The sequence below is a fragment of the Demequina lignilytica genome, from assembly GCF_030418375.1.
GTDB lineage: Bacteria > Actinomycetota > Actinomycetes > Actinomycetales > Demequinaceae > Demequina > Demequina lignilytica.
Genome location: NZ_JAUHPZ010000001.1, coordinates 113390 through 170069 on the forward strand (window position 1 = coordinate 113390; position 56680 = coordinate 170069).

A 56680-nucleotide genomic window follows, 5' to 3' on the forward strand; every position below is an offset into this window, starting at 1 on the left:
AGGTCAACCGCGAGCGCCCGGACCAGTGGGTCGCCGCGCTCGGGGCGCTCACCGGCAACCAGGCGGTGCAGCAGGTCCGTGCAGGCCTCAAGGCGATCTACCTGTCGGGCTGGCAGGTCGCGGCGGACGCCAACCTGTCGGGCCAGACCTATCCCGACCAGAGCCTGTACCCGGCGAACTCGGTGCCGGCCGTCGTCCGCCGCATCAACAACGCCCTGCTCCGCGCCTCCCAGATCGAGCACGCCGAGGGTGGCACGACCCGCGACTGGCTGGCGCCGATCGTCGCGGACGCGGAGGCCGGCTTCGGCGGTCCGCTCAACGCGTACGAGCTGATGCACGGCATGATCGCCGCCGGAGCCGCCGGCGTGCACTGGGAGGACCAGCTCGCCTCGGAGAAGAAGTGCGGGCACATGGGCGGCAAGGTGCTCGTGCCCACCGGGCAGCACGTCCGGACGCTCAACGCCGCGCGCCTCGCCGCGGACGTCGCGGGTGTCCCGTCGGTGGTGATCGCCCGCACCGACGCGCTGGCGGCGACGCTGCTGACCTCGGACGTCGACGAGCGCGACCGCCCCTTCCTCACCGGTGAGCGGACCGCGGAGGGCTTCTACGAGGTGCGGAACGGCATCGAGCCGGTGATCGCCCGCGGCCTCGCCTACGCGCCGTACGCCGACATGATCTGGGTGGAGTCGGCCGCTCCGGACCTGGAGCTCGCCCGGCGGTTCGCAGAGGCGGTGCACGCCGAGCACCCCCACAAGCGTCTCGCCTACAACTGCTCGCCGAGCTTCAACTGGCGGCGCCACCTGGGCGAGGCGGAGATCGCCTCGTTCCAGCGGGAGCTCGCCGCCATGGGCTACGCCTTCCAGTTCATCACCCTCGCCGGCTTCCACTCGCTGAACCACGGCATGTTCGAGCTCGCGCGGGGGTACGCCGAGACCCAGATGAGCGCCTACGTGGAGCTCCAGGAGGCGGAGTTCGCCTCCGAGGCGCACGGCTACACCGCGACGCGTCACCAGGCCGAGGTGGGAACCGGCTACTTCGACCGGGTGGCCACCGCCCTCAACCCGACGGCCTCGACCCTGGCGCTCGCCGGGTCGACCGAGGCCGAGCAGTTCTAGCACCGACATGCATCCCTAGGAGCCATCATGTGCCACACCACGATCACGACGAACGCGCCCATGGGCCCGCGCTACGCGGAGATCCTGAGCCCCGAGGCGCTCGACTTCATCGCCACGCTCCACCGGCAGCTCGCCGGCGAGCGGGCGGACCTCCTGCAGGCCCGTCACGCTCGTCAGGAGGCGATCGCCGCGGGAGCGGACCTGGGCTTCCTCGCGGAGACGGCGGCCGTCCGCGACGACCCGCATTGGCGCGTCGCGGGACCCGGGCCCGGGTTGGAGGACCGCCGCGTCGAGATCACGGGTCCGACGGACCGCAAGATGACCATCAACGCGCTGAACTCGGGCGCGCGGGTGTGGCTCGCGGACCACGAGGACGCGAACACCCCGACGTTCGCGAACATGGTCGAGGGCCAGCTCAACCTCCGCGACGCGATCCGTCGAGAGATCTCCTACACGTCACCCGACGGGAAGGAGTACACCCTGGGCGAGACCACGCCGACGATCGTGTTCCGTCCTCGCGGCTGGCACCTCGCCTCGCGCCACCTCATGCACGTCGACGAGCACGGCAACCGCTTCGCGTGCTCGGCCTCGATGGTCGACGCGGGCCTGTACCTGTTCCACAACGCGAAGGAGCTCATCGCGCGCGGCTCGGGACCGTACCTCTACCTGCCGAAGATCGAGGGGCACCGGGAGGCGCGTCTGTGGGACCACCTGTTCACGCTCGCCGAGCAGGAGCTCGGACTCGAGCACGGCACCATCCGCGCGACGGTGCTCATCGAGACGCTGCCGGCGGCGTTCGAGATGGAGGAGATCCTCTACGAGCTCCGCGATCACTGCGCCGGGCTCAACGCGGGCCGGTGGGACTACATCTTCTCCATCATCAAGACCTACCGCGAGCGGGGCGACGAGCACGTGCTGCCCGACCGGGCGCAGATCACCATGACGGTGCCGTTCATGCGCGCCTACACCGAGCTGCTGGTGTCGACCTGCCACCGGCGCGGCGCCCAGGCGATCGGCGGCATGAGCGCGTTCATCCCCAACCGGCGCGACCCGGAGGCCACCGAGAAGGCGCTCGCCCAGGTCGCCGCGGACAAGCGCCGGGAGGCCAGCGACGGCTTCGACGGCTCCTGGGTCGCCCATCCGGGTCTGGTGGCCGTCGCGCAGGCGGAGTTCGACGCGGTGCTCGGCGACCGCCCGAACCAGCTCGACCGCCAGCGGTCGGAGGTCTCCGTCACGGCCGCGGACCTGCTCGACACCACGGTGCCCGGCGGCCGCATCACCCTCGCGGGCGTGCGGGCCAATGTGTCGGCCGCGCTCAGGTACCTCGAGAGCTGGCTGCGGGGCGTGGGGGCGGCGGGCATCGACAACCTGATGGAGGACGTGGCCACGGCGGAGATCAGCCGGTCCCAGCTGTGGCAGTGGATCCGCACCGGTGCGACGACCTCTGAGGGGATCCCGGTGACGCGGGAGCTGGTCGCGCAGATGCTGGCGGAGACCATGTCGACGGTCGAGCGCCCCGACGGCGAGCTGTTCGACCAGGCGGCGGCGCTGCTCGCGGAGGCCTGCCTCGAGGAGGCGTACCCGTCGTTCGTCACGCTGCCCGGCTGCACCCGCTACCTGACCGACCGCGTGCCGGTCGCCGCCTGAGGGGGGCTGGGGGGCATGGTCGAGGGGTGCGGTCCTGCTGGGGCCGCACCCCTCGACGGCTCCGGTCAGCGGGTGTCGCCGCCGCCGGTGGCCACCGCGGCACGGCCCGCCTCGAGCCGCGCGACGGGGATCCGGAACGGGGAGCACGACACGTAGTCGAGCCCCGCCTCGTGGAAGAAGTGGATCGACTGCGGGTCACCGCCGTGCTCGCCGCAGACGCCGAGGCGCAGGTCCGGCCGGGTGGCGCGACCCTCCTCGGCGGCGATCCGCACCAGCCGGCCGACCCCTTGGCGGTCGAGCGACTCGAATGGCGACACCGAGAACACGCCCTTCTCCGTGTAGTCGTGGAAGAACGCGCCCTCGACGTCGTCGCGGGAGAAGCCCCACGTCGTCTGGGTCAGGTCGTTGGTGCCGAAGGAGAAGAACTCGGCCACGGATGCCATGCGATCGGCGGTGAGCGCGGCGCGTGGCAGCTCGATCATCGCGCCGACCGGGATGTGCAGCTCGACACCGGTCTCGGCTGACACCTCCGCGATGATGCGCTCGGCCTCGTCCCGCACCAGGTGGAGCTCCATGATCGACGCGGCCAGGGGGATCATGATCTCCGCGTGGGGGGTGCCCCCCGCCGTGGTGCGCGCCGCCTGCGCCTCGGCGATCGCGCGGATCTGCAGGGCGAACAGCCCCGGGATGACGATGCCGAGCCGCACGCCGCGAAGGCCGAGCATCGGGTTCGCCTCATGCATCCGGTTCACCGCAGCGAGCAGCACCTGGTCGCGCTCGACCTCGTCGCCCGTCTCCCCGCGCTCCTTGGCGAGGGCGACGCGCACCGCGAGCTCGGTCAGGTCCGGGAGGAACTCGTGCAGGGGAGGGTCGATCAGCCGGATCGTCACCGGCAGCCCGTCCATCACCTCGAGCAGCTCGGTGAAGTCCTGGCGCTGGAGGGGGAGCAGGGCGTCGAGCGCCTCCTGCCGCGCCGCATCGTCCGCCGCGAGGATCAGGTGCTCGATGAGCACGCGCCGCTCGCCGAGGAACTGGTGCTCGGTGCGGCACAGCCCGATGCCCTGCGCGCCCCACATCCGGGCGCGTGCCGCGTCCTCGGCCGTGTCGGCGTTCGCCTGGACCCCCAGGCGCCGAGCGGTGTCGGCGTGCGACAGGATCGCGTCGACCGCGCTCACCAGTTCCCTCGTCTCCTCGTCCTCGGGCGCGAGGTGGGCGAGCGCCGCGTCGAGGCCCTCCTCGAGGTAGCGGACCACCGGCGACGGCACCACCGGCACCTCGCCCAGGAAGATCTCGCCGGTCGACCCGTCGATGGCGATGATGTCGCCCTCGTGCACGACGGTGCCGCCGACGGCGAAGCTGCGCGCCTCGACGTCGACGTCGAGGGCCTCCGCCCCGACCACGCAGGTGGTGCCCATGCCGCGTGCCACGACCGCGGCGTGGGAGGTCTTGCCGCCACGGGAGGTGAGCACGCCGACCGAGGCGATCATCCCGCCCAGGTCGTCGGGGTTCGTCTCCCGTCGGACCAGGATGGGCGTGCCGCCACCGGCCGCCCACTCGATCGCGCGCGCCGAGCTGAACACCGCCGCGCCCACGGCCGCGCCGGGCGACGCCGCCATGCCGGTCGCGAGCAGGTTCCTGGCGGCCTCCATGTCGAACTGCGGGAACATGAGCTTGCTGAGCTGGGCGCCCGTGACCCGCTCGAGCGCCTCGTCCATGGTGATGAGGTGCTCGTCGACCAGCTGCTTGGCGATCCGGAAGGCCGCCGCCGCCGTGCGCTTGCCGACGCGGGTCTGGAGCATCCAGAGCTTGCCTCGCTCGATGGTGAACTCGATGTCGCAGAGGTCGCGGTAGTGGCTCTCGAGCCGCCGCATCACCTGGCGGAGCTCCCGCGACGATGCGGGGTCCAGCCGCTCGAGGTCCGCGAGAGAAAGGGTGTTCCGGATGCCGGCGACGACGTCCTCGCCCTGGGCGTTGGGCAGGTAGTCGCCGTACGAGCCCGTGCGGCCCGTGGCGGGGTCGCGGGTGAAGCACACGCCCGTTCCCGAGTCCTCGCCGAGGTTGCCGAAGACCATGGCGACCACGTTGACCGCGGTGCCCAGGTCGTCGGAGATGCGCTCGCGCCGCCGGTAGAGGCGCGCCCGCTCGGTGTTCCAGGAGCCGAACACCGCCTCGATCGCCATGTCGAGCTGCTCGCGCGGCTCCTGCGGGAACTCGCGGCCCGTGCGATCGAGCACGATCCCCTTGTAGTCCTCCACCAGGTGGCGGAGGTCGTCGGCATCCAGGGCGGTGTCCGCCGCGACGCCGCGGGCCGCCTTGCGCGCGTCGAGCGCGCCGGCGAACAGTTCGCCGTCGATGTCGAGCACCGTCTTGCCGAACATCTGGATGAGCCGGCGGTAGGAGTCCCAGGCGAAGCGCTCGTCGCCGGCGTAGGCGGCGAGGCCGTGGACCGAGCGGTCGTTCAGGCCGACGTTGAGGACCGTCTCCATCATCCCGGGCATCGAGAACTTGGCGCCGGACCGGACGGAGACGAGCAGCGGGTCGTCGGGGTCGCCCAGGTGGCGCCCCATGGCGTCCTCGAGCCGACGGACCGCCATGGTCACCTCGACCCGCAGCTCGGGCGGCGCGGCTCCGTCCGCCATGAAGGCCCGGCAGGCTTCGGTGGTGATGGTGAAGCCGGGCGGCACCGGCAGGCCCAGGCGGGTCATCTCGGCCAGGTTCGCACCCTTGCCGCCGAGCAGATCCTTGAGGTCCCTGTTGCCTTCGCTGAAGTCGAAGACGTACTTCACCATCGCGCACCTCCGCGGACACGTCGGCCCCGTTGCCGACACCACCAGTCTGTCCATCCCACGAGGCACGAGCCAGGACCTATGGCCCGAGGTCCCGGTCGAGGTCCCGGCGCGGGAGGCCGGCGCCCGGCTAGCCTCGGAGCCTGTGACGCCGTTCTACGACCCGCTCCGTTCCTACGAGGACAACTATGCGAACGGACCCTTCGGGGCGTTCGCCGAGCCGGGCGTCGCCGCCGTCGCGCCGCCCGCGGAGCGCTTCCTCGGCCGTCCCGTCCACCGGGCGTTCGGCATCCCCGCCGGCCCCCTGGTGAATGCCGCGTTCTGCGCCGCCGCCTTCCGTCACGGGTACGACGTGAACGTCTACAAGACGGTCCGGACGCGCAGCCACCCGAGCCATCCGTTCCCCAACACCCTCCGGGTGCACGTCGGCGGCGACCTGTCGCTCGAGACGGCACGCGGAGCGATGCTCGCCGACGCGGACTTCCGCGGCACGGCCAGCATCTCGAACTCCTTCGGCGTCCCATCGCGCGACCCCGACGAGTGGCAGCCCGACATGGCGGCCGCGGTCGCGGCGGCAGGCGACGGGCAGCTGCTCGTCGGCTCGTTCCAGGGCACCCACCCGGCACCGGGGGCCGCGGACCGGGTCTCGGCCTACGTCGCGGATCACGTCGCCGCCGCCTCCCTCGTGGTCGAGACCGGTGCGCCGGTCCTCGAGATGAACCTGAGCTGCCCGAACGAGGGCACGGCCGACCTCTTGTGCTTCGACACCGCCGCGGTGGTGCGGATCGCCGGCGCGATCAAGGAGAAGGTGGGTGACGTCCCGCTCCTGCTCAAACTGGCGTACTTCGCGGACGACTCCGCGCTGGCCGCCCTGGTCCACGCCACCGCCGGGATCGTCGACGGGTACGCCGCGATCAACACGATCCCGGCCCGCCTCGTGGACGCCGCCGGGCGACCGGCGCTGCCCGGGCCCGGCCGGGAGGTGGCCGGCGTGTGCGGCGACGCGATCCGCTGGGCGGGCCTGGAGATGGTGCGCCGCCTCGCCAGGCTCAGGGACGATGCGGGCGCGGGCTTCGCGATCGTTGGCGTCGGGGGAGTGATGGAGGCCTCGCACCACCTCGCGATGCGTGCCGCCGGCGCCGACGCCGTGATGAGCGCGACCGGAGCGATGTTCCGTCCCGGGCTGGGCGCGGAGGTGCGGGCCGCGCGCGGCGCCTAGTCGTCGAGCAGGGAGTCGACGGGCTCGAGGAGCTCGAGCGGCTCCACCTCGAGCTGGCCCACGCCGGGAGCGACGAACTCCAGGTGCCAGGCCTCCGGCTTGCTGCCGCCGACACGGGCCCAGGTGGGGTGCACCCAGCCGAAGTCGGCGCCGTTCGCCCGCAGCCATGCCGAGGAGGCGGCGTCCAGGTCGACCGCCATGCCCCAGCCGTGGTTGGACGTCCCGGGCGCGGCGGCGAGCCCGGCCCGCGCCGCGCGGGTGCTCACCTGCGCCGCGTACGACCGGTAAGAGCTCAGGACCACCAGGTGTCCGCCCGTCTCGGCGTGGTAGGCGTCATCCGCCGCGATCAGGGCGGTGGCGGCGTCGCAGCTGAGCTGCGCGCTCGCGGCGAACGGGAGCGGGCAGAGCGCCGCGGCGGGCAGGCGCCCGTTCGCGTAGGACATGCCGGCGGGCTGGCCGGACCAGCCGGCCTGATGCTGAGCGACGGCCGCGAGGTAGCGCGCGGTCCGCTCGTCGACGGCCGCCGCGACCGCGCGCTCATGGGTGTCGCGGCGTGCAGCGTTCTCCTCCGCCCGGCGCGCGTTCTCCGCGCTCACCCAGCCCGCGTGCGAGTCCTCCATCACCGCGTAGGCGTCCTCCAGCGTTCGGGTGGCATCGGAGAGGGTCTCGCGCCCGCGGGCGACGGCATCGGGGTCCTCGACGTCGACCTCCGTAGCCGCGACGCTGCCGAGAGCGGTCGCCGCGTCGAGGACGGCCTCGACCGCCGCGCCGTCGAGGACGCGCTCCGCCACCAGGTTCGCGTCGTCGCTCATGTCGGCGGCGAGGCTCTCCGCGTGGGCCTGCGCCTCCGCGAGCGTCGCGACGTCGCGTTCCAGCGTCGCGCCCGCGGCGGCCTCAGCGAGCCGGTCGGCGGTGTCGTCGATCTCCCGCGCCGCCGACTCGAGGTCCGCGGCCGCGCGCTCGAGCCGCTCGGCGGCCGCGTAGGCCTCGTCCGGTGACGCGATGTCGCCGGAGAGGACCTGGACCACCGCATCGTCGTCGACCACGGGCGCATCGAGGTCGGCCTCATCGTGACCTGCGGCCATGGCCGCCTCCGTCTCGACCGGGGCGTCCGCGGTCTGCTCGTCGGCCGAGGACGAGTCCGAGGACGTGGCGGTGGGCTCGTGGAGCCCGGCCAGCACGGACGCGCCGGTCGCGGAGCCGTCGACGGCGAGCGGCACCGGCAGCTCCAGCGCGAGCGAGGGGGTCTCGACCGCGACCTGGTGTAGCTCCGCGGCGCGCGCGGCCGCGTCGGCGCTGGTGGCGAGGGCGACGCTGGCGTCCACCACCTCGCCCGAGGCCGCCACCGTGGCGGCGTCGGCCGCGACGGCCTCGGCCCGTGCGAGCGACCCCTCGAGCCGCTCTCGGCTGGCTTCGACCTCGTCGGCCATCGCCCTGGCGTGGGCGACGGCGCGTGTGACGCGGTCCTCGTCGTAGACGGCGCCGGCGGTCACGCCTGCCGTGAAGAACACGACGGCAGCCGCCGCGGCTGCCGTGGGTCGGGGCGCGCGGGGGAGGAAGGGCATCAAGCAGCGGTCTCTGATCGGGAACGGGGAGCGGCCGCGCGGCAAGAGGCCTGCGCGGGCGGATCATGACAGTGTAATCGCTTGCATCCGCCGGGGTCCGGGACCTCCGGTCCTCGCTGCCGCGAGCCGACACGCCGGGGATGTCGTGATCCGGATGATCAACGGTCGTGCGTGCACGAGGGTTCCCGCGGCCGCCCGGCCGCGGGCCCGAGCGTCCGCCAGGGACCAAGGACCTAGATGCCTCATGACACGAGATCTAGTGTGTCCGACGGCGGGAAGCACTACATGTAGTGGTTGGTTGCCGCCGAAGCCGAGGTCGAAGGAGCCGGAGGGAGCATCATGAGCATCGTCGAGATGGAGCGCGCGGGGGCTATCCGGGAGGGCGGCACGCGCCACGCGCTCACCGTGGTCAAGCGCGACGGACGGACGCTGCGCTTCGACGACTCGCGGATCGGCGCGGCGGTCGCGAAGGCCTTCGTGTCGGTGCACGGAGAGCTCACCGCCGAGCACGAGCAGACCATCGACGCTCTCGTCGCACGCATCGACGCCGAGCTCGACCGCAGGTTCGTCGACGCGGTCAAGATCTACGAGATCCAGTCCGTGGTCGAGCACGAGCTGCTCGAGGCGGGGGAGTACGAGGTGGCGCGCGCCTACATCGACTACCGCGTCTCGCGCGACATCGCCCGCTCCAAGGCGACCGACCTGAACCACTCGATCCACCGCCTCCTGTCCAAGGACTCCGCGGTGGTCAACGAGAACGCGAACAAGGACGCCGAGGTCTACAACACCCAGCGCGACCTCACCGCCGGCATGGTCGGCAAGGCGATCGGCCTCAAGCTCCTGCCCGCGCACGTCGCGAACGCGCACCAGAAGGGTGACCTGCACTACCACGACCTGGACTACCACCCCTATGCGCCGATGACGAACTGCTGCCTCATCGACTTCCCGAGCATGCTGTCGGCGGGCTTCCGGATCGGCAACGCACAGGTCGAGCCCCCGCGGTCGATCCAGACGGCCACGGCGCAGATCAGCCAGATCATCGCGAACGTCTCGTCCAGCCAGTACGGCGGTTGCACCGTCAACCGCATCGACGAGCTGCTGGCGCCCTACGCCGCGCTCAACCATGCGAAGCACCTCGCCGACGCCGAGCACTGGATCGACGACGAGGAGCGGCGGGAGGAGTTCGCGCGCGACAAGACGCGCAAGGACATCTACGACGCCATGCAGTCGCTCGAGTACGAGATCAACACGCTGTTCACCTCGAACGGCCAGACCCCGTTCACCTCGGTCGGCTTCGGCCTCGGCACCGGGTGGTACGAGCGCGAGATCCAGAAGGCGATCCTGCGGATCCGCATCCGCGGGCTGGGCCGGGAGCAGCGCACCGCGATCTTCCCCAAGCTGCTGTTCACCCTCAAGCGGGGCCTCAACCTCGCGGAGGGCGACCCGAACTACGACATCAAGGAGCTCGCCGTCGAGTGCGCGACCCAGCGCATGTACCCCGACGTGCTCAGCTACGACAAGATCGTGGAGATCACCGGCTCCTTCAAGGCCCCGATGGGCTGCCGGTCCTTCCTCCAGGGGTGGACGGACGAGGACGGCCAGGACGTGGTCGACGGCCGCATGAACCTCGGCGTCGTCACCCTGAACCTGCCGCGCATCGCCCTCGAGTCCGGCGGCGACCTCGACCGCTTCTGGCAGCTCCTGGACGAGCGCCTCGAGACCCTTCACGACGCGCTCGTGTTCCGCATCGAGCGCTGCAAGGAGGCGCGCCCGGGCAACGCGCCGATCCTCTACCAGTACGGCGCCTTCGGTCGCCGCCTGTCCGCGGGCGAGGACGTCGACCAGCTGTTCCGCGACCGCCGCGCGACGGTGTCGATGGGCTACATCGGCCTGTACGAGGTCGCGACGGTCTTCTACGGCAACGCATGGGAGTCCGACCCCGAGGCCAAGGAGCTCACGCTCGAGGTGCTGCGCGCCATGAAGCGCCGCGCGGCCGCGTGGGCCGACGAGACCGGCTACCACTTCTCCGTCTACTCGACCCCGTCGGAGTCGCTCACGGACCGCTTCGCTCGCATGGACAAGGAGCGGTTCGGCGCGGTGCCGGACGTCACGGACAAGGACTACTACACCAACTCGTTCCACTACGACGTCCGCAAGAACCCCACGCCCTTCGAGAAGCTCGACTTCGAGGCCGACTACGCGCCCCTCGCGTCCGGCGGCTTCATCCACTACGTCGAGTACCCCGTGCTGCGTCAGAACCCCAAGGCGCTCGAGGCCGTGTGGGACTACGCGTACGACCGGATCGGCTACCTCGGCACGAACACGCCGATCGACCGGTGCTACGACTGCGGCTACGCGGGCGACTTCGACCCGACCGCCCGCGGCTTCGCGTGCCCGGCGTGCGGCAACGCCAACCCGGGCACGTGCGACGTGGTCAAGCGCACCTGCGGCTACCTGGGCAACCCCCAGCAGCGGCCGATGGTCCACGGCCGCCACCAGGAGATCGCGTCGCGCGTCAAGCACCTGCCCGGCGACGTGCGCGTCGCGCCGGCGCTCGAGGACCGCGAGTCGCGGCCGGAGGGATAGGGACGATGCACCGGTCGCCGACGGAGGACTGGCGGGCGGAGCGCGTCAGCCAGGGCTTCGTCGCGGACTACAAGCCCTTCAGCTTCGTCGACGGCGAGGGGGTGCGCTGCAGCCTCTACGTGAGCGGGTGCCTCTTCGCCTGCGACGGATGCTTCAACAAGGACGCGTGGAGCTTCCGCTGCGGCGAGGAGTACGGCGCGGACCTCGAGGACCGGATCCTCGCAGACCTGGCTCACCCCTCGGTGCAGGGCATCTCGCTCCTCGGCGGCGAGCCGTTCCTCAACACGCAGGTCTGCCTCGCCGTCGTGCGCCGCATGCGTCGCGAGCTGCCGTCCAAGGACGTGTGGTGCTGGTCGGGGTACACCTTCGAGGAGCTCGTGACGGGAACCCAGGACAAGCGCGACCTGCTCGCGCAGGTCGACGTCCTCGTCGACGGGCCGTTCGATCTCGCCCGACGTGACCTCCGACTGGCGTTCCGGGGCTCGACGAACCAGCGGGTGCTCGACGTCCCGCTCTCCCTCGCGCGCGGGGTCCCGGTGGCGTGGGCCGGCCTCAGGGACGGGTGAGCGCGGGCGCCAGCGCCGTGAGGGCGACCTGCGCGCGCAGGGGGTTGCCCGTGGCGTCGAGCGGCGGGCTGAACGCGGCGGCCGAGCCGCGACCGGGTGCCACCATGACCATACCGCCGGCGATCCCGCTCTTCGCGGGAAGGCCCACGGCGCCGCGCCAGGCAGCCGTGCCCTCGTAGAGACCGGCGAGCGCCATCGCCTCCACGGCGACGCGCGCCGCCGCGGGGCTGACGACGCGCACGCCGGTGACGGGATCGACCCCGCCCGCGGCCAGCACCGCTCCCATGCGAGCGAGGTCGGCGACGGTCACGGCGAGGCAGGACTGGAGCGTGTAGAGGTGCAGCGCGTCCTCGACAGCGGTGCCGAGCAGCCGCCGGGCGGCGAGCGCGCCGGCGAGCTCGCGGTTGCGGTGGTTGGTCGCGTGGATCGCCTCGACCATGGCGGCGTCCGCGACCAGGTCGCGACCCGCGAACGCGGAGAGCCCCGCGCGCAGCCTCGCCTCGCCGGCGCCCGCATCGTCCTCTCCGAGGAGCGACGATGCGGTGATCGCGCCGGGGTTCACCATCGGGTTGGTGCGCCCGCCCGGTCCCGCGTGGATCGCGCGCACGTCGTTGAACGGCAGCCCGGTCTCGCGCATCCCGGTGAGGGAGAGCACCCGGTCCTCCCCGTGGAGGTCGACCGCGAGAGCGAGCACGAACGGCTTGGCCGCGCTCATGAGGATGAACGGATGCGCGGCGTCCCCGCCCACGTCCGCCGCCTCGCCGAGGCGATGCAGCGCCGCCGCCAGGAGGTCGGGGTCCGTGGCCGCGAGGCTCGGATAGACGCCGGTGACCGCGCCGCCCGACACCGCGCGTGCCGCGGCGAGGGCCGCCGCGACGGCGTTCACGCCGCGAGCGCCGCGCGGATGTCCGCCTCGAGGGCGGAGGGCTCGGTCGTGGGCGCGTAGCGGCGTATCACGCGACCGTCCCTCCCGACCAGGAACTTGGTGAAGTTCCACTTGATCGCGTCCCCCATGAGCGAGCGGGTGGAGGACTTGAGCCATCCGTACAGCGGGTGCTGGGCGGGCCCGTTGACGTCGATCTTGGCGAACATCGGGAAGGTCACGCCGTAGTTCGCCTGGCAGAACTCGCCGATACCGTCCGCGTCCAGCGGCTCCTGTCCGGCGAACTGGTTGCACGGGAAGCCGAGGATGGCGAGACCGAGCGGTCCGAGCTCGCGATGGAGCGCCTCGAGGCCCTCGAACTGCGGCGTGAGCCCGCAGCGCGACGCGGTGTTGACCACCAGCACCACCTGTCCCTCGTAGGCGGACAGGGGCTGCTCCTCGCCCCTGAGCGTGGCGGCGGAGAAGTCGGCGATGGTGGTCATGTCCACCAGTGTCGCACCTCGCGTGGTGGAGGTCAGGCGGAGCCGCGCTCCGCCTCAATCTCCCGCAGCGCGCGGCGCAGCACCTTGCCGACGTTGGTCTTCGGGAGCTCGTCGATGAACTCGATCTCCTTGGGCCGCTTGTACCCCGTCAGCCGCTCCTTGAGGAAGACGCGCAGCTCCGCCTCGGTGAGCGAGTCGTCGCGCCGCACCACGAAGAGCTTGGGCACCTCGCCGGAGTGCTCGTTGGGGATCGGGATGGCGCCCGCCTCCGCGACCTTCGGGTGCAGCATCGCCGCGTCCTCGATCTCGCCGGGGTACACGTTGAACCCGCCGCAGACGATGATCTCCTTCTTGCGGTCGACGATCCGGAAGAACCCGTCCTCGTCCTCGACGGCGACGTCGCCCGTGAGGAGCCAGCCGTCGTCGGTGATGACGCGGCGCGACTCCTCGGGCTGATTCCAGTAGCCCATCATGACCTGGGGGCCGCGCACGGCGAGCTCGCCGGCGGTGCCCAGGGGCACGGGCGCACCCTCGTCGTCGACGATCCGCACGTCGGTGGACGGCAGCGGCACGCCGATGGTGCCGATCCGCGCGGGGTGGTGCGTCGGGTTGACCGAGACGACGGGGGACGCCTCGGTGAGGCCGTAGCCCTCGATGATGTCGTTGCCCGTGACGTTGCGCCAGCGCTCCGCCACGGACGAGCGCACCGCCATGCCGCCGGCGACGGTGAGCTGGAGCTTGTCGAAGTCGAGCGCGCGGAACGCGCCGTTGTCGAGCAGCGCGCCCGCGAGCGTGCTCACGAGGATCAGCCCGTCCGGCCGGGACGCGTCCAGCTCCTTGACGAAGGCGGGGATGTCGCGCGGGTTGGTGATCAGCACGTTGTGGGCGCCGAAACGGAAGAACCCGAGGCAGTTCACGGTCAGCGAGAACACGTGGTACAGCGGGAGTGCGGCGATGATCACCGACTGGCGCTCCTCGCCGAGCGTGGCCCGGATCTGCCCCATGAACTGCTCCTGGTTGGCCAGGAGGTTGCCGTGGGTGAGCACCGCGGCCTTCGCGCCGCCCGTGGTGCCGCCGGTGTACTGGAGGAAGGCGACGTCGTCGAGGCCGAGCCCCGGGTCGGCCCAGGTGTCCTTCGCACCGCGGGCGAGGGCGTCGCGGAAGGGGATCTCGCGGGGAAGGTGGTACCGCGGCACCATCTTCTTCACCTTGCCGGCGACGAAGTTGACGATCTGCCGCTTGGGTGCGGGCAGCAGGTCGCCGACCTGGGTGACGATCACGTGCTCGATGGTCGTCGCGGGAAGCACCTGCTCGACCTTGTCGGCGAAGTTGGCCAGCACCACGATCGCCTTGGGCGCGGCGTCGCGGAACACCCCCTCCATCTCGCGGACCGTGTAGAGGGGGTTCGCGTTCACGACCACCAGCCCGGCGCGGAGCGCGCCGAAGAGGGCGACCGGGTACTGCAGCAGGTTCGGCATCTGCAGCACGATCCGGTCGCCGCGGGCGAGGCCGAGGTCATGCTGGAGGAAGGCGGCGAAGCGGGTGGCGAGCGCGTCGACCTCGGCGAAGCTGAGCGTGCCGCCCAGGTTGGAGAACGCCGTGCGATCGCCGTACTCGGCGGCCGCGTTGGCGACGAGCTCCGGGAGCGAGCGCGCCGCCGGCGGGGTGATGACACGGCCGACGCCGGGGGAGTAGAAGCGGTACCACGGGCGGTCGTCGCCGCCGACGGGGTCCATGCCGCTCGGGGTGTAGTGCGGGTGCATCTTCACATCCTCGTTGATGGTCGATGGGGGACGGGGGAGGGCGCGCGGCGCCTCGGGGACGAGCCTAGGCCCGGGCGCGCTCCGTGGAGGACACCGACATCAGCAGGTGCGGCTTCGCGCCGTCGCGGGACGTCACCGCGACGCTGTGCACGCCGTCCGCGAGCGCCGCGTGGAACCCGACCGAGCCGGGCAGCAGCACCGGCTTGGTGAAGGCCACGTCGGTGCGGTACGCCTCGGGCAGCCGGCCGTCGAGGGCTGCGAGCGCGCGCGCATGCGTCCACATGCCGTGGATGATCGGACGGGGGAAACCGAAGGCGCGCGCCGCGAGTCGCGACGTGTGGATCGGGTTGGGATCGCCCGAGACGCGTCGGTAGTCCCGTCCGAGGCCGGCGTGCAGGCGCCAACGCGCGTGCGGCACCACAGCCGCGAAGGGCTCGCGCGGGAGCTCGACGGGCTCGCCGGGAACCTCCATGCCGGAGGCCAGGTAGGTGCTGACCCCCTCCCAGACCGTCTCGCCGGCGACGCGGATCTCGCCCACGAGGTCCAGCAGCGCCCCGCGCTGATGCGGTCGCAGGCCGCGCGCGGCCACCTCGATCGCCAGCTCCTCGCGCACCGAGACGGGGCGGTGCAGGGTCATGGAGTTGGACACGTGGACGGCGCCGACGAGCCGCACGGAGGACCGGCGGTCGCCGAGCAGGTGCACGTGGAGCGGGAAGGTGAGCACGTGAAGCCAGGTCGGCGGCACGGTGTCGCGCAACGGGAAGCCGCAGACCCGCGCGTAGTCGGCGAGCCGCGCGGCGTCCTGCCGGTATCCCTCCAGCCGCACCGGATCCTCGGGCAGACGCGCGCCTCGCGCGCGTGCCGGAACCATCGCCCGAGCGAAGGCGGCGCCCATCCCGGGGGCCTCGGACAGCACCGCCACGGCCATCAGGCGCCCACCAGGTTCTGCCCGCAGACGCGGATGACCTGGCCCGTGACGCCCTGGGCGCCGGGGGAGAGCAGGTAGGCGATGGTCTCCGCGACGTCCACGGGCTGGCCGCCCTGGCTCAGGGAGTTGCTGCGCCGGAACACCTCCCGCTGGATGAAGGGGATGCGCGCGGTCATGTCCGTCTCGATGAACCCGGGTGCGACGGCGTTGGCGGTGATGGCCCGCGCCGCGAGATCCGGGGCCATCGCCTCGACGAGGCCCGCGACCCCGGCCTTGGAGGCGGCGTAGTTGGTCTGCCCCTTGTTGCCCGCGAGGCCGGACGTGGACGCGACGCCCACGATGCGCCCGCCGTCGGCGATGCCGCCGGGGGTCGCCGGCTCGAGCAGCACGGCGTTGATGCGCATCTCGGCGGCGAGGTTGACCTCCAGGACGGACCGCCATCGATCGGCGTCGGTGTTGGCGAGCAGCTTGTCCCGCGTGATGCCGGCGTTGTGGACGATCCCGTGGAGCCGCGCCCCGCGCCCGGCGACATGGGCCGCGATCCTGGCGCCCGCATCGTCCGCCGTGATGTCGAGCTGCAGCGCGGTGCCCGCGATCTCGTTCGCCACCTGGGCGAGCGCCTCGCCCGCGGCCGGGATGTCCACGGCCACCACGTCGGCGCCGTCGCGGGCCAGGGTGCGCGCAATCGCGGCGCCGATGCCGCGGGCCGCGCCCGTCACGACCACCGTGCGGCCGTCGAGGGGCCGGTCGGACGGGCGCTCCTCCGCGAGCCCCGCCGCCTGCACCGTCCATGCCTGGCCGTCCACGAAGGCGGACCGCCCCTCGAGGACGAACGCGAGGGTGGTCGCGAGGTCGCCCGGCCCGGCGTCGGCGCCCACGCGGATCATCGTGGCGGTGGCCCCCTTGCGCAGCTCCTTGCCGACCGTGCGGGTGATGCCGTCGAGCGCCCGGGTCACGGCGCGTCGCTCCCAGTCGCCGGTCGCCGGTCGGGCGAGCAGGATCACGCGACCCGACGGCTCGAGCGAGCGCACCGCGGGGCGGAGGATCGCGCGGATGGCCTCGAGCTGATCGACGCGCTCGAGGTCCGTGGCATCGATGACGACGGCGCCGATCGGGGCGCCGTAGCCGGGCGTGGCGGAGCCGTCGTCGGTCACGGGGGCCTCCACCGGGAGGCCCAGGAGACGCAGGGTGCGGGCCCCGAGGGTCGAGTCGCCGAGCGAGGCGTGCACGATCGGTCCCGCGGGGAGCCGGCGGCCGCGGCGCAGGCGCGGCGGCTCGTGGACCCCCGCCTTCCGCGCCACCGCCTTGCCGACCGGGGTGCCGTAGATCCTCTCGAGAGCCGACATCACATGCCCTCCAGGATCGCCACGACGCCCTGCCCGCCGGCGGCGCAGATCGAGATGAGGCCGCGCGAGCCCGGACCGCGCTCGTGGAGCAGCTTCGCGAGGGTCGGGACGATGCGCGCCCCGGTCGCCGCGAACGGGTGACCGGCCGCGAGGGACGAGCCCGTCACGTTGAGACGGTCGTCCGGGATGGAGCCGATCGGCCCGTCGAGGCCGAGCGCCGCGCAGTGCTCTGGGTCGGCCCATGCCTTCCGCGTCGCCGCGACCGTGGAGGCGAAGGCCTCGTGAATCTCGACCAGGTCCATGTCGGCGATGCCGAGGCCCTGCCGCTCGAGCAGCCGGCCCGTCGCCGCGACCGGGCCCAGGAGGAGGTCGTCGCCTCCGGGGTGATCCACCGACGCGACCTCCGCGTCCACCACCTTCGCGAGGATGGGCAGGTGGTGCTCCCGCGCCCAGTCCTCGGAGGCGAGCAGGACCGCGGCGGCGCCGTCGGACAGCGCGGTCGAGTTGCCTGCGGTCATCGACCCCTCGGGCCCGCCGAAGGCGGGGCGCAGGGTCGCGAGCTTCTCGACGGTGGTGTCGGGACGCAGGATCGCGTCCCGCGTCACGCCGAGGTACGGCGTCACCAGGTCGTCGAAGAAGCCTCGGTCCCATGCCGCGGCGAGGCTCCGGTGCGAGTCCGCGGCGATCCGGTCCTGCTCCTCCCGCGTCACGCCCCAGCGCTCGGTGGTGAGGGCCTGGTGCTCGCCCATCGACAGCCCCGTGCGGGGCTCGGCGACCCCGGGGGCGAGGGGGGCGAGGTGGCTCGGGCGGATGCGGGCGAGCACCTTGATGCGCTCCGCGGCGCTCCGGGCGCGGCTCGCCCGGGCGAGGATCCGCCGCAGCGGCTCGCTGACGGTGACGGGGGCGTTCGACGCGGAGTCGACGCCGGCCGCGATGCCCACGTCGATCTGGCCCAGGCGGATCTTGTTGGCGATGTACACGGTCGCCTCGAGGCCCGTGCCGCAGGCCTGCTGGAGGTCGCACGCGGGCGTGTCGGGGGCGAGGGAGGTGCCCAGCACCGCCTCGCGGGTGAGGTTGAAGTCGCGCGGGTGCTTCAGCACCGCGCCTCCCGCCACCTCTCCCATGCGCGCGCCCGCGAGTCCGTGCCGCGCGATCAGCCCGTCGAGCGCGGCGATGAGAAGATCCTGGTTGGAGGCCTCCGCGAGGGGTCCGCCGACCTTGGCGAACGGCGTGCGGTTTCCTCCGACCACCACAGCGGTGTGGTGCATGGTGCCTCCGGGTTCCTGTCGTGGGGGACTATCCGATACGGACAGTAGCAGATACTGCGAGTACTGGGTACTGTGGTGTCATGACCACCGCAGACGGGCGCGACACCCGTTGGGAGCAGCACCGCCAGGACCGACGGCGCGAGCTCGTGTCGCACGCTCTCCGGGCGATCCGCGTGCATGGCGCGCGGGTCGGCATGGATGAGATCGCCGCCCGCGCGGGCACGTCGAAGACGGTGATCTACCGGCACTTCGGCGACCGCGCGGGGCTCTACGACGCCGTCGTCGAGTCGGTCCACGCGTACATCCATGCAGGCCTGACACGCACGCTGCAGGACAGCGCGGACGGCGACCTGGGCCACCTGATCCACGACCTCGCCGACGCGTACCTGGCGCTGGTCGAGCGCGATCCGCAGATCTACCGCTTCGTGCTCGAGCGCCCGGTGGCCACGGCCGACCACCCTGGCGACCCGGCGGGATCCCTGCCGTCGCTCATCGGGGACCACGTCGGCCAGGCCATCGCGGCCCACCTCACCGCGACCGGTCGAGACGCGTCCTGCGCCGGGACCTGGGGCCACGGCATCGTCGGGTTCGTCCGCGCGGCGGCCGACCGCTGGATGGCCGGCGATCCGCGGGCTCCCCGCGGCCAGGTGGTCGCCGAGATCGACGCCCTGCTCGCCGGCGCGCTCGCCGACGCCCGTCCACCCGCCCCGCTCGGGGCCTGATCCCTACCCACCCCGACCACCCCCTACCGAGGAGCAACGATGACGTTGACCCACGAGACCCCGTCGCCCATCGCCGAGGAGCAGCTGACCGTGCTGGGCGCCCGCCTCCGCGCGGCCCTCGACGGGCCCTTCGCCGCCGAGAGGGCGGTGGGCCGTGCGACCTTCCCCGCCGACGGGATGCACCTGGACCCCGCCGCCGGGATGGAGGATGCGCGCGAGTGGACGCTCGCCCGGCTCATCGAGCTCGAACGCCGGGGCTTCGGCCACTCGGGCGTCCCCGACGGTGCGAACGCGGTGTCCGACCCGCTCACCGCGGTCACCACCTTCGAGATGCTCGCGCATGGCGACCTGTCCGTCACCATCAAGTCCGGGGTCCAGTTCGGGCTGTTCGGCGGGGCGGTCACCAACCTCGGGACGGAGTGGCACCACCGGACGTTCCTCCCCGGCATCACCGACCTGACGCTGCTGGGCGCCTTCGCGATGACCGAGCTGGGCCACGGCTCCGACGTCCAGCACCTCGAGACGACGCTCACGTACGTGCGGGAGACGGACGAGATCGAGATCCACTCGCCCACACCGAGCGCGCGCAAGGCGTACCTGGGCAACGCTGCGAGGCACGGCACCATGGCCGCCGTCTTCGGCCAGCTCGTGGTCGACGGCGAGCAGCACGGGATCCACGTGGTGCTGGTCCCGATCAGGGACGACCATGGCGTCGACCTGCCCGGCGTCACCACCGGCGACCACGGGCACAAGGGCGGCCTGCTCGGGGTGGACAACGGCACGCTTCAGTTCGACCGGGTCCGCGTGCCGCGCCGGATGCTGCTCGACCGCTACGGCGGGGTCACCGACGAGGGCGTGTACTCGTCGCCCATCTCCAGCACCAGCAAGCGCTTCTTCACCATGCTGGGGACGCTGGTGCGCGGTCGCGTCTGCATCGGCGGCGGCGCGGGCATCACGGCCCGACGCGCGCTCTCCATCGCGGTGCGGCACGGGCTCCGCCGCCGCCAGTTCCCGGCGGCGGGCCGGCCGGAGGGCGTGCTGCTGCTCGACTACCTGACGCACCAGCGTCGCCTCCTGCCCAGGGTCGCGGAGGCCTATGCGTACGGGTTCGCGCAGAACGAGCTGGTCGAGCTGCTCGTGAAGGTCCAGGGCCCGGCCGACCACACGGAGGCGGACCAGCGGGAGCTCGAGACCCGCGCCGCCGGGCTCAAGGCGCAGACCACCTGGTTCGCGAACGCCACGGTGCAGGAGGCGCGGGAGGCCTGCGGCGGCTTCGGCTACATGAGCGAGAACCGGCTCACCCAGCTCCGCGGCGACGTCGACATCTTCGCGACCTTCGAGGGTGACAACACGGTCCTCATGCAGCTGGTGGCGAAGGCCCTGCTGACCGGGGTCAAGGAGTCGTGGAGCGCGCTCGACCGCTCCGGTGTGGTGCAGGCCACCACCCGCATTTTCGGCGAGGCCATGGTGGAGCGGACCGCGGCGAACGTGATCGTCGAGCGCGTGGCCGACGGGGCGCGCAGGCGTCCCGAGGAGACCACGCTCGTGGACCGTGGCTGGCACGCCCTCATGTTCGAGGAGCGCGCACGGCACTCGCTCGACTCCCTGGCGCGTCGGATGCGCGCGGCCTCGAAGAGCGGCGGCGACCAGTTCGAGGCGTTCAACCGGCTGGGCGGGCACGTGCAGTTCGCCGCGCGGGCGCACGTGCAGCGCCAGGTGCTCGGCGCCTTCATCACCGCCCTCGAGCAGGACCTGGACGCCCAGACGCGCGAGGTGCTGGAGAGGCTCTGCAGCCTCTATGCCCTCGCCTCGATCCACGAGGACCGCGCCTGGTTCGTCGAGCATCACCGCATGTCGCTCGGACGCAGCAAGGCGCTGGGCGATCAGATCGACGCGCTGTGCCGCGAGCTCCGCCCCCACGCGCTGCCGCTCGTCGAGGGCCTGGGCGTCCCCGAGGCGTGGCTGGGGACGGCGTTCCTAGAGGACTGACGCGTGGCCGCGGGCCCGGCCTCCCTGGGTGTGCGAGGCTGGGCCCGTGCCCTTCGACCCCCACGCGCCCCGGGATCCCGGCGACGCCTGGGCCGAGGCGCCGGACGGCACGCGCTACTGGGGCCGCTTCGGAGCCGCAGGGCTGGTCGCCCACGACCCGGACCGCGGCGTCCTCCTGCAGCATCGCGCGCTGTGGAGCCATCACGGGGGCACCTGGGGCATCCCGGGAGGCGCCCGCCACGCGGGCGAGGCTGCGGTGCCGGGGGCCCTCCGCGAGGCGTGGGAGGAGGCCTCGGTACCGCCCGGGTCGCTGCGCGTCGCGGCGACCTCGACCCTCGAGCTGGGCTTCTGGTCGTACACCACCGTGGTCGCGCGCGTGACCACGCCGTTCGAGCCGCACGCCACCGACGACGAGAGCCAGGAGCTCGCCTGGATCCCCGTGGACCAGGTCGCCTCCCTCGAGCTCCATCCCGGCTTCGGCGCCGCATGGCCCCGCCTGCACGGGATGCTCGGGCTCGCGCCGGCCGTGGTGGTCGACGCCGCGAACGTCGTCGGCTCCGTTCCCGACGGATGGTGGCGCGATCGCCGCGGCGCCGCCGAGCGGCTCGCCGGCCGGGTGGCCGAGTGGGCGGCCGCGGGCATCGACGCGGGAGCGCTCGACCTCCCGGAGGGGCGATGGTTCCCTCGCGTCGAGCTCGTCGTCGAGGGCCGGGCGCGGGGCGCGCGAGCGGACGGCGTCGACGTCCATGACGCTCCCGGCGAGGGGGACGATGCGGTGGTCTCGCGGGTGGAGGCACGCCACGCCGCGGGGGAGCGCGTGACGGTGGTCACCTCCGATCGTGGTCTCGCCGCGCGGGTCGGCCCGTTCGCGGACGTCCGCGGAGCGCGGTGGCTGCTCGACCAGCTCCGTCCCGGAGCGGGCGAGGGGCGCGCGCCCGCGGAATAGGATGCGGGCGTCGCGACGTTCCGGTCGCGACAACCGCGAGCTCGACGGGGAGCGCCGCCCGAGAAGAACGGTGCCCCTGTGTCAGACCTCAGCCCCGCGCGCACGCGCCTGGCGCTGCTCGCGCTCGCCCTCGGCGGATTCGCGATCGGTGCGACCGAGTTCGTCGCGATGGGCCTTCTGCCCGAGATCGCGCGCGACCTGCTCCCGGACCTCGCGGGCGAGGACCCCGAGGCGGCGATCGCGCGCGCGGGCCTGCTCATCTCCGCCTACGCGGCGGGGGTCGTGGTGGGCGCGCCGACCATCGCCGCGTTCGCGGCACGCCTGCCCCGCACCCGCCTGCTCATGGCCCTGGCGGCCGCGTTCACCCTCGCGACCCTCGCCTCCGCGGTCGCACCCACGTTCGGCACGGTCGTCGCGGCCCGCTTCGTCGCCGGGCTCCCGCACGGGGCGTACTTCGGCGTCGCCGCCCTGGTGGCCGCGCAGCTGATGGGTCCCGGCAGGCGCGGCCAGGCCGTCGCCTACGTCCTGTCCGGCCTCGCCATCGCGAACGTGGTCGGGGTGCCCCTCATCACGGCGCTCGGCCAGCAAGCCGGATGGCGCATCGCGTACGTGGTGGTGGCCGCGCTCTTCGGGGCCACGCTGCTCGCCATCGCGCTGCTGGTCCCGCGGGTCCCCGGCGACCCGCAGGCGACCGTGCGGAGCGAGCTGCGCGCGTTCCGACGCCCCGCGGTCTGGCTCGCGCTGGGGACGGGCGCGCTCGGCTTCGGCGGGTTCTTCGCCGTGTACTCGTACATCTCCCCGCTGGCCACCGAGGTCACGGGCACGGCCTCGGGGCTCGTGCCGCTCGTCCTCGTCGTGGTCGGCCTGGGCATGACGGCAGGCAACGCCTGGGGCGGGCGGCTCGCGGACGGCGGCGCCGTGCGCGCCATCTTCATCCTGTTCGCCGCCTTCGCGGGATCGCTCGTCCTGCTGGCGCTGACCGCGTCCCATCCGGCGGGTCTCTTCGTCGGCGGGTTCCTGGTCGGGGGATCCGCCGCGGCGCTGTCGCCCGCGATCCAGACCCGCCTCATGGACGTCGCGGGTGACAGCCAGACCATCGCCGCGGCCGTCAACCATTCGTCGCTGAACCTGGGCAACAGCCTGGGTGCCGCGCTCGGCGGAGCCGTCATCGCGGCCGGCTGGGGCTACGTGGCGCCCACCTGGCTCGGACTCGCGCTCTGCGTGCCGGGCGTGCTGCTCGCGTGGGCGGGGGCTGCGCTGACGGCCCGGTCCGCGCGCCGCGAGGCCCTCCCGTCGACGGCGCGCGTGCCCGTCGGCGCGCGCTGACCGCTCGTCCTCGCACCACCGGGCATGATGGCGGGGATGAGGGAGGCCTCGATGGAGCGGACCTGGGTCATGGCGCTGCGGCGTCTGTCGCGCCGGATGTGGGGACGGCTGACGCTGCAGTCGCTCGCCGCGGTCGCCTTCGTGATCGTCGCGGGCGCTGTCGGACAGCGCGCCCCGGAGCTGGCGGGCATCGACCTGGGCCAGGACTCGGTGACCACGATCCTCTCGGTGCTCGCGTCGTCGATGCTCGCCGTGACCACCTTCTCGCTCACCGCGCTGATCTCCGCGTACTCGTCTGCCGCCCGGGCCGCCACTCCGCGCGCGACGCGTCTGCTGATCGAGGACCCGACCTCGCAGAACGCCCTCGCGGGCTTCCTCGGCGCGTTCGTGTTCGCCATCGCCGGGATCGTGGCCCTCGCCAGCGGTTATGTCGCGGAGCGCGGGAAGATGCTGGTCTTCATCGGCTCGCTGCTCGTGATCGCGTGGGTCGTGGTCACGCTCGTGCGATGGATAGAGCACCTCACCAGGTTCGGCCGGATGGCCGACATCCTCGATCGCGTCGAGGATGCCGCGGCGGACACCCTGCGCGCGCATGCCCGCCGCCCTCACCTCGGAGGAGAGCCCCCGAGCGACCCCGCCGGACCCGTGGTGGCCGTGGGCGCCGAGCGCACGGGATTCCTCACGGTGGTCGCGATGGACCGGCTCGCGGCGGCCGCGAAGGAGCACGGGCTGCGCATCCACGCCCGTGTGGTGCCGGGCGACGACGTGCGCCCCGGCGACACCCTCGCGCTCGTCGAGGGTGGCCCGGGCGAGGCCGCACGGACTGCGGTGCGTGACGCCTTCCTCGTCGAACGTCACCGCACCTACGAGCAGGATCCGCGGCTCGGGGTCGTCGCCCTCGCCGAGATCGCGAGCCGCGCGCTGTCGCCGTCGACCAACGACCAGGGAACCGCGATCGAGGTGCTCGGGGCCCTGCAACGGGTCCTCGCCGACGTGCAGGGTGTGCCCGAGGAGCGGGAGGTCTCCCATCCGGGGGTCCACATGGCTCGCGTCGAGCTCAGCGACCTCCTGGTGGACGGATTCCGACCGATCGCGCGGGACGGTGCCGGTGTGGTCGAGGTCGGCGTGCGCCTCCAGCACGCGCTCGCCGGACTCGCGCACGCGGCGCCCGGAGAGAAGGCCGAGCCGATCCGGGCGATGGCGGAGGAGGCGGCCCGCAGGTCGCTGTCCGCGCTCACCGATCCCGTGGACCGGGACGCGATCGCCGAGGCCGCCGCGGCGCTGCTCGGCGGGCCTCCTCAGGCGAGCTGAGCCGCGAGGAACGCGCGCACGTCGCCCATCTCCTCCTCGTGAACGGCGTGCCCGAGGCCCGGATAGACGTGGCGCGTCGCGACGGTGTGCGCGTCGATCCACCGCGCGGTGCGCGCGACGGCCTCCGGCCAGATCACGGGATCCGCGTCCCCGCGCCCCCAGAACACCGCGGGGCGCGTCCCCAGGAGCGCGGCATCGGCGGGCTCCTCGCCCTCGTGGACGAACCCGGCGAGCACCACCGGGGCGACCACGCGCTCCGGGCGGCTCCGCAGCAGCTGGAGCGCCATCAGGCCGCCCTGCGAGAAGCCCATGGGCACCACCTGGGCGTCGTCGGGCAGGGTCGCGTCGACCCACTCCCAGACGGCATCCGCCGCGGCCCGGATCGCGGTGACGTCCATGACCCCGTCGGTGGAGAGCGGGAACCACGCCGCGGCGCCGTAGCCCATCTCGAGCGGCGCCCGCAGCGACGCCCAGGGGAGGCCCCGCGGGAGGAACGCGGCGAGGCCCGGCAGGTCGTGCTCGTGCGAGCCGAAACCGTGCAGGAGGAGCGCGACGCGGTGAGGCGACGCGGCCGGGCCGGGCCAGCCGGGGGAGAGGACGGAATTCAGCAGAGGCATGTGCCCAGTATCGCGGTCGTCGGCCGTCGCCCCGTCCGCGTGGAAGGATGGCGCCACCGACCGTGGAGGGACCCCCATGACCGACACCGACGCCCACGCCGCAGGCCAGCGAGCCGAGCGGGACCGCATCGTCGCCTATCTCGCGTTCCACGAGGCGAGCGCGCGCGCCAAGGCCGACCAGGCCGAGACCGACGAGTCGCGCGTCTACCAGGGCACCATCGCGAACGCGATGAAGGCGATGGGCGAGGCGATCGCCGGCGACTTCCACTGGAAGGCGCCGCTGTAGGGCGTCGGCTCAGGGCACGGTGTGCCCGGCGGCGCGGAACATCTCGTACCACTCGGACCGCGCGAGGTGGACGTCGGCGCCCTGCGCCGCGGCCACGACGCGCGCGGGGGTCGTGGTGCCCAGCACCACCTGCATCTGCGCGGGATGACGGGTGAGCCACGCCACCGCGATCGCCTCGGCCGGCACCTCGTACTTCCAGGCGAGGCGGTCGATCACGGCGTTCAGCTCCGCGTAGTTCGGGTTGCCCAGGAAGGGGCCGTCGAAGAAGCGGGACTGGAAGGGCGACCAGGCCTGCAGGGTGATGTCGTTGAGGCGGCAGTAGTCGACGATCCCGTTGTCCCGGTCGATCGACTGGTCCAGGTCGCCCATGTTCATCGCGATGCCGCTGGCGATCGACGGGGCGTGCGTCACCGAGAGCTGGATCTGGTTGGCGACCAGCGGCTGGCGCACCGAGCGCTTGAGCAGCTCGATCTGGCCCGGGGTGTGGTTCGAGACGCCGAAGTGGAGCACCTTGCCCGCGGCGTGCAGGTGGTCGAAGGCGCGCGCGACCTCGTCGGGCTCGACCAGGGCGTCGGGACGATGCAGCAGCAGGATGTCGATGCGGTCGGTGCCGAGCGCCTCGAGCGAGCCCTCGACGGAGTCGACGATGTGGTCGTAGCTGAAGTCGAAGTACGGCCCGGGCTGGCGGATGCCGCACTTGGTCTGGATGGTGAACGCGTCGCGCTCGGACGGGCTCAGCCGCATCGCCTCCGCGAACCGGCGCTCGCACCCGTGGTACGGCGGACCGTAGAGGTCGGCGTGGTCGATGAAGTCGATGCCGGCATCGCGCGCGGCCGCGACGAGCTCGCGCACCTCGTCGTCGCTCTTCTCGACGATCCGCATGAGCCCGAGCACGACGGCGGGTGCGACGATCTCCGTCCCCGGCATGGCGATGGTCTTCATGGTGGTCCTCCTCGACGTCGGCGTCGGCCCGCGACGGGGCCCTGTCCCCAGGCTAGGCCCGCGCGGCGTAGGCGCGTGACGCCTCGACGAACGCCTCCCACAGGCCGACCTGGCCCGGGTCGTGCTCCGGGTGCCACTGGACGGCGACGCAGAAGGCGAGCGCCGGGTCCTCGATCGCCTCGATCAGCCCGTCCACGCTGCGTGCGGACACCACCAGGCCGCGCCCGAGCCGGTCGATCGCCTGGTGGTGGTAGACGGGCACGGCGCGCATGGCGGGGTGGCACCGCGCGAGAACCGTCCCCGGCTGGAGCGACACCTCGACCGGGCGGAACACCGCGTCGCCCCGCTGGTAGCCCGTGTGGCCGACCACGTCGGGCACGTGCTGATGGAGCGTGCCGCCCCGCGCCACGTTGAGCAGCTGGGCGCCGCGGCACACGCCGAGCACGGGCATGCCGCGCTCCACGGCCGCCGCGAGCAGGGCGAGCTCCCACGCGTCCCGGTCCGCGCGCGGGGCGTCCGTCTCCGGGTGGCGGGCGGCGTCGTACAGGGCCGGATCGACGTCGTAGCCTCCGGTCAGGTAGAGCCCGTCCATGCGGTCGAGCGCCGCGCCGGCCCGGTCCGGCGCGTCGGGCGGGAGGACGGCGGCGGTGCCGCCCGCGCGCCGCAGGGGCGCGAGGTAGGCGTCCGGCAGCCAGACGGCCTCCTGGGTCCAGATGCCGGTCGACGCGACCTCCCTGTACGTGGTGGTCGCGATCATCGGGGGCGTGCTCACGTCGGCAATCTAGCCGGGTCGCGCGGCTAGGCTTGACTGCCGTGACCACCCCCGACTCGTTCCACGTCCCCGACGGCCCTCACGACATCCGGCTGGTGGTGTGCGACATGGACGGCACCCTGCTGGACGCGGCCAAGCGCATCCCCGACGCGCTGTGGCCGCTCGTCGACCACATGCGCGAGCGCGGGATCGTGTTCGCGCCCGCGAGCGGGCGTCAGCACGCCACGCTGGCGCGCCAGTTCGAGCGGCTCGGGGAGGGGCTGGTCGTGATCGCGGAGAACGGGTCGTACGTGGCGCGCGGCGGCGTCGAGATCTCCTCGTCGCCGCTGCCGGATGGCGTGCTCGGCGACATCGTCACCGCTGTGCGGGACCACGCGCGAGCGGGCTTCGACGTGGGAACCGTCGTGTGCGGCAAGCGTTCGGCGTACATCGAGCGCGACGATGCGGCGTTCGTGGAGAAGGCGTCGCCGTACTACGCCGCGCTCGAGATCGTGGACGATCTCGCGGCGGTCGACGACGCCATCCTCAAGGTGGCGGTGTACGACTTCGGCAACGCGGCGCACGACACGGCGCCGGTCCTGGCGCGCTTCCAGGGCGACCTCGCCGTGGTCGTGTCGGACCGGCACTGGATCGACATCATGCGCACCGGCGTGCACAAGGGGGTCGCGGTCGCCCGTCTGCAGGAGGCGCTCGGCGTCACCCCCGAGCAGACGGTCGTGTTCGGCGACTACCTCAACGACCTGGAGATGATGGACCGCGGGCACCTGTCGTTCGCGATGGCGAACGCGCATCCGGACGTCGCGCAGCGGGCGCGGTACCGCGCCCCCTCGAACGTCGACGCGGGCGTGATCACCACGCTGCGCCGTCTGCTCGACCACCCGCTGACGTCGTCCTGATACCCCCTGGGGTATATTCCTCCCATGGACGTCCTCGACGCGCTCCGCGCCTGGCCCGCCCGCCGCTGGATGGTGGCAGCCGCCACCGCCGCCGCCACCTATCTGCTGATCGCCCTCCCGACCGACCTGATCCCCAACCCGGTCTTCGGTAGGGAGATCCCCCCGACCGCGTGGTCGTACTGGGCGCTCGGCCTGTCCGCCGTCCTGTCCGGCCTGGTGACGGCGACCTACGTCGCGACGCCCGAGGAGGCGCAGCGTCCGCGCGAGGGCCGGCTCGGCATGGCGGGTGCGCTCGTCACGTTCTTCGCGGTGGGCTGTCCGGTGTGCAACAAGCTGGTGCTGCTCGCGCTGGGCTACACCGGCGCGATCCAGTTCTTCGAGCCCATCCAGCCGTACCTCGCCGCCGGCGCGATCGTGCTGCTGGCCTGGGCGTTCGTCGCGCGGGTCCGACGCGAGAGCTCCTGCGTGCTCCCTGAGCGGCCGCTCACGCCGGTGAGCTGACCTCCGCGGCGCCGGCACGCACGCCGATGCGGGAATGTTCCGCGCGGCGCTAGCGTGACACCGAGGGCGCGACCGACGCGCCGGCCGCGCGCAGCGGCCCTCACCCGGAGGAGGACTCATGGAGATCGCAAGCAAGGCCGCAGGCGTCTGGAACGGCGGGCTCAGCGACGGAGCCGGCACCGTCGCGCTCGGCTCGGGCAACGGCGAGTTCGCCGTCACCTGGAAGGCGCGGTCCGCGGGGCAGGAGGGCGCGACCACCCCGGAGGAGCTGCTCGCCGCCGCGCACGCGTCCTGCTTCTCGATGGCGCTGTCGCACGCCCTCGAGGGCAACGGCACCCCGCCGGACGCCCTCGAGGTCGGCGCGGAGGTGCGTTTCGAGGCCGGCAAGGGCGTGACGGCGAGCATCCTGACGGTCCGCGGGACCGTGCCGGGCCTCGACCAGGACGCCTTCGCCCGGTTCGCCGACGAGGCGAAGGCCGGATGCCCGGTGTCTCAGGCGCTCGCCGGCGTGCCGATCACTCTGGCGGACGCCACCCTGGTCGGCTGACGAGTCAGCGGGCGTCGTGCACCACGGCGCCCGCGACCGTCGTCAGCGCGACCGGGATCCGCCGCAGCGCGTCGCCGTCGGCCGCCAGCGGGTCCTGGTCGAGCGCGACCAGGTCCGCCGGAGCGCCGGGGGAGAGGTCGTGCCGCGTGGAGGCGGCCAGCGCCTCGACCACCGTGATCGCCTGCTCCGGATGCCAGGGCGCGCGTCCGTCGCGCGTGCGCGCGACCGCCGCGGCGATCGCGATCCACGGGTCCAGCGGCGCGACCGGCGCGTCGGACCCGAGCGCCAGGCGCGCCCCCGCGTCGAGCAGGGAGCGCAGCGCGAACGCGCGGTCGGCCCGATCGCCCCACAACGTGTCGGTCGCGTCGCGGTCGTCGAGCGCGTGCTCCGGCTGCACGCTCGCCACCACGCCGAGCGCGGCGAACCGGGGCAGGTCGTCCTCCGCGAGCAGCTGCGCATGCTCGATGGAGCCGCGCGCACCGGAGGCCGCGAACGCGTCCAGCGCGATCGTGTTCGCCCGATCGCCGATCGCGTGCACCGCCGCGTGGATCCCCCCGGCATGGGCGCGAGACAGCAGCCGCGCCAGCTCCTCGCCGGGGACGTTCTGGATCCCGTGCCCGCCCGCGGGGTAGGGATCACGGCAGTGCGCCGTCAACGTGTTCAGCGAGCCGTCCGTGATGACCTTGAGCGGTCCGTGGACGACCAGCCCCCGGGTGCCGGGCACCCCGAGGCCCGTGGTGGCGCCCTGCGCGATGCGCGAGTCGAGCAGCTCGCGGTAGAAGCCGGCCACGACGCGCAGCGGCGGCGCGCCTGCCTGCACGCGCTCGGTCCAGACCGCGGCGTTGTCCGCCATCTCGAGGTCGACGATGCCGACGAGGCCCCGGGCGTGGGCCGCTGCGATCACCGCCGCGAGCGCCTCCGGCGCGGGCGGGGCCGCGTCGAGCACCCGCTGCGCCGCGAAGGCCTCGTCCTCTCGCAGCACCCCGGCGCGCGGCAGCCCGAGCTCCCGCGCGGCGGCGCTGTTCACCCATGAGGTGTGGAGGTCGCCCGACAGCACCACGGTCGGGGCGGCTCGTGCAGCGTCCAGCCCGTCGAGCGTCGGCGGCTGCTCCCAGGTGGCCCACCGGAAGCCGAAACCGACCAGCAGCCCGTCCGGCGGGGCGAGCGCCACGGACGCGCAGACCTCCTCAGCGGACGACGCGGCGGACACGTCGAGCCGCCCCCAGGTGCGGGCCCACTGGGTGAAGTGCACGTGGCGATCCCACAGTCCCGGCACGACCCACCGGCCCTCGAGGTCCACGACGTGGTCGGCGGGTCGCGCGGGGTCGTCGACCGCGACGATCCGTCCGTCCTCGACGGCGAACGCGACCTCGCCGTCCCTGCCGACCGGACGGGCGCGGGTGAAGGTGATGCGGGCCAAGGGAGCACCTCCGGGACTCACGACGTCACGAAGCGTAGCCCCGCCGGACCCTGTCGCTAGCATCGGCGCATGTCCGCTCCCCGGTCCTCCGCGTGGTGGCGCGAGCCCGTCGAGGGCGTGCGCGCGGCGCTCCGAGGGCTCCGTACGTGGGCGACCGATCCCCGCGCGATGCTGCTCGGCGCCGTGCCGGGGATCGTGTCGCTCGTGGTCCTCGCCTTGGTCGTCGCGGTGGTCGTGTCGCGCGCCGACTGGCTCGGTGACCGGGTGGGCCATGGGATCGGGGGAGACGGCTGGTGGGGCGACCTGCTCGCGATCGCGGCAGCCATCGCGGTGGTGGTCGCGGGCGGGCTGGTCGCGGTGCTCCTGTTCGCGACGCTGACGCTCACGATCGGCCAGCCCTTCTTCGAGGCGATCTCGAGGCGCGTCGACGAGCGGCTCGGAGGGCTGGTCGAGGCGGTCCCCGACGAGCCCTGGACGCGGGTCACGATCCGGGGCGTCGGGGAGGGCCTCATCACGGTGGCCATCTCGATCGCGGTCTCCCTGGCGCTGTTCGCGGTCGGGCTGATCCCGATCGCCGGCTCGGCGACGGCGTTCGCGCTCGGCGCGCTGATCGGCGGGCGCCTGCTCGCCCTCGAGCTCACGTCGTACCCCTTCGCCCGGCGGGGCGTCGTGAGCAGGCGGGAGCGGATCAGCGCGCTGCGCCCGTACCGGGCCCGCACCGTCGCGTTCGGCGCGGCGGTCTTCCTGCTGTTCCTCATCCCCCTGGGCGCGGTGCTCGCGATGCCCGCCGCGATCGCGGGCGCGACCGTCCTCGTGCGTGGCGTGACCCCGGGCCCGTCGCTCGAGCCCGAGCGGCCGGACGCGTAGCTCAGCCCGCGACAGCCTCCTCGAGGGCGCGCCGCACGCGGTCCACCGCCCCGTCGTCCGCGGTGGACTCGCGCATCGCGGTGAAGATGGTGCGCAGAGGGGCGCCCGGCAGGGGGTGGGTGTCCTCGAGCAGTCCCGCATGCTCCGCCATGAGGCCCGGCAGGATCGCGACGGCGAGACCGTCCCGCACCAGCTGCACATGCGCCTGGAGGTCCGGGGTCACGAACCGGATGTCCGGCTCGAACCCGGCGAGACGGCACGTCTGCTCGGCGAAGTGCCGCGTGCCCGTGCCGGCGGGCTCCATCACCCACACCGCGTCGGCCAGCGCCGCGACCGAGGTGGCGGTGACCCACCGGCCCCCGACCGCCAGGCGCAGCTCGTCCCGCGTGAGGTCCCGGCGTACCACGCCCGGGTAGTGCGGGGCGGAGTGGTGCGGGTACTCCTCCGCGACGACCAGGTCGTAGTCCCGCGACCACGTCTCGGCGAGCGCCGCGCCGGGCTCGCTCTCCGTGACCACCGTGCGGATCAGGGGATCGGTCTCGCGCAGCATGGCCACGGCGCGGGGGACGATCGTGAGGGACGCCGACTGGAACGCCGCGACCCGTACCGTGCCGGCGGGCGCGGTCCCCGAGCGCAGCTCCGCCTCGGCGATCTCCATCGTGGCGAGCAGCTCTCCCGCGCGGGAGACGAGGCGCTCGCCGGCCGGCGTGAGCCGGAGCCCGCGACCCGCGCGCCTGGTGAGCGGCACGCCCGCCTGGCGCTCGAGCGCGGCGAGCTGCTGGGAGACCGCCGACGGCGTGTAGCCGAGGGCGTCGGCGGCGGCCGCCACGGTCCCGCGCTGGGCGAGCTCCCGGAGCGTGGCGAGGCGGACCAGATCGAGCATGATGACAGTGAAGCAGAACTTAACGATGTGCGGAACCAATGCGCGCTGGTGGTTCATCCTCAGCTGTCTCACACTGATGCCGGAAGGGAGCGACATGACCATCGACACGCCCGGCATCGCGACGGAGGCCCCGACGGCCGCGGAGGTCGCCGCCCAGGTGCATGACTGGCTCGCGCGGTCGCGCGCGCACCCCGTCGACGGCTCGGCGCGGATGCTCGCGCGGCTCCTGGGCGACCCCGGTGGTCTCCCGTTCCTCACGGCGCTCGTCGACGGCGTGGTCCGGCCCGAGGACCGGCGCGTCGCCGCCGCCTCGCTGCGACGCGTCGTCGGCCGCGACCTGTCCTTTCTTCCCGCGTATCAGCGCGGCCTGCTGGCAGCGGGCTCGGCGGCCTCGCGCGTCGTGCCCGGGATCGTGGTGGGCACGGTGAGGCTCGTGGTACGCCGCATGGTCGGGCACCTGGTGGTCGACGCGACCCCGGCCCGGCTGGGGCGGGCCCTCGCGCGGCTGCGGCGGACGGGAAGCCGGCTCAACCTCAACCTCCTCGGCGAGGCGGTGCTCGGCGCGGGCGAGGCGGATCGCAGGCTCGCGCGCACCCTCGCGCTCATCGAGCGGGACGACGTCGACTACGTCTCCCTCAAGGTGTCCGCCGCCGTCGCGCCCCACAACCCGTGGGCGTTCGACCAGGCGGTGGAGCAGATCTGCGCGCGCCTCGACCCGTTGTACGCCGCGGCCGCCCGCACCGGCACGTTCGTCAACCTCGACATGGAGGAGTACCGGGACCTGGACCTGACCGTGGCGGTGTTCACCCGGCTGCTCGACGTTCCGCGCCACCGTGAGCTGACCGCGGGCATCGTGCTCCAGGCCTACCTCCCGGACTCTCTCGCCGCGCTCGACGGCCTCACGGAGTGGGCGCAGCGGCGCGTGCGTGACGGTGGCGCCCCCATCAAGGTGAGGCTCGTCAAGGGCGCGAACCTGTCGATGGAGCGCGTCGACGCCGAGCTGCACGGCTGGCCGGTGGCCACCTGGGGCTCGAAGCTGGAGTCCGACGCCCACTACAAGCGGCTGCTCGACCGCGCGCTCGTGCGCGAGCGGACCGCCGCGGTGCACGTCGGCGTCGCCGGCCACAATCTGTTCGACGTGGCGTTCGCGCTGCTGCTCGCGCGCGGCCGCGGCGTGGACGATGCGGTCGACTTCGAGATGCTGCTCGGCATGGGCGAGCACGTGGCCGCCACGGTCGCCGAGGACGTCGGCCCGCTCCGGCTCTACACGCCGGTGGTGCATCCCGCCGAGTTCGACGTCGCCCTCGCCTACCTCGTGCGACGGCTGGAGGAGGTGGCGAGCCGGGAGAACTTCATGTCCTCGCTGTACGACCTCGACCGTGACCCGGGCGTGTTCGCCCGCGAGAGGGCGCGCTTCGAGGCGGCGCTCGCGCTGGCGAGCCGGCCCGCGGTGGCCAGCCACCGGCGCCGCGCGGAGGCCGGACCGGCGGGCGGCGCCTTCCGGAACGCCTCCGACACGGACCCGGCCGTGCCCGATGCCCGGAGCTGGGCCGCCGGAGTGCGCCGCCTGGCCGAGGCAGGTGAGCTCGGGCGCGCGACCGTGACGGCCTCACGGGTGGACGATCCGGCCGCGCTCGACGACCGGCTCGCCACCGCATCCGCCGGGGCCGGCGGCTGGCAGGCGCTCGCCCCGGAGCGGCGCGCCGCGATCCTGCGCGCGGCAGCGGACGCGATGGAGCGCCGCCGCGACGCGCTCGTCGCGGTCATGATGAGCGAGGCCGGCAAGACGCTCGACCAGGGCGACCCCGAGGTCTCGGAGGCGATCGACTTCGCGCGCTACTACGCCGACCGGTCCCTCGACCTGGTGGGCCTCGCGGGCGCGACGCCGGTGCCGCGTGCGGTCACCCTGGTCACCCCGCCGTGGAACTTCCCGGTGGCGATCCCCGCGGGAGGCGTGCTCGCCGCGCTCGCCGCGGGCTCCGCGGTGGTCCTCAAGCCGGCGGAGCAGGCACCGCGCTGCGCCGCCGTGGTCGCGGAGGCGCTGTGGGAGGCGGGCGTGCCCCGCGACGCGCTCGTGCTGGTCGACCTCGACCCCGACGCGCTGGGGGAGAGGCTGGTCGGCGACCCGCGGATCGACCAGGTGATCCTCACCGGCGCCTTCGAGACCGCCGAGCTGTTCCACCGCATCCGCCCGGGCCTGCGGCTGCTCGCGGAGACATCGGGCAAGAACGCGATCGTGGTGACGCCGAGCGCCGACCTCGATCTGGCCGCCCGTGACGTGGTCGCGTCGGCGTTCGGGCACGCGGGGCAGAAGTGCTCCGCGGCCTCGCTCGCGATCCTCGTGGGGTCCGTCGCGACCTCGGAGCGGTTCCTCGGCCAGCTGGTCGACGCGACCCGTTCGCTCGAGGTCGGGGAGGCGACGGACGCCTCCGCGCAGGTCGGCCCGCTCATCGGGCCGGCGGAGGGCAAGCTGCTGCGGGCGCTCACCTCCCTCGAGCCGGGGGAGCGGTGGCTGGTCGAACCCCGCCGCCTGGACCCCGCCGGCCGCGTCTGGAGCCCGGGCATCCGCACCGGCGTCCAGCCGGGATCCTGGTTCCACCTCACCGAGTGCTTCGGCCCGGTGCTCGGGCTGATCGCCGCACGGGACCTGGACCACGCCCTCGAGATCCAGAACGCCGTCGACTTCGGGCTGACCGCGGGCCTGCACTCCCTCGACCCCGACGAGATCGCGCGCTGGTCGGCCGCCGTGGAGGCGGGCAACGTCTACGTCGATCGCGGCATCACCGGCGCGATCGTGCAGCGCCAGCCCTTCGGCGGTTGGAAGCGGTCGGTCGTGGGGCCGAGCGCCAAGGCGGGTGGCCCGTCCTACCTGTACGCGCTCACCGGGTGGGAGCGCGTCACCGATCTGGAGCCGGCGCACGTGGACGATGCGCTGCTGGCCGACACGGCCCCCTGGGTCCACGCCGCGGTCGCGGCCGACGCGCCCGTCTGGGCACGCATGGCCGCCCCGGTCGACCGCTCCGGGCTCGCGTGCGAGCGCAACGCGCTGCGGCATCGTCCCGCGCCCGCCGAGATCCGCTGGGACGGCGCCGACGTCGACGCACTGCTCCGGGTGTGCGCCGCCCGGGTCCGCGTGGGCGGGACGGGGGGCGTGTCGACGCAGGAGGAGCCCGATCCCGATCTGCGTGCCCGGCTCGGCGCCGCCGGGCTGGCGGTGGCCGTCGAGGACGAGCCTGCCCTGCTGGCGCGGCTGGCCGAGGTGCCCGGCGCACGCGTGCGGTGCGTGGGCCGCCCTGTCGCGCCGACGGCGTCCGTCGCGGTCTACGACGCGCCCGTCACCGCAGCCCCCGAGCTCGAGCTGCTGCCCTTCGCGCGGGAGCAGGCCGTCTCGGTGACCATGCACCGCTTCGGCACCCCGTGGCCCGCCGGCGAGGCTGCGCTCAGGCCTGTGGACCGGCCAGAAGACGCGCGATCGTGAGCGCCGTGACGCGGGCCGCGCGATTCGAGGAGATGGTGCTGGCCTGAGGGCCGTACCCGGCGAGGAACAGCCCGGGCTCGTCCGGGACCCGCCCGTCCTCGACCACGATCCCGCCCACCTCGTTGACCACGCCGAGCGGCTGGAGGTGGGTCAGGTCGGGGCGGAACCCGGTCGCCCAGATGATCGCGTCCAGCTCGACGTGCTCGCCGTCGGCGGTGACGGCGCCGGTCGCGTCGAGAGAGGCGAACATCGGCTCACGCCGCAGCCGGTCCTTGCCCTCCAGGCGCCGCACCAGGGGCGAGCGGGGCAGCCCCGTCACCGCCACGATCGACGGCAGCGGCCTGCCTGCGCGCGCCGCCTCGTCCTGGATGCCGACCGCGATGCGTCCGCGCTCCGCGGTGAGCTCCTCCTCCTCGTCGTGGAACAGCGGCACCCGCCGCGTGTACCAGTGGAGGTCCTGGGCGACGTCGCCCACCTCGTCGAGGAACGTGAGGGCGGAGGTCCCGCCGCCGACCACGGCGACCCGGAGTCCGACGAAGGGCGCCGGGTCCGTGTAGTCCGCGGTGGTGATCTGGAGGCCCGAGAACTCCTCCCGGCCCTCCACCAGGGGCAGCCGGGGACGGTTCCACGTCCCGGTGGCGGACACCACGACCCGCGCCCGCACGGCGGTGACCGGTGAGCCGGGCGCGCACTCCACGAGGTAGCCGTCCCCGTCGCGACGCACCGCCGTGACGCGGGCGGGCCGGACCACCCGGAGATCGTGATGGTCCTCGTAGGCGCCGTAGTACTCGGCGACGAGCTCCCGCGCTGGCCGGTGCGGATCCGCCTCGGTGAAGGTCAGCCCCGTGTCGGTCATGCCCGGAAGGTCGTGGAGCCGATGCGTGCCCCCCAGCGTGAGCCCGGGCCACCGGTGGCGCCATGCGCCGCCCGCGCCGGGGTTCGCGTCGAGGACGAGCAGGTCGTCGCCGGGGGTCAGCCCCCGACGGCGCAGGTGGTAGGCGACGGCGAGCCCGGCCTGCCCAGCACCGATCACGACCACGGCGGCGGCGGTCGGGAGCTGCTCGGGCATGGGGACAAGCCTAGGCGGGCGACGGGGCCGCTCGGGACGCGCGCGTCACCGGGCGCTGGGCTCGGCGACACCGAGCGACACCGCGAGGCGGTCGATCTCGACGCGGCACGTGCTGAGGGGGTTGCCGTCGAGCACGCGCATCGCGGTGCGCGCCAGCGCGTCCGTCTCGTCGGGCTCGAGGATGTCCGTGAGCGCGGCCCGGACGGCGTCCGCGTGCACGCGCTGAGCGGCGGCCTCCTTGAGCCGGCCCTGCGACCGGATCTCGACCCACGTGCCGCGCAGGTCCTCGTGGCACGTCACGCGGGACACGAGGTCGCGCGCCTCCATGCGGGAGACGTGGTGCGAGGTGCGGGACTTCTCCCAGCCGAGCATCTCGCCGAGCTCGCCGGCGCGCATGCGTCCGTCCTCGGAGCGCGCGAGGGCGGAGAGGATCTCGAAGTCGGGGACCGAGATGCCGACCGAGGCCTGCAGCCGCTGCTCCAGGATGCCCTGCAGGCGGCGACCCATCAGGGTGAGCGCGCGCCAGAGAGCGGTCTCACGCTCGTCGGCGGCAGGGGTGGTCACGCCTTCATCGTACGGGGGCGCGGCGGGCGTGTCACCGCGCCGCGCGCTGTGGTGGCCGTCGCCGCGGCTCCGGCATAGGCTGGAGACGTCCCTCAGGCAGCGATGGAGGTGCACGATGGGCGAGCAGAGCGTGACGGACACGCGGCACTACCGTTTCGAGCAGATCAGGGCGCGGGAGCTCGCGCGCGGGGCGTCCGAGGACGAGGCCGCGAGGATCGCGGCGGAGACCGTGGACAAGGTCGCCGAGGAGGCATCCGACTCCTGAGCACGCTCGTAGACTGTCGCGCGTGAGCGACGAGTCGAGCGTGGAGGACGGTGCCGCGACCCGGGCCGCGGGTGAGCCGCGGGACCAGGTGTGGACCGTGCCGAACCTGATCAGCGCGGTCCGGATCGTGCTGATCGTGGTGTTCGTCGTGCTGCTCGCCGAGCGCCACGACGGCTGGGCGATCGCCGCGCTGATCGGTGCGGGCGTCTCCGACTTCCTCGACGGCTACCTCGCGCGCCGGTGGGATCAGGTGACGCGGCTGGGCCGCATCCTCGATCCCGCTGCCGACCGGCTGCTCACGTTGGCGGTGGTCATCGGCCTCGCCGCGCGCGGCGTGATCCCATGGTGGCTGACGGCCCTGCTGCTGACGCGCGACGCGGTCGTCGGCATCGCGCTGCTGGTGGCGCGTGCGCGGGGCGTGGAGTCCTCGCAGGTCACCCTCGTGGGCAAGGCGGCGACCTTCGGGCTCTACGTGTTCCTGCCCTGGGCGTACATCGCCTTCCTGGCCGAGTGGTCGATCGCCTGGACCGTGTTCTTCGTCGGCACGCTCGCCGCCACGGTGCTGTACTGGGTGGCGGGGATCGGGTACGTGGTCGATCTGGTGAATCGGTCGCGCGCCACCGTTCCTCCGGCGGGGGCGTGAGCCCTAGGATGGGGATCGTCCGATGGCAGGAGGAGGCGTCATGACGTACGACGAGAGCCCCGTCGAGAGGACCATGTCCCTCGACTCGGCCGCCCCGGTCGATGAGGGCGTGCCGCACCGCCTGAGCGCCCAGGACCAGGCCGCGGTCGACGCGCTCGGTCCGGATCACGCGCTGCTGATCGTGCACCACGGCCCGAACATGGGCGCACGGTTCCTGCTCGACGTCGACATCACCACGGCGGGCCGCTCGGTGAAGTCCGACATCTTCCTCGACGACGTCACCGTCAGCCGCGAGCACGCCCAGTTCATCCGCGACGGCGTGGAGTTCTACGTGCGCGATCACGGCTCGCTCAACGGCACCTACGTCAATCGCGAGAGCGTCTCCGAGCGCCGGCTGGCCGCGGGCGACGAGGTCCAGATCGGCAAGTACCGCCTCACCTTCTATCCGGGTGCCCGGGGCTGATCCCCGCATGGCCTCGGCCGCCGGCGACGCCGCCGCATCGTCCCCACGCGCCGCAGCGCCGTCCTCTCCCGAGCCGCTGGTCGGGACCTGGCCGCACGCGCTCTCGCACGAGCCCATGCTCCGCGTCAGCGACGTGCTCGCGCTCGTGCAGCGGAGCTTCCCGACGCTGACCACGTCGAAGCTGCGGTTCCTCGACTCGCACGGACTGGTGTGCCCGCAGCGCACGCCGTCGGGATACCGGCAGTACTCCCCGGCGGACGTCGAGCGCGTGCGATTCGTGCTCCGGCAGCAGCGTGACCACTACCGCCCGCTCACGGTGATCAAGGAGCAGCTCGACGCGCTCGACAGCGGCCGTCTGCACGAGCCGGTCACGCTCCAGGAGATCGGCGAGGCGCCCTCGGACTACCTGAGCGCCGCGGAGGTCGCGGAGCGCGGGGGAGTGTCGGTGGACGTGCTGGGCGAGCTCGAGCGCGCCGGTCTCGTCGCCGCCACCGTGCCCGACGGCTACGAGCCGGCCGTGCTCGACGTGGTCGTCGCCGCCTCCGCGTACCTGGCGGCGGGCGGGGACGTGCGCGCGCTGCGCACGCTGGTGCTCGCCGCGCGGCGCGAGGCTGATCGTGCGGACGATGCGGCGGCCCCGTTGAGGCGCCGGGGTGGGGGAGAGGCGGACGCGCGCGCCGCCGACTTCGGAGAGGCCGCCATCGCCGTGTTCTCCGCGTCCGTGCGGCTTCGCGTGGGAGGATGAGGGAAGCGGCGCGCGACACGGCCCGCGGTCGTTGACCCGGCCTCGGCCGAGCCCTAACGTTGAAGTCAAGGTTGAACCTAGGAGGAGCGATGACCGACGAGTCCGGCCGCGGCGTGACCCGGCTCGACCAGGGCATCCTCTTCGACGACGGCCTCGCGCACCTCGACGAGAACGCGGGCTACCGCGGACCCACCGCATGCAAGGCCGCGGGGATCACCTACCGTCAGCTCGACTACTGGGCGCGCACCGGCCTGGTGGAGCCCAGCGTGCGGTCCGCCACGGGGTCGGGGACCCAGCGCCTGTACGGCTTCCGGGACATCCTCGTCCTGCGCGTGGTGAAGCGCCTGCTCGACTCCGGCGTCTCGCTCCAGCAGATCCGTTCGGCTGTCTCGCACCTGCGCGAGCGCGGGGTCGAGGACCTCTCACGGATCACCTTGATGTCGGACGGCGCGTCCGTGTACGAGTGCACGTCGGACGACGAGGTCATCGACCTGGTGCAGGGCGGCCAGGGCGTCTTCGGCATCGCTCTCGGCAAGGTCTGGCGCGAGCTCGAGGGTTCGCTCCTGGCGCTGCCCGCCGACCGGCCGGAGGACCTCGAGACCGTGGGCGCCGACGACCTGGCGGAGCGTCGCGCCCGTCGTTCCCAGGCCGGCTGACGCCGGCGTCCCCATGCCCGCACCGGGCGGCGCGTCGTCGCGCGCCCCGGCGCCCCCACCCGCACGTCCCGCCATGTGAGACGCCCCGCACCGCGGCTGACTCGGCACCCGAAACCTGGCAGGATGTCCCCAACGTCGAAGGGAAGCAGATGTTCGCCAAAGTCCTCGTGGCAAACCGCGCAGAGATCGCCGTCAGGGCCTTCAGGGCCGCATTCGAGAACGGTGCCCGCACAGTCGCGGTGTTCCCGCACGAGGATCGGATGTCCGAGCACCGCGTCAAGGCCGACGAGGCCTACCAGATCGGCGAGGAGGGACACCCGGTCAAGGCGTACCTCGACATCGAGTCGATCCTCGAGGTCGCCAAGCAGGCCGGCGCCGACGCGATCTACCCGGGCTACGGCTTCCTGTCCGAGAACGTGGACTTCGCGCGCCGCTGCGCCGAGGAGGGCGTGACCTTCATCGGCCCGCCGCCGGAGGTGCTGGCGAAGGCCGGCGACAAGGTCGCCGCGCTCAAGGCGGCCCGCGACGCCGGCGTGCCCGTGCTGGACTCCTCGGAGCCCTCGCGTGACCCCGAGTTCATCATCGCCGAGGCCGACCGCATCGGCTACCCGGTCTTCGTCAAGGCCGTCGCGGGCGGCGGCGGTCGCGGCATGCGTCGCGTCGAGCGCCCCGAGGACCTGCCGGAGCTGCTCGCCTCGGCGATGCGCGAGGCCGAGAACGCGTTCGGCGACCCGACGGTGTTCCTCGAGCAGGCCGTCCTGGGCCCGCGCCACATCGAGGTGCAGATCCTCGCGGACGCCGAGGGCAACGTCATCCACCTCTTCGAGCGCGACTGCTCGGTGCAGCGCCGCCACCAGAAGGTGATCGAGATCGCGCCCGCGCCGGCGCTCGACCCGGCGATCCGCGACGCGCTCTGCGCGGATGCGGTGAAGTTCGCCACCAGCCTCGGCTACGTGAACGCCGGCACCGTCGAGTTCCTGGTCGCCACCGAGGGCGAGCGCGCCGGCCAGCACGTCTTCATCGAGATGAACCCGCGCATCCAGGTCGAGCACACCGTGACCGAGGAGGTCACCGGCGTCGACCTGGTGAGCTCGCAGATGCGGATCGCCTCCGGCGAGACGCTCGAGGACCTCGGCCTGCGCCAGGACAACGTCCGCGTCACGGGCTTCGCGGTGCAGACCCGCGTCACCACCGAGGACCCCGCCAACGGCTTCCTCCCCGACACCGGGCGCATCGTCGCCTACCGCTCGCCCGGCGGCGCAGGCGTCCGCCTCGACGGCGCGACCGGTATGGCCGGCAACACCATCACGGGCCACTTCGACTCGATGCTGGTGAAGCTCACGTGCCGCGGCTACAACTTCGAGACCGCGATCACGCGCGCCGAGCGCGCGCTCGCCGAGTTCCGCATCCGCGGCGTCACCAACAACATCAAGTTCCTCCGCAACGTGCTCTCCTCGGCCGAGTTCCGCGCCGGCGGCGTCACCACCGCGTTCATCGACCAGCACCCCGAGCTGCTCCAGGTGGGGGAGAACCAGGACCGCTCGTCGAAGCTGCTCGCGTTCCTGGGCCACACCACGGTGAACCGGCCCCACGGCGAGCACGCGGAGGCCGTGGTGCGTCCCGGCGACAAGCTGCCCGCGATCGACCTCGAGGCCGAGCCGCCGGCGGGCTCGCGTCAGCGACTGCTCGAGCTGGGGCCGGAGGGCTTCGCCAAGGCGCTGCGCGAGCAGGAGGCGCTCGCCGTCACCGAGACCACCATGCGGGACGCGCACCAGTCGCTGCTCGCGACCCGCGTGCGCACCTACGACCTGCTCGCCGCGGCCGGCCATACGGCCCGCATGACGCCCGAGCTGCTGTCGGTCGAGTGCTGGGGCGGCGCAACCTACGACGTGTCCATGCGCTTCCTGTCCGAGGACCCGTGGATCCGTCTCACGGACCTGCGCGCCAAGATGCCGAACATCGCGCTGCAGATGCTGCTGCGCGGGCGGAACACGGTCGGCTACACGCCCTACCCCGACGAGGTCGCCGTGGCGTTCGTCGAGGAGGCTGCGGCCACCGGCATCGACATCTTCCGCATCTTCGACGCCCTCAACGACGTCGAGCAGATGCGTCCCGCGATCGAGGCCGTCCGGGGCACCGGCACCGCGATCGCCGAGGCGACGCTGTGCTACACGGGCAACATGATCTCGCCCGAGGAGAAGCTGTACACGCTCGACTACTACCTCAACCTCGCCGACTCGCTGGTCGAGGCCGGCGCGCACATGCTGGCGATCAAGGACATGGCGGGCCTGCTGCGCCCGGCGGCCGCGTACGTCCTCGTGAGCGAGCTCCGCAAGCGGTTCGACCTGCCGATCCACCTGCACACGCATGACACGGCCGGTGGCCAGATCGGCACGCTGCTCGCGGCGGCCGAGGCCGGGGTCGACGCGGTCGACGTCGCGAACGCGGCGATGGCCGGCACCACGTCGCAGCCCCCGATGTCGGCGCTCGTCGCCGCCCTGGAGCACACCCAGCGCGACACCGGGATCGCCCTCGCCGCGGCGCAGGACCTGGAGCCGTACTGGGAGTCCGTGCGACGCCTGTACTCGCCGTTCGAGTCCGGACTGCCGGGCCCGACGGGGCGCGTGTACCACCACGAGATCCCGGGCGGCCAGCTCTCCAACCTGCGTCAGCAGGCGATCTCGCTGGGCCTGGCGGACAAGTTCGAGGCGATCGAGGACATGTACGCGGCCGCCAACCGGATCCTCGGCAACCTCGTCAAGGTCACGCCGTCCTCGAAGGTGGTCGGCGACCTCGCCCTGCACCTGGTCGCGAACGATGCGGACCCCGCGGACTTCGAGGAGAACCCGGACAAGTACGACCTGCCCGACTCCGTCATCGGCTTCCTCGCCGGCGAGCTCGGCGACCCGCCGGGCGGCTGGCCCGAGCCGTTCCGCAGCAAGGCCCTGCAGGGCCGCGATGTCACGCGCACGCTGCCCGAGCTCAGCGAGGGCGACCGCGAGGTGCTGGCGGTCGCCGGCCCGGACCGCCGGCGTCGTCTCAACCACCTGCTGTTCCCGGGACCGGCCAAGGAGTTCGACAAGGCGGTGGACACGTACGGCGACATCTCCGTCATCGATACGTTCCACTACCTGTACGGCCTCACGGTCGGCAGCGGCGAGGAGGCCGTGATCGAGCTGCACCGGGGTGTGCGGATCATCGCGACCATCGAGGCCGTCGGCGAGCCCGACGACCACGGCGAGCGCACCGTGATCTTCAACTTCAACGGCCAGATCCGCCCGATCCAGGTGCGCGACCTGTCCGCCAAGATCGAGGTGGTCCAGCGCGAGAAGGCCGATGCCTCCAAGCCCGGGCACATCGCGTCGCCGTTCACCGGGCTGGTGACGCCCCGCGTGTCGGAGGGCGACCAGGTCGAGGCCGGTCAGACGGTCGCCGTGATCGAGGCCATGAAGATGGAGTCCTCGATCACCACGCCCGTGGCCGGCACGGTCGCGCGCGTCGTCATCGACTCGTCGGAGGCGCTCGGCGGCGGCGACCTGGTGCTCGTGGTCGAATAGGCTGGTGCGGGACCATCGTCCCGTCGCCCGTCCGAGGGCTGCCGGGACCATGGACTGGCCCATCCGAGAAGGAGGACATCATGAAGGTGCTCGTCGCTGTCGGCTCGAAGTACGGAGCCACCCGCGAGGTCGCCACCCGCATCGCCGAGGACATCCGTGCCCACGGCTTCGAGGTCGACCTTCTGGATGCCTGCGACGTGCAGGGGATCCAGTACTACGAGGCCGTCATCATCGGCTCGGCGGTGTACGGCGGCCTCTGGCGCCGCGACGCCTCGGCGCTCATCAAGCAGCACCGTGACGAGCTGATCGCGAAGGACGTCTGGCTGTTCTCGGTCGGCATGGAGACCGTCGTGAAGCCCGGGCAGCCGCTCGACGAGTCCGACGGCTTCGCCCGCGAGGTCCAGGCGCACGACCACGCCCGCTTCCCGGGCGCCATCAACTGGGACCGCCTGAACGTGGGGGAGAAGGCCCTGATCAAGGCGCTCAACCCCCCGATGGGCGACTTCCGGGACTTCACCGCGGTCCGCGAGTGGACCGAGCGCGTCGCCGCCAAGCTCGAGGAGCTCGCCGCCGCGTAGCGCGCGCCGCCCCTGCGATGCGAGAGGGCCGCTCCCCGCAGGGGGGAGCGGCCCTCTCGCATGATCACCGGTGTCGGGGGCGGGCGGAGGCGGTCCTGGACCGCCGTGCGGCGGCGCGCACCATGGCGTCGTCGTCCGCCGCGAGCACGGCGAGCCGCTCACCATGCATCCGGGGGCTCCGGGCGGCGGCGAGGCGCACGATCCGGTCGCCATGATCGGACAGCGTCTCGATCGCCTCGGTGGTCGCGGAGGGGTTGCGGGCGAGGGCGGCGCAGACCTCCTGGTCGCCGTACAGCGCGACCTCGCGCATGGTCCGCGACGCCAGACCGGCGTGGGCGGCGGCGGCGGCGCGCACCTCGGGGTCGTCGTCGGCGACGAGCCTCGACAGGATCACCGCGGGGCACTCGGGGTCGAGCGCGGCGGCGAGTCGCGCGTCAGGGGAGGGATCCACCGAGAGCAGCACCAGGTCCGCCAGGCGGTCGGCCCAGACGCGGGTGTCGACGGAGGATCCGGAGCGGTGCACGATGGGGGACATACCGCCAATCTATGACCGTACGGGCGCGCTCGCCAGGGACCAACGAACTAGATATCTGGCGTGACACAAGTATTGTCCTATGCCAACTACGCGCTCCTCGGTCGCGGCGCGTCGTAGCCGTCGACGGGGGTGGGGCACCCGTGCCGCGATATCCTGGAGGTGGTCCCCACACCCGGCGACGAGGCCGGTGAGATCCATCGCGCCTCGCCGCATGACTCGATGGAGCGCACATGTTCATCGTCGCGGCCGCGGGGGCCACCGCCTCCCAGACCCCGCCCGGATTCTTCTTCATGGTCGCGGTGCTCGCCGCAGGCGCGATCGCCTCCGTGGCGGTCGCGTGGAGGAACCATCACCCGCGTCGCTGAGGATCTACGGGGGAGTCACCCGCAGGACTCGTAGGCCGCGCGGGTCACATCCACGTGCAGCTGCGCGTGTCCGGCGTACTCGTGCGCGAGGTCCAGGTCGTCGGCCTCGAGCGTCAGCGTGGCCCAGCCGACGACGCGCTGGGGATGAGACGGCAGCGACGGGAACGTGTTCCCGCCGGGGGCCCACGCGTCGATCGCCTCGAGCATGATGTCCCAGCGCTCCTGCGGGTCCTCCCAGGAGCCGCCGAGCACGTCCGCGTCGACGCAGGCGTTGAGCGCGGGCGGGCCTGCGAGGCCGGGGGAGCCGTCGAGCCCCGGAAGCAGTCCGGTCGCGGGCTCCACCCCGAGCGAGCCGCTGCCGTCGCCATCCCCGTAGAGGGCCCCCGCGGGACCCACGACGAGGTTGCGCGCATCCTCCGCGGCCGCGTGCGCCCCGGCGACGGTAGCGGCCTCACGCCACGAGAAGACCGCTGCGTCGAGCGCGTCGAGCCGTGCGGCGATCGCCGAGGGGATCGCGGTCGAGGGGAGTTCTGCGCCGTCGGGCTCCTCGGCCGAGCACGCCGCCAGCACCGCAGCCGTCGCGAGCGTCAGGAGCAGCCGTCTCATCGCCACACGGTACCGCCGGCGCTCAGGCCGCGGCGCGGAGGCCGGCGTCGACGACGCCGAGCGCCCGGGACAGGGCCGCCGCGCCCGGGGCGGCGTCCGCGTCGCGAGGGCTGCGCCACCGTGCGGCGACCTCGATCTGCAGGCCGGCCAGCCCGAGGTGCCGCTGCGCGAGGTGGGTGACCGTGTAGTGGGGGCGCGCGTCGAACGGCGCGTCGACTGCGACATCGAAGTCCTCGAGCTCGTGGCGCAGCACCTCGACCGCGAGCCGCTCGAGCGGTCCGGGCCGCGGCCCGGTGCCCAGGCAGAAGTCGGGACCGTGGTGATCGCCCATGCCGTGGATGTCCACCACCATGCGGGCGGGCGGCCGGAGCTCCCTGAGATGGCGGGCGAAGGGGTCGTCCCGCTCGTCCCAGGAGTCCCACGGGGCGTGAGCCCGTGCGGACACGACCGCGGAGACGTCGGCGAGCTCCCCGGCCAGCAACGTGAGCGAGCCCGTGTGGAGGTCGGCCTGCTTCATGGCGCCGGCGCGGTAGTGACGCGTGCCGTGCGGGGCGGTGAGCACGAGCGCGCTGTCGCGGTCGACGTGGAGCGCCGCGTCCTCGTCGCCGTCGCGCGCGTCCTCGCGGGCGACCCGGAACCGTGCGTCGATCGCGCGCCACCGCGAGGAGACGTCAGGCTCGCGCGCATGGAGCGCGACGGGATCGAGTTCGTGCGTCGTCACCAGGTCTCCAGCCTTCTCAGGATGGTGCTCAGGGGTTCTGCTGGCGCCAACGTACCGCGATACTGCTTATATGTGTGGGTGCGCCGCGCCCAGTGACGCATGGGCGTCCAACACAGCACTCCTGACGCCCGGGCGGACGCCCCTGAGGGGGAAGGGGCTCACCCGCCCGCCCCGCGTGCGAACTGACATAATGCACATTATCGGCATCGCGCGCTGGGGCGTGACGTCACGCCCCGATATAGCGCGCGAGGTGCTCGCCGGTGAGCGTCGAGCGGTCGGCCACCAGCGCCGACGGCGTGCCCTCGAACACCACCCGGCCGCCGTCGTGACCCGCGCCCGGTCCGAGATCGATGATCCAGTCCGCGTGCGCCATGACCGCCTGATGGTGCTCGATGACGATCACGGTCCGGCCGGCGTCGACGAGCCTGTCCAGCAGCCCGAGCAGATTGTCGACGTCCGCCAGGTGCAGGCCCGTGGTCGGCTCGTCGAGGATGTAGACGTCGCCGCGCTCGGCCATGCGGGCCGCGAGGCGCAGCCGCTGCCGCTCGCCGCCCGACAGCGACGTCAGCTCCTGGCCCAGCTTGACATAACCGAGCCCCACATCCACCAGCCGCGCCGCGATGGCCGCCGCGGCCGGCACCCGCGCATCGTCCTCGAGGAAGAACCGCGCGGCCTCCGCTGCCGGCATCTCCAGGACGTCCACGATCGAGCGGCCACCCAACGTGTGGGCGAGCACCGCGGCCTGGAAGCGCCGCCCCTCGCACACCTCGCACGGCGTCTCCACCGTGTCCATGGGACCCAGGTCGGTGTAGATGACGCCGGCGCCGTTGCACGCCGGGCACGCCCCCTCAGAGTTCGCGCTGAACAGCGCGGGCTTCACGCCGTTGGCCTTGGCGAACGCCTTGCGCACGGGCTCCAGCAGGCCGGTGTAGGTCGCGGGATTCGAGCGCCGGGAGCCCTTGATCGCCGACTGGTCGATCGCCACCACGCCCTCGCGCCCCGCGACCGACCCGTGGATGAGCGAGCTCTTGCCCGAGCCCGCGACGCCCGTCACCACCACGAGCACGCCTGTGGGCACGTCAACGTCGACGTCCCGCAGGTTGTGGGACGAGGCGCCCCGCACCTCGATGGACCCGGTCGGCGTGCGCACCGCGTCCTTGAGCGCCGCGCGGTGGTCGAGGTGACCGCCGGTGAGGGTGCCGGAGGCGCGCAATCCGGAGAGATCTCCCTGGTAGACCACTTCTCCCCCGCTGCCACCCGCGCCCGGGCCCATGTCGACCACATGGTCGGCGATCGCGATGGCCTCCGGCTTGTGCTCGACCACCAGCACCGTGTTGCCCTTGTCGCGCAGCTGCAGGAGCAGGCGGTTCATCGACTCGATGTCGTGCGGATGCAGGCCGATCGTGGGCTCGTCGAACACGTACGTCACGTCGGTGAGCGCCGACCCGAGGTGCCGGATCATCCGCGTGCGCTGCGACTCCCCTCCCGAGAGCGTCCCGGCGGGACGGTCCAGGGACAGGTAGCCGAGCCCGATCTCGACGAACGCGTCCAGCAGCGCGCGCAGGCCCGAGAGCAGCGGCGCGACCTCGGGCGCGTCGATCGTCCCCGCCCAGGCCGCGAGGTCCGTGATCTGCATCGCGCAGGCGTCCGCGATGCTCACGCCGTCGATGCGGGAGCCGCGGGCGCCGTCGTTGAGACGGGTGCCCGCGCAGTCCGGGCACGTCGTGAACGCCACCGCTCGCTCCACGAAGGCCCTGATGTGGGGCTGCATCGCCTCGAGGTCCTTGGAGAGCATGGACTTCTGGATCTTCGGGATCAGGCCCTCGTAGGTCATGTTGATGCCCGCGATCTTGACCTTGGTGGGCGCCTTGTACAGGAGGCTGTCGCGCTCGCGCTCCGAGTAGTCCCGGAGCGGCTTGTCGGGGTCGAGGAAGCCCGACTCGGTGTACATGCGCACCGCCCATCCGTCGGCGGTGTACCCCGGCACGGTGATGGCGCCCTCGGCCAGGGACCGCGAGTCGTCGAGGATCTGCGTCAGGTCGATGTCGTCGACCCGGCCCATGCCCTCGCAGCGGGCGCACATGCCGCCGACCAGGGTGTACTCCCGCTTCTGCGCCTGCGTCGAGGCGCCCTTCGCGACCTTCACGCTGCCGACTCCCGTCGAGGAGGCGACGTTGAAGGAGTATGCCTGCGGCGACGGCAGCCGGGGCTCGGCCAGGCGGCTGAACAGGATCCGGAGCATCGCGTTCGCGTCGGTGGCGGTGCCCACGGTGGACCGCGAGTTGGCCCCCATGCGCTCCTGCGACACGGTGATCGCGGTGGTGAGGCCCTCGAGGAGATCGACGTCGGGGCGCGCCATGGTCGGCATGAAGTTCTGCACGAACGACGAGTACGTCTCGTTGATCATCCGGCGGGACTCGGCCGCGATCGTGTCGAACACCAGCGAGCTCTTGCCGGAGCCCGACACCCCGGTGAACACCGTGAGACGCCGCTTGGGCAGGTCGAGCGAGACGTCCTTGAGGTTGTTCTCGCGCGCTCCCCGCACGCGGATCGCGTCGTGAGCATCCGCCGGATGCGTCGGACCTGCCATGAGCCGCTCCCCTCCCCCGTGCCGTCGGGCACGGCGTCAGTATGGTCCACCGGGCCCGCCTGGCGCGCCAGGAACAACGTCATGCAACCGTACGTTGACCCCTGTGTGCAGGATCTACCTGCGAGAAGGAGGCAGACATGGCTGATCGCGCACTGCGTGGCATGCGGCTGGGCACCCAGAGCATGGAGTCGATCCACCACGCCGAGCTGGCGGAGCGGGTCGAGGTCCACTACGACTGCCCCAACGGGCACGTGGTCTCGATGCCGTTCTCGGTGGAGGCCGACGTCCCCCTGTCGTGGGAGTGCCACTGCGGCGCCCTCGCACTCCTGAGGGACGGCAACCAGCCCGAGGCCAAGGACGTCAAGCCGCAGCGCACCCACTGGGACATGCTGCTCGAGCGGCGCACCATCCCCGAGCTGGAGGAGCTCCTGGAGGAGCGCCTCGAGCTCCTGCGGGCGAGCCGCCGCTAGGCGCCCCGCTCACGAAGGCCCCGCCACGGCGGGGCCTTCTCCATGTCCGGTCAGCGCCGGCGGACGATGCCGGCGACCTGGCCCGCCCGGTGCGCGAGTCCCCACTGGGTCACCTTGACCAGCGCCTCGCGGATGATCGCGTTCGACATCTTCGACGCCCCGAGGTCGCGCTCGACGAAGGTGATCGGGACCTCGACCACGACCCCGCCGGCCCGCAGCACGCGCCACACCATGTCGACCTGGAAGCAGTAGCCCTGGGACTCGACGTCGTCGAGCACGATCCCGCGGAGCGCGTCGGCGCGGTAGACGCGGAAGCCGGCCGTCGCATCGTGCACCCCGATGCCGAGCGCCAGACGGACGTAGAGGTTCGCGCCCGCCGACAGCACGTGCCGGTGGCGCGGCCAGTTCACCACGGACCCGCCGGTCACCCAGCGTGAGCCGATCACCAGCGCGGGGCGATCGTCACCGGCGGCGGCCTCGAGGAGGCGCGGCAGGTCCACCGCCCGGTGGGAGCCGTCGGCGTCCATCTCGCACAGCAGGTCGTAGCCGCGCTCGAGGCCCCACGCGAAGCCGGCGCGGTAGGCGGCCCCGAGACCCTGCTTGGCGTCCCGGCGCAGCACATGGATCCGGGGGTCCTCCTGCTGCTCCGCCCACGCGCCGGTGCCGTCGGGCGAGCCGTCGTCGACCACCAGCAGGTGGACCTCGGGCGCGGCGGCCAGGACCCCCGCGATCTGACGTGGAAGCGACTCCCGCTCGTTGTAGGTCGGGATGATGACGAGGGTGCCGCTCACCAGTCGTACCTGTCGGCGATCCGGCGGCGGACCGCCATCAGCACGATCGCGACGGGCACGATCAGCAGGCCCCAGCCGATGAACCAGCCGAAGCGGACCGCCGGCGTCGTCTCGGTGCGGAGGCCCACGTGGGCGTACATCGAGGCCGCCTCGAACAGCTCGGTGTCCTGCAGCACGCGGCCGCTCGGGTCCACCACGGCGCTGACGCCCACGGTCGAGGCCTGCACGGTCACGCGGCCGGTCTCGATCGCGCGCAGCCGCGTCATCTGCAGCTGCTGCGTGGACTCCGCCGTCCGCCCGAAGGTCGCGTTGTTGGTCTGCACGATCAGCAGTTCGGCGCCGGCGGCGACCGACTCCCGCACGATCGAGTCGTACGCCACCTCGAAGCAGATGACGGTGCCGATGCGGACGGTGCGGTCGAGCGCCGCCAGCGGCACGTCCATGGTCGCGACGGACGTGCCGGGGATCATGTCGACCACCCGGTCCACCCACGGCGAGAAGTTCCGGGCGACGGACCGCAGCGGGATGTACTCGGCGAACGGTGCCGGACGCTGCTTGGAGTAGGAGTCGATGACCGTCCCCGACGTGCTGAGCAGCAGCGAGGTGTTGTACCGCCCGTCGACCGGCGTGTAGTCGACGGTCCCGAGCAGGATCGGCGCGTCGGCGGCCTGGGCCGCCGTGGTCACGGCCTCGAAGGTGGCGTCGTCGACCCGCGGGTCGTAGTCCGCGGCGTTCTCGGGCCACACCACCAGGTCGATCGGCCCGGGTGCGTCCTCGACCATCCGCAGCGTCTCGTCGAGGTGGTTCCGGGTGACCTCGCGCGCGTTGTCGAACGAGTCGAGCCCGCGGTCCGGGGTGTTGCCCTGGACGATCCCGAGCCGGATGGTGCCGTCCTGGGCCTGTGAGTCGAGCGGCACGACGTAGCCGACGCCCAGGAGCCCGATCGCGATCACGGGCGCGAACGCGGCGCCCAGCGCCCGCCGTCGGCGCAGCGACTCGAACGCGAGCCCCAGCAGCGCGCCCGCGAGCACCACCACGAGCGAGACGAGCGGGACGCCGCCCGCCCAGGCCAGGCGCGCCACGGGCGCGTCGACGAACGCGTATCCGATCCGGCCCCACGGGAAGCCTCCGAACGGCACCATCGACCGCAGCTGCTCGGAGGCGACCCAGATCAGCGCGAAGACCGGCGCCGCGGCCCACGCGTGCGCCTCCAGCATGGCCGACCGGCGCACGTGGGCCCAGGCCATGCCGATCAGCCCGAAGAAGAGACCCTCCGCGACGCACAGCGCGACCCAGGGGACGGGGCCGACGGCGAGGTACGCCCACCACAGATGCGGCAGCAGGAACGCGACGCCGAACACCCAGCCGAGCGCCAGCCCCGACCACGCCGACGCGCGCTCGAGCGCCCACCACAGCAGCGCGACGGCGACCAGCCCGAGCGGCCACCAGCCGGTGTCGGGGAACGCCAGGTTGAGGATGGCACCTGCGCCGGCGGCGAGCAGGAGGTTCCTCAGTCGCAGCAGCACGGACCCAGCCTAAGGTCTGCGCGGGCGGTCGCCCGACGGCGCGCTCAGTACGCGACCACTCCCCTGCGGATGGCGCGGATGGCGGACGCCGCGGTGTCCCGCAGCGCGGCCGACGGGGCGACGTCGTGGATCTGGTCGAGCACGTCGATCACCTGCTTGCACCACCGCACCATGTCGCCGGGAGCGATCTCCGTGTCCTGCAGCACCGCGTCGAGGCCCTTGCCCTGCGCCCACCCGTGGACGGGACCGACGAGCCCCCAGTGCGGTGCGGAGAGGCCCGGGAGGTGCCGCTCCTTCTGCATGTCGTCGACGGCCGACCACAGCCGCACCGTCTCCCGCAGCGCGGTGCCGAGCACCCCGTGGGGACCGCCGGGCACGCGGGGCGCGCGCGTCTCGTCCTCGCGTCTGCCCTCGTACAGCACCGCGGAGACGGCGGCGGCGAGCGCGGCCGCGTTGAGGCGGTCCCAGGCCCCGGTGCGGAGCGCCTCGGCGATGACGATGTCGTTCTCGCTGTAGATGCGGCGCATCATCTCGCCCCAGCGGGTGAGGTCCATCGCGTCGCCCGCCGGCTCGACGTAGCCGAGCGCGGTGAGGATCTCGAGGCGCTTGTCGAAGACCTGGGAGATCGACCCGGTCGCCCGCTGGATCTCGCCGACCACCTTGTCCTTGTCGCGCAGCGCGCGGTGGTACCGCTCGGCCCACCGGGCGTGCGCCTCGCGGTCGGGGCACTGGTGGCACGGATGCTCGCGCAGGAGCCGCCTGGTCTCGAGCTCCTGGTCCTGGGAGGCGCGCTCCTCCGCGTCGTCGCCGCGGCGGCGCCGCGCCGCGGCGTACGAGTGGCGGTTGTCGTGGAGCAGCTGCGCGAGCTCGCGCCTGCTGCGGGCGTTGCGCGCGTCGAACCGGCGCGGGATCCTCACGGTGCCCACCTGCTCGAGGCCATGGTGGAGCTCCGAGATGGCGAGCCGGTGCACCCGGCCCTGGTCCGTGACGACCAGCGGGCGGGGCGCGACCGGGTTGTCGTCGGGGTCGACCACGGCGACAAGGCCCGCGCGACGGCCCCCGCCGACCTTGACGACGTCGCCGCGCACCAGGGCGGCCAGCGTCGCGGCACTGGCCTCCTTGCGCGCGCGGCTCGCGACGCGGGAGGCCTGCTTCTGCTGGCGGTTGAGGCGTTCCCGCAGCGCCGCGTACTCCATGAAGTCGCCGCGGTCGCACGCGGCGGCCTCGGCGTAGCCGGCCAGGGTCGACTCGATCTCCTTGACGCGTCGAGCCTTGCCGACCACGGACTGGTCGGCCTGGTACTGGGCGAAGGACATCTCGAGGACCTCGCGCGCATGCGCGACGCCGAGCGTGGCGACCAGATTGATGGCCATGTTGTAGGTGGGCTGGAAGGAGCTGATCAGCGGGTAGGTGCGGCGGGAGGCGAGCCGGCCCAGCTGCGGCGCGTCGAAGCCGGGGTGCTCGACCACGACCGCGTGCCCCTCGACGTCGATGCCGCGCCGGCCCGCGCGTCCGGTCAGCTGCGTGTACTCCCCCGCGGTGAGGTCCTTGTGCCCCTGCCCGTCCCACTTCACGAGCTTCTCGAGCACCACCGAGCGCGCGGGCATGTTGATGCCGAGCGCGAGGGTCTCGGTCGCGTACACCACCTTGATGAGGCCGCCGGCGAAGAGCTCCTCGACCACCTCCTTGAACAGCGGGATCATGCCGGCGTGGTGCGCCGCCACCCCCGCCTCGAGGCTGTCGCGCCACCGCGTGTAGCCGAGCGCGCCCAGGTCCTCGGGCGGCAGGCCGGCGCACCGCTCCTCGACGATCCGCGCGATCTCGTGACGCTCCGCCTCCGTGGTCAGCACCATGCCGGCGTGACGCACCTGCTCGACGGCGTCCTCGCAGGCGGCGCGGGAGAAGATGAACACGATCGCCGGCAGCAGGCCCTGGCGGTCGAGCACGTCGACCACCGCGAACCGCGGAGGCGCGCGGCGTCCCTGAGGCCTGCGCCCGCCGCGGGTGGGGCGCCCTCGCCCGGCCGGGGCCCGCGCGTCCTCGTGGCGCGCCCGCTTGGCCACGGCCTCGAGCTCGGGGTTGAGCCGCGGCGTCGGCCCGGGGTCCTGCGGGTCCACGCCGGGCGCGTAGAGGTCGTAGATGCCCTCCCGCAGGAGCACGTGCGGCCACAGCGGCACGGGACGATGCTCGGAGACGATCACCCGGGTGTCGCCGCGGACCTCGCGCAGCCAGGCGCCGAACTCCTCGGCGTTGGACACGGTCGCGGACAGCGCGATGATCGCCGTCCGCTCGTGGAGGTGGATGATCACCTCCTCCCACACGGAGCCGCGGTAGCGGTCGGCGAGGTAGTGCACCTCGTCGAGCACCACGACGCCGAGCCGGTCGAGCGTGCTCGAGCCCGCGTAGATCATGTTGCGCAGCACCTCGGTGGTCATCACCACGATGTCCGCGTCCGGGTTGATGGACGTGTCACCGGTCAGCAGCCCCACGTTGCCGGGCCCGTAGGCGCGGGACAGGTCATGGAACTTCTGGTTCGACAGCGCCTTGATCGGTGTCGTGTAGAACGACTTCTCACCGCGGCGGTACGCGTGCCGGACCGCGTACTCGCCGACGAGCGTCTTGCCGGCGCCGGTGGGTGCCGCGACCAGCACCGAGTGCCCGTCGGCGACCGCCTCGCATGCCTCCTGCTGGAACGGGTCCAGCGGGAAGGACAGCTCGGCGGTGAACTCGGCGAGGTCGCCGTGGCGCGCGCGACGGCGCGAGGCGGCGAACCGCTCGGCGGGGCTGGTCATGCCGCCAGGCTATCCCGCCCCCCGGCCTGCGGCCGCCCAGCGCGGCCGCCGCATCGTCGCGCGTCAGGCGGGGGCGGCCACCGCGGCGCCGAGCACCGTCAGCGCGTGCGGCACCACCTTCACGCTCACCGGGGTGGCGCCGATCAGCTCGCCGTCGGCGAAGGCCGGCGGCAGCGGCGCGCCCGCCGGGTCGGGCGTGATCTCGACCTGGCGGACGGGGACGATGCGCACGCGCGGGTCGTCGACGTGCGTGCCCTTCTGGAGGCGCATGAAGAGGCGGATGATGTCGGTGCGCGACATCGCCTCCGCCAGCGCCAGCTCGAGGTGCCCGTCCACGATCGACGACCCCGGCGAGATCGGCAGCCCGCCGCCGAAGACCGCGGCGTTCGCGACGGCGACCAGGGTGCAGGTCTGGGTCCACTCGCGGCCGTCGGCCTTGATGCGGACGCCGTAGGGGCGGTACCGCGGGATCTCGTGGAACGTGGCCGCCTGGTACTTGAGCGGGCCGCGCGGGAAGGTGATCTGCCGCGCGTACGAGGCGACCGCCGCGTCGATGCCGGCGGACAGCACCGCGCCGAAGTACCGGGGTCGGGCGGGCTCCTCGACGCCGCGCCCGTCGACCTTGCCGACGTCGACGCGGGTGGTCCGGCCCGCGAGCCCCTCCTCGATGAGCCGCACCGCGGCGGGGATGTCGTGCCGCGGCAGGCCCAGCGAGGCCGCGATGTCGTCGCCCGAGCCGGCGGCGATGATCCCGAGCGGCAGCCGCCGCTCCGCGCAGACCTGGAGCCCGAGATGGGCCATCCCGTCGCCGCCGACCACCACGAGCGCGTCGATGTCGCGCCGCGCCTTGATCGCCGCCTCGTACGAGGCGGCCCAGGAGCCGCGCGACAGGTCGACCAGGCGGTGACCGCCCTTGGCGAGCTCGGCACGCGCCTCGACGCCCCACCGGGCGCCCCGCCCCGACGCCGATGTCGGGTTGGTGATGATGCCGAGCGTGCTCACGCCAGCCTCTCCTCCTCGGGTGTGCGCCGGCGCACCGCCCGCTCGCGGGCCAGGCCCACGCCGACGGCGGCGAAGTACAGGGCGACCATGGGGCCGGCCATGAAGAGCATGGTGACGGCGTCCGGCGTCGGCGTGAGGATCGCCGCGGCCAGGAAGATGAGGAAGACCGCCCACCGCCAGCCCTTGAGCCAGGTGCGCGCCTTGACGACCCCCGCCCAGGTGAGGGCGATCATCACCACCGGGAACACGAACGCGATGCCGAACGCGATCACGAGCCGCATGGCGAACGTCATGAACGTCTGCGCGTCCAGCAGGTTCGCCGCACCCTCCGGCGTGAAGGAGATGAGGATGTCGATCGCGCGCGGGAACACCCACCAGGCGAAGACCACGCCGCTGAAGAACAGCGGGATCGCGGTGGCGAGGAAGCCGACGGTGTAGCGCCGCTCCGTGGTCTTGAGGCCGGGCGCGACGAACGCCCACAGCTGGTACAGCCACCACGGCGCGCTGATCACCACGCCGAGCAGCACGGACACCTTGAGCTGCATGTCGAGAGCGGTGGCGACACCGGAGAAGTTCACCGTCACGAGCGCGTCGTTGCGCTCGGCCACGGCCAGCACGGGCGCCTGCAGGCCCTCGAACACGGGCGTGTACAGGAACCATCCGGCGACCATGCCCAGGGCGATGCCGATCGCCGAGAGGATCAGCCGCTTGCGGAACTCCCGGAGGTGGTCCGCAAGCGACATGCGGGCATCGGGATTGTCCCGCCGACCGCTACTTCTGCTCACGCGGTTCGTCCGAGGACGACGCGGGCTTCTCCTCGGTGGCGGCGTCGCCGGACGACTTGTCGTCGGTCAGCGTCTTGGTCTCCTCCTTGAGGATGCGCATCGACTGGCCGAGCGACCGCGCGAGCTGCGGGAGCTTGGGTGCGCCGAACAGCAGCAGCACGATCACAAGGATGATGATGATCTCGCGAGGGCCCATGGCCGTCCCGTCTCCTTCGCTAGCGGTTCCCGCCAGTGTACCTACGCCCGATGCGCGTCGAGGACCGCCTGGGCCTGACGATGCAGCGCGCCGCGGAGCTGGGC

The 56680-nt window shown here is 73.0% G+C and carries 51 protein-coding genes (2 of these 51 cut by a window edge); 25 read left to right on the forward strand and 26 right to left on the reverse strand.

The features are described 5' to 3' along the window. Nucleotides 1–1115, forward strand: partial view of an isocitrate lyase gene (aceA, locus tag QQX13_RS00525; protein ID WP_301144205.1) — the 3' portion only. The gene continues 193 nt to the left of window position 1, outside the view; 1115 of the gene's 1308 nt are visible here — the last part of the coding sequence; its start codon lies beyond the left edge, outside the window; it ends in the stop codon at nucleotides 1113–1115. A 27-nt stretch (nucleotides 1116–1142) separates the two neighbouring features. Beyond that, complete coding sequence (aceB, locus tag QQX13_RS00530) at nucleotides 1143–2762, forward strand: malate synthase A (RefSeq protein ID WP_301144206.1); 1620 nt, start codon at nucleotides 1143–1145, stop codon at nucleotides 2760–2762. Nucleotides 2763–2827: 65 nt separating this feature from the next. Here the strand turns inward: aceB and ppdK are convergent, their stop codons facing one another. Next, nucleotides 2828–5551 (reverse strand): pyruvate, phosphate dikinase, encoded by a 2724-nt coding sequence (gene ppdK / locus QQX13_RS00535; RefSeq protein ID WP_301152073.1) that lies wholly within the window; start codon nucleotides 5549–5551, stop codon nucleotides 2828–2830. Between the two features lie 142 nt (nucleotides 5552–5693). Here ppdK and QQX13_RS00540 point away from each other — a divergent pair, with 142 nt between their 5' ends. Continuing rightward, complete coding sequence (locus tag QQX13_RS00540; RefSeq protein ID WP_301152074.1) at nucleotides 5694–6767, forward strand: beta/alpha barrel domain-containing protein; 1074 nt, start codon at nucleotides 5694–5696, stop codon at nucleotides 6765–6767. Here QQX13_RS00540 and QQX13_RS00545 read toward each other — a convergent pair. Further along, nucleotides 6764–8278, reverse strand: coding sequence for a M15 family metallopeptidase (locus tag QQX13_RS00545; protein ID WP_301152075.1), 1515 nt, complete (start codon nucleotides 8276–8278; stop codon nucleotides 6764–6766). The genes QQX13_RS00540 and QQX13_RS00545 overlap by 4 nt on opposite strands. 393 nt (nucleotides 8279–8671) lie before the next feature. On the opposite strand from QQX13_RS00545, the gene nrdD reads away from it, so the two are divergent. Further along, complete coding sequence (gene nrdD, locus QQX13_RS00550) at nucleotides 8672–10918, forward strand: anaerobic ribonucleoside-triphosphate reductase (RefSeq protein ID WP_301152076.1); 2247 nt, start codon at nucleotides 8672–8674, stop codon at nucleotides 10916–10918. A 5-nt stretch (nucleotides 10919–10923) separates the two neighbouring features. Beyond that, nucleotides 10924–11484, forward strand: a complete 561-nt coding sequence (gene nrdG / locus QQX13_RS00555; protein ID WP_301152077.1) for an anaerobic ribonucleoside-triphosphate reductase activating protein — start codon at nucleotides 10924–10926, stop codon at nucleotides 11482–11484. Here the strand turns inward: nrdG and QQX13_RS00560 are convergent. The 6 genes from QQX13_RS00560 to QQX13_RS00585 form a co-directional block, all read right to left on the reverse strand. Further along, on the reverse strand, nucleotides 11471–12370 hold the full coding sequence (locus QQX13_RS00560) for a glutaminase (RefSeq protein ID WP_301152078.1): 900 nt from the start codon (nucleotides 12368–12370) through the stop codon (nucleotides 11471–11473). The genes nrdG and QQX13_RS00560 overlap by 14 nt on opposite strands. Next, entirely contained in the window at nucleotides 12367–12849 is a 483-nt protein-coding gene (locus tag QQX13_RS00565) for a glutathione peroxidase (RefSeq protein WP_301152079.1), read from the reverse strand. Before QQX13_RS00565 ends, QQX13_RS00560 begins: the two co-directional genes overlap by 4 nt. A gap of 32 nt (nucleotides 12850–12881) precedes the next feature. After that, nucleotides 12882–14612: an AMP-binding protein gene (locus QQX13_RS00570; protein WP_301152080.1), complete on the reverse strand. Its 1731-nt coding sequence runs from the start codon at nucleotides 14610–14612 to the stop codon at nucleotides 12882–12884. 64 nt (nucleotides 14613–14676) lie between these two features. Beyond that, nucleotides 14677–15540 carry a MaoC family dehydratase gene (locus QQX13_RS00575; protein WP_301152081.1) on the reverse strand — a complete coding sequence of 288 codons (864 nt, stop codon included), beginning with the start codon at nucleotides 15538–15540 and terminating at the stop codon, nucleotides 14677–14679. Next, on the reverse strand, nucleotides 15540–16886 hold the full coding sequence (locus QQX13_RS00580; protein ID WP_301152083.1) for a 3-oxoacyl-ACP reductase: 1347 nt from the start codon (nucleotides 16884–16886) through the stop codon (nucleotides 15540–15542). Before QQX13_RS00580 ends, QQX13_RS00575 begins: the two co-directional genes overlap by 1 nt. Continuing rightward, nucleotides 16886–18154, reverse strand: coding sequence for an acetyl-CoA C-acetyltransferase (locus tag QQX13_RS00585; RefSeq protein ID WP_301152085.1), 1269 nt, complete (start codon nucleotides 18152–18154; stop codon nucleotides 16886–16888). The genes QQX13_RS00580 and QQX13_RS00585 overlap by 1 nt, the downstream gene beginning before the upstream one ends. Before the next feature lie 80 nt (nucleotides 18155–18234). On the opposite strand from QQX13_RS00585, the gene QQX13_RS00590 reads away from it, so the two are divergent. The 5 genes from QQX13_RS00590 to QQX13_RS00610 all read left to right on the forward strand — a co-directional run bounded on the left by QQX13_RS00590 (nucleotide 18235) and on the right by QQX13_RS00610 (nucleotide 24448). Continuing rightward, nucleotides 18235–18876, forward strand: a complete 642-nt coding sequence (locus tag QQX13_RS00590) for a TetR/AcrR family transcriptional regulator (protein WP_301144218.1) — start codon at nucleotides 18235–18237, stop codon at nucleotides 18874–18876. 39 nt (nucleotides 18877–18915) lie between these two features. Beyond that, nucleotides 18916–20865, forward strand: coding sequence for an acyl-CoA dehydrogenase family protein (locus tag QQX13_RS00595; protein ID WP_301152087.1), 1950 nt, complete (start codon nucleotides 18916–18918; stop codon nucleotides 20863–20865). A gap of 46 nt (nucleotides 20866–20911) precedes the next feature. After that, nucleotides 20912–21811 (forward strand): NUDIX domain-containing protein, encoded by a 900-nt coding sequence (locus QQX13_RS00600; RefSeq protein WP_301144220.1) that lies wholly within the window; start codon nucleotides 20912–20914, stop codon nucleotides 21809–21811. 78 nt (nucleotides 21812–21889) lie between these two features. Next, entirely contained in the window at nucleotides 21890–23137 is a 1248-nt protein-coding gene (locus tag QQX13_RS00605) for an MFS transporter (protein ID WP_301152089.1), read from the forward strand. A gap of 51 nt (nucleotides 23138–23188) precedes the next feature. Then, a complete protein-coding gene (locus tag QQX13_RS00610) occupies nucleotides 23189–24448 on the forward strand; it encodes a DUF2254 domain-containing protein (protein ID WP_301152091.1) in 1260 nt (419 codons plus the stop codon). Here QQX13_RS00610 and QQX13_RS00615 read toward each other — a convergent pair. Further along, nucleotides 24436–25065, reverse strand: a complete 630-nt coding sequence (locus tag QQX13_RS00615) for an alpha/beta hydrolase (RefSeq protein WP_301152092.1) — start codon at nucleotides 25063–25065, stop codon at nucleotides 24436–24438. The two genes, QQX13_RS00610 and QQX13_RS00615, sit on opposite strands and share 13 nt — an antisense overlap. A gap of 76 nt (nucleotides 25066–25141) precedes the next feature. On the opposite strand from QQX13_RS00615, the gene QQX13_RS00620 reads away from it, so the two are divergent. Continuing rightward, complete coding sequence (locus QQX13_RS00620) at nucleotides 25142–25351, forward strand: hypothetical protein (protein ID WP_301152093.1); 210 nt, start codon at nucleotides 25142–25144, stop codon at nucleotides 25349–25351. Nucleotides 25352–25360: 9 nt separating this feature from the next. Here QQX13_RS00620 and QQX13_RS00625 read toward each other — a convergent pair whose 3' ends face one another. Then, a complete protein-coding gene (locus tag QQX13_RS00625) occupies nucleotides 25361–26293 on the reverse strand; it encodes an aldo/keto reductase (RefSeq protein WP_301152095.1) in 933 nt (310 codons plus the stop codon). A 52-nt stretch (nucleotides 26294–26345) separates the two neighbouring features. Then, complete coding sequence (locus QQX13_RS00630) at nucleotides 26346–27065, reverse strand: gamma-glutamyl-gamma-aminobutyrate hydrolase family protein (protein ID WP_301152096.1); 720 nt, start codon at nucleotides 27063–27065, stop codon at nucleotides 26346–26348. A 41-nt stretch (nucleotides 27066–27106) separates the two neighbouring features. Between QQX13_RS00630 and QQX13_RS00635 the strand changes: the two genes are divergently transcribed. From QQX13_RS00635 to QQX13_RS00645, 3 genes are all read left to right on the forward strand, one after another. After that, nucleotides 27107–27961: an HAD family hydrolase gene (locus tag QQX13_RS00635; protein ID WP_301152098.1), complete on the forward strand. Its 855-nt coding sequence runs from the start codon at nucleotides 27107–27109 to the stop codon at nucleotides 27959–27961. A gap of 24 nt (nucleotides 27962–27985) precedes the next feature. Then, nucleotides 27986–28462, forward strand: coding sequence for a hypothetical protein (locus tag QQX13_RS00640; protein WP_301152099.1), 477 nt, complete (start codon nucleotides 27986–27988; stop codon nucleotides 28460–28462). Nucleotides 28463–28580: 118 nt separating this feature from the next. Then, nucleotides 28581–29009, forward strand: a complete 429-nt coding sequence (locus tag QQX13_RS00645; RefSeq protein ID WP_301144229.1) for an OsmC family peroxiredoxin — start codon at nucleotides 28581–28583, stop codon at nucleotides 29007–29009. 4 nt (nucleotides 29010–29013) lie between these two features. On the opposite strand, the gene QQX13_RS00650 is transcribed toward QQX13_RS00645, so the two are convergent. Then, nucleotides 29014–30429 (reverse strand): amidohydrolase, encoded by a 1416-nt coding sequence (locus QQX13_RS00650; RefSeq protein ID WP_301152100.1) that lies wholly within the window; start codon nucleotides 30427–30429, stop codon nucleotides 29014–29016. A 69-nt stretch (nucleotides 30430–30498) separates the two neighbouring features. Between QQX13_RS00650 and QQX13_RS00655 the strand changes: the two genes are divergently transcribed. Further along, nucleotides 30499–31296, forward strand: coding sequence for an EI24 domain-containing protein (locus QQX13_RS00655; RefSeq protein ID WP_301152101.1), 798 nt, complete (start codon nucleotides 30499–30501; stop codon nucleotides 31294–31296). Nucleotide 31297: 1 nt separating this feature from the next. Here the strand turns inward: QQX13_RS00655 and QQX13_RS00660 are convergent, their stop codons facing one another. Next, nucleotides 31298–32179, reverse strand: a complete 882-nt coding sequence (locus QQX13_RS00660; RefSeq protein WP_301152102.1) for a LysR family transcriptional regulator — start codon at nucleotides 32177–32179, stop codon at nucleotides 31298–31300. A gap of 94 nt (nucleotides 32180–32273) precedes the next feature. On the opposite strand from QQX13_RS00660, the gene QQX13_RS00665 reads away from it, so the two are divergent. Continuing rightward, nucleotides 32274–35657 carry a bifunctional proline dehydrogenase/L-glutamate gamma-semialdehyde dehydrogenase gene (locus tag QQX13_RS00665; protein ID WP_301152103.1) on the forward strand — a complete coding sequence of 1128 codons (3384 nt, stop codon included), beginning with the start codon at nucleotides 32274–32276 and terminating at the stop codon, nucleotides 35655–35657. Here QQX13_RS00665 and QQX13_RS00670 read toward each other — a convergent pair. Together QQX13_RS00670 and QQX13_RS00675 are read right to left on the reverse strand one after the other, a co-directional pair. Beyond that, complete coding sequence (locus QQX13_RS00670; protein WP_301152104.1) at nucleotides 35620–36726, reverse strand: FAD-dependent oxidoreductase; 1107 nt, start codon at nucleotides 36724–36726, stop codon at nucleotides 35620–35622. The two genes, QQX13_RS00665 and QQX13_RS00670, sit on opposite strands and share 38 nt — an antisense overlap. A gap of 45 nt (nucleotides 36727–36771) precedes the next feature. After that, nucleotides 36772–37290, reverse strand: coding sequence for a MarR family winged helix-turn-helix transcriptional regulator (locus QQX13_RS00675; protein ID WP_301152105.1), 519 nt, complete (start codon nucleotides 37288–37290; stop codon nucleotides 36772–36774). 115 nt (nucleotides 37291–37405) lie between these two features. On the opposite strand from QQX13_RS00675, the gene QQX13_RS00680 reads away from it, so the two are divergent. The 7 genes from QQX13_RS00680 (at nucleotide 37406) to QQX13_RS00710 (ending at nucleotide 44197) form a co-directional block, all read left to right on the forward strand. Beyond that, the gene (locus QQX13_RS00680) at nucleotides 37406–37555 is read left to right on the forward strand and encodes a hypothetical protein (protein WP_301144239.1); all 150 of its coding nucleotides are present in this window, start codon (nucleotides 37406–37408) and stop codon (nucleotides 37553–37555) included. Between the two features lie 22 nt (nucleotides 37556–37577). Further along, nucleotides 37578–38198, forward strand: a complete 621-nt coding sequence (locus tag QQX13_RS00685) for a CDP-alcohol phosphatidyltransferase family protein (protein ID WP_301152107.1) — start codon at nucleotides 37578–37580, stop codon at nucleotides 38196–38198. A gap of 40 nt (nucleotides 38199–38238) precedes the next feature. Beyond that, nucleotides 38239–38661, forward strand: a complete 423-nt coding sequence (locus tag QQX13_RS00690) for an FHA domain-containing protein (RefSeq protein ID WP_436968538.1) — start codon at nucleotides 38239–38241, stop codon at nucleotides 38659–38661. 7 nt (nucleotides 38662–38668) lie between these two features. Next, nucleotides 38669–39406, forward strand: coding sequence for a transcriptional regulator FtsR (gene ftsR / locus QQX13_RS00695; RefSeq protein WP_301152109.1), 738 nt, complete (start codon nucleotides 38669–38671; stop codon nucleotides 39404–39406). 89 nt (nucleotides 39407–39495) lie between these two features. Further along, nucleotides 39496–40062, forward strand: coding sequence for a MerR family transcriptional regulator (locus tag QQX13_RS00700; protein WP_301144243.1), 567 nt, complete (start codon nucleotides 39496–39498; stop codon nucleotides 40060–40062). Between the two features lie 149 nt (nucleotides 40063–40211). Continuing rightward, the gene (locus QQX13_RS00705; RefSeq protein WP_301152110.1) at nucleotides 40212–43619 is read left to right on the forward strand and encodes a pyruvate carboxylase; all 3408 of its coding nucleotides are present in this window, start codon (nucleotides 40212–40214) and stop codon (nucleotides 43617–43619) included. 80 nt (nucleotides 43620–43699) lie between these two features. After that, nucleotides 43700–44197, forward strand: a complete 498-nt coding sequence (locus tag QQX13_RS00710) for a flavodoxin domain-containing protein (RefSeq protein ID WP_301144246.1) — start codon at nucleotides 43700–43702, stop codon at nucleotides 44195–44197. Between the two features lie 64 nt (nucleotides 44198–44261). Here QQX13_RS00710 and QQX13_RS00715 read toward each other — a convergent pair whose 3' ends face one another. Then, nucleotides 44262–44732 carry a hypothetical protein gene (locus QQX13_RS00715; protein WP_301144247.1) on the reverse strand — a complete coding sequence of 157 codons (471 nt, stop codon included), beginning with the start codon at nucleotides 44730–44732 and terminating at the stop codon, nucleotides 44262–44264. Nucleotides 44733–44962: 230 nt separating this feature from the next. Between QQX13_RS00715 and QQX13_RS00720 the strand changes: the two genes are divergently transcribed. Beyond that, nucleotides 44963–45097, forward strand: a complete 135-nt coding sequence (locus tag QQX13_RS00720) for a hypothetical protein (protein WP_301144248.1) — start codon at nucleotides 44963–44965, stop codon at nucleotides 45095–45097. A gap of 15 nt (nucleotides 45098–45112) precedes the next feature. Here the strand turns inward: QQX13_RS00720 and QQX13_RS00725 are convergent, their stop codons facing one another. The 3 genes from QQX13_RS00725 to QQX13_RS00735 form a co-directional block, all read right to left on the reverse strand. Then, nucleotides 45113–45703 carry a hypothetical protein gene (locus QQX13_RS00725; protein ID WP_301152112.1) on the reverse strand — a complete coding sequence of 197 codons (591 nt, stop codon included), beginning with the start codon at nucleotides 45701–45703 and terminating at the stop codon, nucleotides 45113–45115. Nucleotides 45704–45725: 22 nt separating this feature from the next. Next, a complete protein-coding gene (locus QQX13_RS00730) occupies nucleotides 45726–46424 on the reverse strand; it encodes an N-formylglutamate amidohydrolase (protein ID WP_301152113.1) in 699 nt (232 codons plus the stop codon). A gap of 226 nt (nucleotides 46425–46650) precedes the next feature. Further along, entirely contained in the window at nucleotides 46651–49014 is a 2364-nt protein-coding gene (locus tag QQX13_RS00735) for an excinuclease ABC subunit UvrA (protein ID WP_301152114.1), read from the reverse strand. A 137-nt stretch (nucleotides 49015–49151) separates the two neighbouring features. On the opposite strand from QQX13_RS00735, the gene QQX13_RS00740 reads away from it, so the two are divergent. After that, complete coding sequence (locus QQX13_RS00740; RefSeq protein WP_301144253.1) at nucleotides 49152–49484, forward strand: RNA polymerase-binding protein RbpA; 333 nt, start codon at nucleotides 49152–49154, stop codon at nucleotides 49482–49484. A 50-nt stretch (nucleotides 49485–49534) separates the two neighbouring features. Here the strand turns inward: QQX13_RS00740 and QQX13_RS00745 are convergent, their stop codons facing one another. The 7 genes from QQX13_RS00745 to QQX13_RS00775 form a co-directional block, all read right to left on the reverse strand. After that, nucleotides 49535–50278: a polyprenol monophosphomannose synthase gene (locus QQX13_RS00745; protein ID WP_301152531.1), complete on the reverse strand. Its 744-nt coding sequence runs from the start codon at nucleotides 50276–50278 to the stop codon at nucleotides 49535–49537. Beyond that, nucleotides 50272–51801 carry an apolipoprotein N-acyltransferase gene (lnt, locus tag QQX13_RS00750; protein WP_301152115.1) on the reverse strand — a complete coding sequence of 510 codons (1530 nt, stop codon included), beginning with the start codon at nucleotides 51799–51801 and terminating at the stop codon, nucleotides 50272–50274. Before lnt ends, QQX13_RS00745 begins: the two co-directional genes overlap by 7 nt. 44 nt (nucleotides 51802–51845) lie before the next feature. Beyond that, on the reverse strand, nucleotides 51846–54593 hold the full coding sequence (locus QQX13_RS00755; RefSeq protein ID WP_301152116.1) for a DEAD/DEAH box helicase: 2748 nt from the start codon (nucleotides 54591–54593) through the stop codon (nucleotides 51846–51848). Between the two features lie 63 nt (nucleotides 54594–54656). Next, nucleotides 54657–55595, reverse strand: a complete 939-nt coding sequence (locus QQX13_RS00760) for a diacylglycerol/lipid kinase family protein (protein ID WP_301152117.1) — start codon at nucleotides 55593–55595, stop codon at nucleotides 54657–54659. Beyond that, nucleotides 55592–56338 (reverse strand): twin-arginine translocase subunit TatC, encoded by a 747-nt coding sequence (gene tatC / locus QQX13_RS00765; RefSeq protein WP_301152119.1) that lies wholly within the window; start codon nucleotides 56336–56338, stop codon nucleotides 55592–55594. Before tatC ends, QQX13_RS00760 begins: the two co-directional genes overlap by 4 nt. Nucleotides 56339–56366: 28 nt before the next feature. Next, nucleotides 56367–56576 carry a Sec-independent protein translocase subunit TatA gene (tatA, locus tag QQX13_RS00770; RefSeq protein WP_301144258.1) on the reverse strand — a complete coding sequence of 70 codons (210 nt, stop codon included), beginning with the start codon at nucleotides 56574–56576 and terminating at the stop codon, nucleotides 56367–56369. Between the two features lie 41 nt (nucleotides 56577–56617). Then, nucleotides 56618–56680, reverse strand: partial view of a helix-turn-helix transcriptional regulator gene (locus QQX13_RS00775; RefSeq protein ID WP_301152121.1) — the 3' end only. It continues 855 nt past the right edge of the window; only the last 63 of its 918 coding nucleotides appear in the window; its start codon lies off the right edge, out of view; its stop codon occupies nucleotides 56618–56620.

Coding starts and splice junctions, on each gene's coding strand:
- QQX13_RS00670 (WP_301152104.1), bottom strand. CDS start 36,726: ATGCCCGAGCAGCTCCCGACCGCCGCCGCCGTGGTCGTGATCGGTGCT.
- QQX13_RS00680 (WP_301144239.1), top strand. CDS start 37,406: ATGGGCGAGCAGAGCGTGACGGACACGCGGCACTACCGTTTCGAGCAG.
- QQX13_RS00660 (WP_301152102.1), bottom strand. CDS start 32,179: ATGCTCGATCTGGTCCGCCTCGCCACGCTCCGGGAGCTCGCCCAGCGC.
- QQX13_RS00705 (WP_301152110.1), top strand. CDS start 40,212: ATGTTCGCCAAAGTCCTCGTGGCAAACCGCGCAGAGATCGCCGTCAGG.
- tatC (WP_301152119.1), bottom strand. CDS start 56,338: ATGTCGCTTGCGGACCACCTCCGGGAGTTCCGCAAGCGGCTGATCCTC.
- ftsR (WP_301152109.1), top strand. CDS start 38,669: ATGGCCTCGGCCGCCGGCGACGCCGCCGCATCGTCCCCACGCGCCGCA.
- QQX13_RS00615 (WP_301152092.1), bottom strand. CDS start 25,065: ATGCCTCTGCTGAATTCCGTCCTCTCCCCCGGCTGGCCCGGCCCGGCC.
- tatA (WP_301144258.1), bottom strand. CDS start 56,576: ATGGGCCCTCGCGAGATCATCATCATCCTTGTGATCGTGCTGCTGCTG.
- nrdD (WP_301152076.1), top strand. CDS start 8,672: ATGAGCATCGTCGAGATGGAGCGCGCGGGGGCTATCCGGGAGGGCGGC.
- QQX13_RS00575 (WP_301152081.1), bottom strand. CDS start 15,540: ATGGCCGTGGCGGTGCTGTCCGAGGCCCCCGGGATGGGCGCCGCCTTC.
- QQX13_RS00585 (WP_301152085.1), bottom strand. CDS start 18,154: ATGCACCACACCGCTGTGGTGGTCGGAGGAAACCGCACGCCGTTCGCC.
- QQX13_RS00720 (WP_301144248.1), top strand. CDS start 44,963: ATGTTCATCGTCGCGGCCGCGGGGGCCACCGCCTCCCAGACCCCGCCC.
- QQX13_RS00610 (WP_301152091.1), top strand. CDS start 23,189: ATGGAGCGGACCTGGGTCATGGCGCTGCGGCGTCTGTCGCGCCGGATG.
- QQX13_RS00710 (WP_301144246.1), top strand. CDS start 43,700: ATGAAGGTGCTCGTCGCTGTCGGCTCGAAGTACGGAGCCACCCGCGAG.
- QQX13_RS00740 (WP_301144253.1), top strand. CDS start 49,152: ATGGCTGATCGCGCACTGCGTGGCATGCGGCTGGGCACCCAGAGCATG.
- nrdG (WP_301152077.1), top strand. CDS start 10,924: ATGCACCGGTCGCCGACGGAGGACTGGCGGGCGGAGCGCGTCAGCCAG.
- QQX13_RS00665 (WP_301152103.1), top strand. CDS start 32,274: ATGACCATCGACACGCCCGGCATCGCGACGGAGGCCCCGACGGCCGCG.
- QQX13_RS00595 (WP_301152087.1), top strand. CDS start 18,916: ATGACGTTGACCCACGAGACCCCGTCGCCCATCGCCGAGGAGCAGCTG.
- ppdK (WP_301152073.1), bottom strand. CDS start 5,551: ATGGTGAAGTACGTCTTCGACTTCAGCGAAGGCAACAGGGACCTCAAG.
- QQX13_RS00640 (WP_301152099.1), top strand. CDS start 27,986: ATGGACGTCCTCGACGCGCTCCGCGCCTGGCCCGCCCGCCGCTGGATG.
- QQX13_RS00690 (WP_436968538.1), top strand. CDS start 38,239: ATGACGTACGACGAGAGCCCCGTCGAGAGGACCATGTCCCTCGACTCG.
- QQX13_RS00725 (WP_301152112.1), bottom strand. CDS start 45,703: ATGAGACGGCTGCTCCTGACGCTCGCGACGGCTGCGGTGCTGGCGGCG.
- aceB (WP_301144206.1), top strand. CDS start 1,143: ATGTGCCACACCACGATCACGACGAACGCGCCCATGGGCCCGCGCTAC.
- QQX13_RS00735 (WP_301152114.1), bottom strand. CDS start 49,014: ATGGCAGGTCCGACGCATCCGGCGGATGCTCACGACGCGATCCGCGTG.
- QQX13_RS00565 (WP_301152079.1), bottom strand. CDS start 12,849: ATGACCACCATCGCCGACTTCTCCGCCGCCACGCTCAGGGGCGAGGAG.
- QQX13_RS00715 (WP_301144247.1), bottom strand. CDS start 44,732: ATGTCCCCCATCGTGCACCGCTCCGGATCCTCCGTCGACACCCGCGTC.
- QQX13_RS00580 (WP_301152083.1), bottom strand. CDS start 16,886: ATGTCGGCTCTCGAGAGGATCTACGGCACCCCGGTCGGCAAGGCGGTG.
- QQX13_RS00625 (WP_301152095.1), bottom strand. CDS start 26,293: ATGAAGACCATCGCCATGCCGGGGACGGAGATCGTCGCACCCGCCGTC.
- QQX13_RS00645 (WP_301144229.1), top strand. CDS start 28,581: ATGGAGATCGCAAGCAAGGCCGCAGGCGTCTGGAACGGCGGGCTCAGC.
- QQX13_RS00570 (WP_301152080.1), bottom strand. CDS start 14,612: ATGCACCCGCACTACACCCCGAGCGGCATGGACCCCGTCGGCGGCGAC.
- QQX13_RS00755 (WP_301152116.1), bottom strand. CDS start 54,593: ATGACCAGCCCCGCCGAGCGGTTCGCCGCCTCGCGCCGTCGCGCGCGC.
- QQX13_RS00590 (WP_301144218.1), top strand. CDS start 18,235: ATGACCACCGCAGACGGGCGCGACACCCGTTGGGAGCAGCACCGCCAG.
- QQX13_RS00700 (WP_301144243.1), top strand. CDS start 39,496: ATGACCGACGAGTCCGGCCGCGGCGTGACCCGGCTCGACCAGGGCATC.
- QQX13_RS00655 (WP_301152101.1), top strand. CDS start 30,499: ATGTCCGCTCCCCGGTCCTCCGCGTGGTGGCGCGAGCCCGTCGAGGGC.
- QQX13_RS00620 (WP_301152093.1), top strand. CDS start 25,142: ATGACCGACACCGACGCCCACGCCGCAGGCCAGCGAGCCGAGCGGGAC.